The organism is Candidatus Neomarinimicrobiota bacterium, from assembly GCA_016784545.1.
Lineage (GTDB): Bacteria > Fidelibacterota > UBA8477 > UBA8477 > JABMPR01 > JABMPR01.
In genome coordinates, this window is the sequence record JADHUM010000024.1 from 1 (window position 1) to 51,008 (window position 51,008).

51 protein-coding genes are annotated in these 51,008 nt (G+C 45.3%); 38 read left to right on the forward strand and 13 right to left on the reverse strand.

All coding sequences use genetic code 11. From position 1 onward, the window contains the following. Positions 1 to 60: 60 nt before the first annotated feature. The 13 genes from rpmH (at position 61) to ISR87_06950 (ending at position 15,890) form a co-directional block, all read left to right on the forward strand. Positions 61 to 201: a 50S ribosomal protein L34 gene (gene rpmH, locus ISR87_06890; GenBank protein MBL7025168.1), complete on the forward strand. Its 141-nt coding sequence runs from the start codon at positions 61 to 63 to the stop codon at positions 199 to 201. Next, positions 137 to 499: a ribonuclease P protein component gene (locus tag ISR87_06895; protein ID MBL7025169.1), complete on the forward strand. Its 363-nt coding sequence runs from the start codon at positions 137 to 139 to the stop codon at positions 497 to 499. Before rpmH ends, ISR87_06895 begins: the two co-directional genes overlap by 65 nt. 4 nt (positions 500 to 503) lie before the next feature. Then, entirely contained in the window at positions 504 to 719 is a 216-nt protein-coding gene (yidD, locus tag ISR87_06900) for a membrane protein insertion efficiency factor YidD (GenBank protein ID MBL7025170.1), read from the forward strand. A gap of 16 nt (positions 720 to 735) precedes the next feature. After that, complete coding sequence (yidC, locus tag ISR87_06905; protein MBL7025171.1) at positions 736 to 2,502, forward strand: membrane protein insertase YidC; 1,767 nt, start codon at positions 736 to 738, stop codon at positions 2,500 to 2,502. A 15-nt stretch (positions 2,503 to 2,517) separates the two neighbouring features. Continuing rightward, a complete protein-coding gene (gene mnmE, locus ISR87_06910; protein ID MBL7025172.1) occupies positions 2,518 to 3,858 on the forward strand; it encodes a tRNA uridine-5-carboxymethylaminomethyl(34) synthesis GTPase MnmE in 1,341 nt (446 codons plus the stop codon). A gap of 66 nt (positions 3,859 to 3,924) precedes the next feature. Next, positions 3,925 to 5,817, forward strand: a complete 1,893-nt coding sequence (gene mnmG, locus ISR87_06915) for a tRNA uridine-5-carboxymethylaminomethyl(34) synthesis enzyme MnmG (GenBank protein MBL7025173.1) — start codon at positions 3,925 to 3,927, stop codon at positions 5,815 to 5,817. An 80-nt stretch (positions 5,818 to 5,897) separates the two neighbouring features. After that, positions 5,898 to 8,960, forward strand: a complete 3,063-nt coding sequence (mfd, locus tag ISR87_06920) for a transcription-repair coupling factor (GenBank protein ID MBL7025174.1) — start codon at positions 5,898 to 5,900, stop codon at positions 8,958 to 8,960. 30 nt (positions 8,961 to 8,990) lie between these two features. Continuing rightward, positions 8,991 to 10,706, forward strand: a complete 1,716-nt coding sequence (locus tag ISR87_06925; GenBank protein MBL7025175.1) for a peptidylprolyl isomerase — start codon at positions 8,991 to 8,993, stop codon at positions 10,704 to 10,706. A 9-nt stretch (positions 10,707 to 10,715) separates the two neighbouring features. Next, positions 10,716 to 11,528 carry a peptidyl-prolyl cis-trans isomerase gene (locus ISR87_06930; GenBank protein MBL7025176.1) on the forward strand — a complete coding sequence of 271 codons (813 nt, stop codon included), beginning with the start codon at positions 10,716 to 10,718 and terminating at the stop codon, positions 11,526 to 11,528. A gap of 10 nt (positions 11,529 to 11,538) precedes the next feature. Beyond that, entirely contained in the window at positions 11,539 to 12,810 is a 1,272-nt protein-coding gene (locus ISR87_06935; protein ID MBL7025177.1) for a peptidylprolyl isomerase, read from the forward strand. Positions 12,811 to 13,629: 819 nt separating this feature from the next. Next, on the forward strand, positions 13,630 to 14,727 hold the full coding sequence (locus ISR87_06940; GenBank protein ID MBL7025178.1) for a Na/Pi symporter: 1,098 nt from the start codon (positions 13,630 to 13,632) through the stop codon (positions 14,725 to 14,727). Positions 14,728 to 14,745: 18 nt separating this feature from the next. Further along, on the forward strand, positions 14,746 to 15,420 hold the full coding sequence (locus tag ISR87_06945) for a hypothetical protein (GenBank protein MBL7025179.1): 675 nt from the start codon (positions 14,746 to 14,748) through the stop codon (positions 15,418 to 15,420). Beyond that, positions 15,420 to 15,890, forward strand: coding sequence for a GNAT family N-acetyltransferase (locus ISR87_06950; GenBank protein ID MBL7025180.1), 471 nt, complete (start codon positions 15,420 to 15,422; stop codon positions 15,888 to 15,890). The genes ISR87_06945 and ISR87_06950 overlap by 1 nt, the downstream gene beginning before the upstream one ends. A 444-nt stretch (positions 15,891 to 16,334) precedes the next feature. On the opposite strand, the gene ISR87_06955 is transcribed toward ISR87_06950, so the two are convergent. The 6 genes from ISR87_06955 to ISR87_06980 all read right to left on the reverse strand — a co-directional run bounded on the left by ISR87_06955 (position 16,335) and on the right by ISR87_06980 (position 21,570). Beyond that, a complete protein-coding gene (locus ISR87_06955; GenBank protein MBL7025181.1) occupies positions 16,335 to 16,574 on the reverse strand; it encodes a thioredoxin family protein in 240 nt (79 codons plus the stop codon). A 12-nt stretch (positions 16,575 to 16,586) separates the two neighbouring features. Further along, positions 16,587 to 17,603 (reverse strand): permease, encoded by a 1,017-nt coding sequence (locus ISR87_06960; protein ID MBL7025182.1) that lies wholly within the window; start codon positions 17,601 to 17,603, stop codon positions 16,587 to 16,589. Positions 17,604 to 17,616: 13 nt separating this feature from the next. Next, positions 17,617 to 18,315, reverse strand: a complete 699-nt coding sequence (locus tag ISR87_06965; GenBank protein ID MBL7025183.1) for a cytochrome C biogenesis protein — start codon at positions 18,313 to 18,315, stop codon at positions 17,617 to 17,619. Next, on the reverse strand, positions 18,312 to 18,719 hold the full coding sequence (locus ISR87_06970) for a thioredoxin family protein (GenBank protein ID MBL7025184.1): 408 nt from the start codon (positions 18,717 to 18,719) through the stop codon (positions 18,312 to 18,314). Before ISR87_06970 ends, ISR87_06965 begins: the two co-directional genes overlap by 4 nt. A gap of 43 nt (positions 18,720 to 18,762) precedes the next feature. Continuing rightward, a complete protein-coding gene (locus ISR87_06975; GenBank protein ID MBL7025185.1) occupies positions 18,763 to 19,128 on the reverse strand; it encodes a winged helix-turn-helix transcriptional regulator in 366 nt (121 codons plus the stop codon). A gap of 213 nt (positions 19,129 to 19,341) precedes the next feature. Continuing rightward, a complete protein-coding gene (locus ISR87_06980; GenBank protein MBL7025186.1) occupies positions 19,342 to 21,570 on the reverse strand; it encodes an NADP-dependent isocitrate dehydrogenase in 2,229 nt (742 codons plus the stop codon). A gap of 227 nt (positions 21,571 to 21,797) precedes the next feature. On the opposite strand from ISR87_06980, the gene ISR87_06985 reads away from it, so the two are divergent. The 11 genes from ISR87_06985 (at position 21,798) to cyoE (ending at position 30,103) form a co-directional block, all read left to right on the forward strand. Further along, entirely contained in the window at positions 21,798 to 21,968 is a 171-nt protein-coding gene (locus tag ISR87_06985; GenBank protein MBL7025187.1) for a hypothetical protein, read from the forward strand. Between the two features lie 96 nt (positions 21,969 to 22,064). Continuing rightward, on the forward strand, positions 22,065 to 22,877 hold the full coding sequence (locus tag ISR87_06990; GenBank protein ID MBL7025188.1) for a nucleotidyltransferase domain-containing protein: 813 nt from the start codon (positions 22,065 to 22,067) through the stop codon (positions 22,875 to 22,877). Positions 22,878 to 22,911: 34 nt separating this feature from the next. After that, on the forward strand, positions 22,912 to 23,376 hold the full coding sequence (locus ISR87_06995; protein ID MBL7025189.1) for a superoxide dismutase, Ni: 465 nt from the start codon (positions 22,912 to 22,914) through the stop codon (positions 23,374 to 23,376). Positions 23,377 to 23,427: 51 nt separating this feature from the next. Then, entirely contained in the window at positions 23,428 to 23,898 is a 471-nt protein-coding gene (locus ISR87_07000; protein ID MBL7025190.1) for a DUF1456 family protein, read from the forward strand. A gap of 62 nt (positions 23,899 to 23,960) precedes the next feature. After that, the gene (locus ISR87_07005; GenBank protein MBL7025191.1) at positions 23,961 to 24,140 is read left to right on the forward strand and encodes a hypothetical protein; all 180 of its coding nucleotides are present in this window, start codon (positions 23,961 to 23,963) and stop codon (positions 24,138 to 24,140) included. Positions 24,141 to 24,472: 332 nt separating this feature from the next. Next, entirely contained in the window at positions 24,473 to 25,288 is an 816-nt protein-coding gene (locus tag ISR87_07010) for an SCO family protein (GenBank protein MBL7025192.1), read from the forward strand. A 2-nt stretch (positions 25,289 to 25,290) separates the two neighbouring features. After that, positions 25,291 to 26,988: a cbb3-type cytochrome c oxidase subunit I gene (locus ISR87_07015; protein ID MBL7025193.1), complete on the forward strand. Its 1,698-nt coding sequence runs from the start codon at positions 25,291 to 25,293 to the stop codon at positions 26,986 to 26,988. Then, a complete protein-coding gene (locus tag ISR87_07020; GenBank protein MBL7025194.1) occupies positions 26,981 to 27,640 on the forward strand; it encodes a cytochrome c oxidase subunit 3 in 660 nt (219 codons plus the stop codon). The genes ISR87_07015 and ISR87_07020 overlap by 8 nt, the downstream gene beginning before the upstream one ends. An 11-nt stretch (positions 27,641 to 27,651) precedes the next feature. Next, complete coding sequence (locus tag ISR87_07025; protein ID MBL7025195.1) at positions 27,652 to 27,942, forward strand: cytochrome C oxidase subunit IV family protein; 291 nt, start codon at positions 27,652 to 27,654, stop codon at positions 27,940 to 27,942. Continuing rightward, positions 27,942 to 28,889: a cytochrome c oxidase subunit II gene (coxB, locus tag ISR87_07030; protein MBL7025196.1), complete on the forward strand. Its 948-nt coding sequence runs from the start codon at positions 27,942 to 27,944 to the stop codon at positions 28,887 to 28,889. The genes ISR87_07025 and coxB overlap by 1 nt, the downstream gene beginning before the upstream one ends. A 353-nt stretch (positions 28,890 to 29,242) precedes the next feature. After that, a complete protein-coding gene (gene cyoE / locus ISR87_07035; protein MBL7025197.1) occupies positions 29,243 to 30,103 on the forward strand; it encodes a protoheme IX farnesyltransferase in 861 nt (286 codons plus the stop codon). 22 nt (positions 30,104 to 30,125) lie between these two features. Here the strand turns inward: cyoE and ISR87_07040 are convergent, their stop codons facing one another. From ISR87_07040 to ISR87_07060, 5 genes are all read right to left on the reverse strand, one after another. Then, on the reverse strand, positions 30,126 to 30,596 hold the full coding sequence (locus ISR87_07040) for a GNAT family N-acetyltransferase (GenBank protein MBL7025198.1): 471 nt from the start codon (positions 30,594 to 30,596) through the stop codon (positions 30,126 to 30,128). An 11-nt stretch (positions 30,597 to 30,607) separates the two neighbouring features. After that, the gene (locus ISR87_07045; GenBank protein MBL7025199.1) at positions 30,608 to 31,108 is read right to left on the reverse strand and encodes a hypothetical protein; all 501 of its coding nucleotides are present in this window, start codon (positions 31,106 to 31,108) and stop codon (positions 30,608 to 30,610) included. A gap of 133 nt (positions 31,109 to 31,241) precedes the next feature. Continuing rightward, complete coding sequence (locus ISR87_07050; GenBank protein ID MBL7025200.1) at positions 31,242 to 31,613, reverse strand: response regulator; 372 nt, start codon at positions 31,611 to 31,613, stop codon at positions 31,242 to 31,244. Continuing rightward, the gene (locus ISR87_07055; GenBank protein ID MBL7025201.1) at positions 31,603 to 33,081 is read right to left on the reverse strand and encodes a HAMP domain-containing protein; all 1,479 of its coding nucleotides are present in this window, start codon (positions 33,079 to 33,081) and stop codon (positions 31,603 to 31,605) included. Before ISR87_07055 ends, ISR87_07050 begins: the two co-directional genes overlap by 11 nt. After that, on the reverse strand, positions 33,074 to 33,550 hold the full coding sequence (locus ISR87_07060) for a YfiR family protein (protein MBL7025202.1): 477 nt from the start codon (positions 33,548 to 33,550) through the stop codon (positions 33,074 to 33,076). Before ISR87_07060 ends, ISR87_07055 begins: the two co-directional genes overlap by 8 nt. Positions 33,551 to 33,917: 367 nt before the next feature. Here ISR87_07060 and ISR87_07065 point away from each other — a divergent pair, with 367 nt between their 5' ends. The 3 genes from ISR87_07065 to recO all read left to right on the forward strand — a co-directional run bounded on the left by ISR87_07065 (position 33,918) and on the right by recO (position 36,727). Further along, a complete protein-coding gene (locus tag ISR87_07065; GenBank protein MBL7025203.1) occupies positions 33,918 to 34,370 on the forward strand; it encodes an NUDIX domain-containing protein in 453 nt (150 codons plus the stop codon). Between the two features lie 96 nt (positions 34,371 to 34,466). Continuing rightward, on the forward strand, positions 34,467 to 35,702 hold the full coding sequence (locus ISR87_07070; protein MBL7025204.1) for an MFS transporter: 1,236 nt from the start codon (positions 34,467 to 34,469) through the stop codon (positions 35,700 to 35,702). Positions 35,703 to 35,971: 269 nt separating this feature from the next. Next, positions 35,972 to 36,727 (forward strand): DNA repair protein RecO, encoded by a 756-nt coding sequence (recO, locus tag ISR87_07075; protein MBL7025205.1) that lies wholly within the window; start codon positions 35,972 to 35,974, stop codon positions 36,725 to 36,727. A 57-nt stretch (positions 36,728 to 36,784) separates the two neighbouring features. Here recO and ISR87_07080 read toward each other — a convergent pair whose 3' ends face one another. Then, positions 36,785 to 37,753 carry an AI-2E family transporter gene (locus ISR87_07080; GenBank protein MBL7025206.1) on the reverse strand — a complete coding sequence of 323 codons (969 nt, stop codon included), beginning with the start codon at positions 37,751 to 37,753 and terminating at the stop codon, positions 36,785 to 36,787. 161 nt (positions 37,754 to 37,914) lie between these two features. Beyond that, positions 37,915 to 38,721 carry a hypothetical protein gene (locus ISR87_07085; GenBank protein ID MBL7025207.1) on the reverse strand — a complete coding sequence of 269 codons (807 nt, stop codon included), beginning with the start codon at positions 38,719 to 38,721 and terminating at the stop codon, positions 37,915 to 37,917. 199 nt (positions 38,722 to 38,920) lie between these two features. On the opposite strand from ISR87_07085, the gene ISR87_07090 reads away from it, so the two are divergent. The 11 genes from ISR87_07090 to ISR87_07140 all read left to right on the forward strand — a co-directional run bounded on the left by ISR87_07090 (position 38,921) and on the right by ISR87_07140 (position 50,745). After that, a complete protein-coding gene (locus tag ISR87_07090) occupies positions 38,921 to 39,847 on the forward strand; it encodes an ABC transporter permease (protein ID MBL7025208.1) in 927 nt (308 codons plus the stop codon). A 66-nt stretch (positions 39,848 to 39,913) separates the two neighbouring features. After that, on the forward strand, positions 39,914 to 40,774 hold the full coding sequence (locus ISR87_07095; protein MBL7025209.1) for an ABC transporter permease: 861 nt from the start codon (positions 39,914 to 39,916) through the stop codon (positions 40,772 to 40,774). Positions 40,775 to 40,794: 20 nt separating this feature from the next. Further along, positions 40,795 to 41,565, forward strand: coding sequence for a phosphodiester glycosidase family protein (locus ISR87_07100; GenBank protein ID MBL7025210.1), 771 nt, complete (start codon positions 40,795 to 40,797; stop codon positions 41,563 to 41,565). A 143-nt stretch (positions 41,566 to 41,708) separates the two neighbouring features. Next, on the forward strand, positions 41,709 to 42,110 hold the full coding sequence (locus ISR87_07105; GenBank protein ID MBL7025211.1) for a biopolymer transporter ExbD: 402 nt from the start codon (positions 41,709 to 41,711) through the stop codon (positions 42,108 to 42,110). A gap of 151 nt (positions 42,111 to 42,261) precedes the next feature. Continuing rightward, positions 42,262 to 43,026: a MerR family transcriptional regulator gene (locus ISR87_07110; GenBank protein MBL7025212.1), complete on the forward strand. Its 765-nt coding sequence runs from the start codon at positions 42,262 to 42,264 to the stop codon at positions 43,024 to 43,026. 305 nt (positions 43,027 to 43,331) lie between these two features. Then, positions 43,332 to 43,982: a cytochrome c3 family protein gene (locus ISR87_07115; GenBank protein ID MBL7025213.1), complete on the forward strand. Its 651-nt coding sequence runs from the start codon at positions 43,332 to 43,334 to the stop codon at positions 43,980 to 43,982. Next, entirely contained in the window at positions 43,979 to 46,996 is a 3,018-nt protein-coding gene (locus ISR87_07120) for a TAT-variant-translocated molybdopterin oxidoreductase (GenBank protein ID MBL7025214.1), read from the forward strand. Before ISR87_07115 ends, ISR87_07120 begins: the two co-directional genes overlap by 4 nt. Before the next feature lie 85 nt (positions 46,997 to 47,081). Further along, complete coding sequence (gene nrfD / locus ISR87_07125; GenBank protein MBL7025215.1) at positions 47,082 to 48,446, forward strand: polysulfide reductase NrfD; 1,365 nt, start codon at positions 47,082 to 47,084, stop codon at positions 48,444 to 48,446. After that, positions 48,443 to 48,976, forward strand: a complete 534-nt coding sequence (locus ISR87_07130) for a DUF3341 domain-containing protein (GenBank protein MBL7025216.1) — start codon at positions 48,443 to 48,445, stop codon at positions 48,974 to 48,976. Before nrfD ends, ISR87_07130 begins: the two co-directional genes overlap by 4 nt. Positions 48,977 to 48,983: 7 nt before the next feature. After that, entirely contained in the window at positions 48,984 to 49,550 is a 567-nt protein-coding gene (locus ISR87_07135) for a c-type cytochrome (protein MBL7025217.1), read from the forward strand. 16 nt (positions 49,551 to 49,566) lie between these two features. Then, on the forward strand, positions 49,567 to 50,745 hold the full coding sequence (locus tag ISR87_07140) for a hypothetical protein (protein MBL7025218.1): 1,179 nt from the start codon (positions 49,567 to 49,569) through the stop codon (positions 50,743 to 50,745). Positions 50,746 to 51,008 lie beyond the last annotated feature (263 nt).

A 51,008-nucleotide genomic window follows, 5' to 3' on the forward strand; every position in this document is an offset into this window, starting at 1 on the left:
CTCTTTGTTATATTGGTCGGCTTTTAAAAAACATGTTATTTATTGGAGTAATGATTTACAATGAAAAGAACTTATCAACCCAGCCGGCGCAAACGTCGCAACAAGCACGGTTTCCGCGCTCGCATGAAAACGAAGAATGGTCGTAAAGTACTGGCCCGCCGCCGCGCCAAGGGAAGAAAACGCCTCACCGTTTCTGGTTAAACAAATTAGCCGGACCAGCGTCGATGACTATCTCAAACGTGGTCAGCGATACACTATACGGGGAATAACTTTGTACACGAAACCCACAGACATTTTGGAAGTGGGTTTTTTAATTCGTCGCAAGGCGGGGAATGCTGTTGAAAGAAACAAAACCAGGCGCCTCTTCCGGGGGCTCCTTTTGAATTCGCTCCTGAACCTATCATCGGGTCGGGGATACTTGTTTCTTTTTCACAGGACCTTCCGCTCTACTCCGTCTTCACTCGGCATCATTAATCAACTTTTGGCTCGATATGAATAAGTGGATAAACACACCGTTTATCCTTTTGGTAAAATTTTATCAGGTGGCTATTAGTCCCCTGTTTCCGGATAGTTGTCGTTTTTATCCGACTTGTTCACACTATACTGTTGAAGCATTTGAAAAACTACCCCTGTGGAAAGCCCTACCAAAATCCACATGGAGGATCCTCCGCTGCAACCCTTACACCAAGGGCGGTTTCGATCCAGTTATTAAAGAATAAGGATTTTTAAATTCCCATGTCTGAACAAAACAGAACACTCGTAGCTATTGCCCTGATGGGGCTCATCCTCATGGTCTTTTTCTCTGATTGGTATCAAGAAAGGGTGGCTCCTGGTAGTACCGCACCACAAAAACCACATATTGAATCATCCTTTGCAGGTGAATCGGATACGACTAAGCAGGCTGAACCCATCGACACCCCCATCGTTTTGGCAAGCCCAAGTCTTCTTGACACAATGGTCACCGCCAATCTTAAAGAAACCATGATTGTTGTAACAACTCCTCTTTACGAAATGCATTTTTCAAATCGGGGTGGCGGAACCCTGGAAAAGGCCTATTTAAATGACTATCTAAAGAAAGATGGCTCACGGGTCCAGTTGATTTCTGATCTGGCCGAGGGGGTTCTGGCAAATCAATTTATTGGTTATGATGTGGAGGATTTTGACACACAAGACCTCTTATCCATTTGTTCGCTGGGAGAAGGCTATGAGTTTGACTTCAGTGTCTATGACGTTCCGGCTTCCTTTTCGTTTGAGCTTCCCCTGGGGTTGGGCGCTAAAGTTGTCAGGACCTTTACTTTTTATCCCGACAGTTTTCACTTCGACCTTTCTCAGGAGCTCATCAATTTTGACCAGGTAAATGCTGGTCGTTACTTTGCCACAAGTTGGTCTGGTGGCGTTGCTCCAACAGAGAAGAACCGCAAAGATGATTTGTATTATTCAGAAATGTTCGCCCTGATTGGTGATGATAGTAGTCCTTCGGATTACTCTGCAGATGAAGATCGGGAGTCTGAAGTACAGACAGCCCTCACCACCTGGGTGGGTACTCGTTCGAAATATTTTACTGCCATCCTTATTCCAGAGCGACCTGTTTCCGAGTTTAAGATGACCCGCTATCAAACCGCTGGTGGAAATGAGAGTTCTGAGAAAATATATGATTTTGATGTACGCGACTCTTTTGACCGTCGTACTGCGGTCAGCCATTCCAACTATCGTGTCTATGTTGGTCCCCTGGACTTTGATATCCTCAGGGGTTACCATTTAAGTTTGGGCGGGATGATGAATTGGGGTTGGTTCGGCCTTATTGGCAAGGGTGCCTTGTGGGTCTTTAAATCCCTCTATAAAGTCATTCCTAATTATGGGATTGTTTTAATAATATTTTCTATTCTTGTTAAGCTTCTTCTGGCGCCACTTACGAAGAAGCAGTTTTCTTCAACCCAAAGCATGCAGCAGGCTCAACCCCAAATCACTGCGCTCAAAGAAAAATACAAAGATGATCCCAAGCGTTTGAATGAGGAAACCATGAAGCTTTACAAAGAGCTTGGGGTTAATCCGCTTGGTGGCTGTTTACCGCTTGTCATTCAGATGCCTATTCTGATTGCCATGTTCAATCTGTTTAGAACCACTATTGAGTTGAGGGGCGCTGCCTTCTATGGCCTGGAGTTTTGGATTTCTGATCTCTCCCTGCCAGATACCGTCGGGCATATTGCCGGGCTTGATATCAACCTCCTGCCAATCATAATGTCCGCCACAATGATGCTACAGCAAAAATTGATGACGCCTGCGGCCAACGCAAATCCCCAGATGAAGAACATGCCCTATATCATGACGGCAGTATTCTTCTTTATGTTCTACACCTTCCCATCGGGATTGAACCTGTATTACACGCTGTTCAACATCATGTCCATCATTCAGCAGAAATTTTTTACCCCAATGCAGGCACTTCCTGCTTCAGTTACTGCGCCAACTCAAACAGCACGACCAAAAAAGAAACGCAAGAAGTAAGGTGAAGGATCTTTTGTGCCCACCTTTGTTGAGGATACCATTGTCGCAATTTCCACGCCGCCTGGCATTGGCGGCCTGGCGGTTGTCCGTATTTCCGGACCCCTCGCCCTGGAAACAATCAATCAGTATTTTACCAGCCCACACAAACTAAAGCCCCGTTACGCCACCTTCGGCAAATTGAAACACCCCTCTCTCAGCGAGGGCGATTTTGACGATTGCGTCGTCACTTATTTTAAGGGACCGCGCTCTGTAACCGGAGAAGATCTAGTTGAGATTTCCATTCATGGTGGTGCATATTTGCAACAAAAACTGCTGGAAGTGCTGCTTCGTGCACCGGGCTTAAGGGCTGCAAGTGCCGGAGAGTTCACCTTTCGGTCCTTTTTAAGCGGTCGAATTGATCTTTCTCGTGCAGAAGCTGTGGCTGACCTCATCCATGCAAAGGATGAAGCGGCTCACAAAAACGCCAGAAACCAACTGGTGGGAAAGCTTCGGATTCTCGTTGACACCATGTCAGAAAAATTGATACACAGCCTTACCATTCTTGAGGCTGAGCTGGATTTTTCTGATCAGGAGATTGAGTTTACTCCACCCCTGGCCCTGATCGGCCCGCTGACTGAAATTCTCGAGACCACAGAAGCCTTGCTCGAAACCTATTTCTACGGGCGTAGATTAGAAGATGGAATTCGAATTCCCCTGGTGGGCGCTCCCAACAGTGGCAAGTCATCCCTTTTTAACCTCCTGCTTGGTGAGGACCGGGCCATTGTCACACCCCAGGCTGGTACCACACGTGATACCATAGAGAAGACCATTGTTATTGCTGGACATTCTATTGTTCTGGTTGACACGGCAGGATTGCACGAAACTGAAAGCGAGGCAGAGCTTTCAGGGGTTGATCGCAGCCTGGATGAAATTGACAGCGCCGACCTGGTTATCCTGGTTTTCGCCCCGGATACATCAACAGCTATACCAGATGACCGCATACACACACCTCAAATTACTGTATTTAACAAGCTTGATCTCGTATCTGAGCCGCCCAAGAACATGGATGTTTGCCTGTCCTGTACAACAGGCACAGGCCTGGACACACTAAAAAAGGCTATTTATCAACATGTTATCAATATGGTTAACCTGGGCGTGGGTGGTGTTGTGTTAAACAGCGAGCGCCACAGGGATGTTTTTATTCGATTTAAGGATCAGGTCGCCACAAGTATCGCTTCAATAGAAAACGAGCTTGGTCCGGAGTATATTGCTTCTGATTTACGCCTGGCCCTGGATATACTGGGTGAAATCACCGGCAAAACAACCCCTGACGACATTCTCAATCAGATATTCAGCGGTTTTTGCGTGGGCAAATAGTTTTGACTGTTTCACGTGAATCATTCGCCTGTTTATGTCCCCCGGCTAGTTCAGGGAAAAAAGTCAATGGGTAAAGACCAGACAATCAATCCAACTCAACAGGCGCATTATGATGTCATCGTAGTTGGTGGTGGTCACGCCGGTATTGAGGCGGCTCTTTCGGCCAGCCGTCTAGGTAAAGCCACCCTTCTAATCACCATGGAAGCCGCCGCACTGGGACGCGCTTCCTGTAACCCCGCCATTGGAGGGCTTGCCAAGGGTCATCTGGTGCGTGAGATAGATGCACTTGGTGGTGAAATGGCCAAGGCAACCGACCACACAGGCATTCAATTCAAAATGTTAAATCGATCCAAAGGGCGCGCCGTTTGGTCACCTCGGGCCCAAATTGACAAAAAAGCTTATAGCGCATATATGGTGGAGGTCTGCCAGAATCAGGCTGGCCTAGATCTCTTTGAAGACGAGGCCATATCGGTTATTGCAAATGACGATGGTTCAAAAATAACGGGGGTCCTCACCCGCGGTGAGTTTACCTTCAGTTGTCAGGCGCTTATCTTAACCAACGGTACTTTTCTTAACGGATTAATTCATATTGGAAACAAGAGCTTCTCGGCGGGACGAATTGGTGAGTCCGCCAGCGTGGGGATCACCGAGTCTTTGATGGGTCTCGGATTTGAAACGGGTCGCTTAAAGACTGGCACCCCGCCTCGTATCAAGCGGGACAGTATTGATTTTTCAAAAACTACCATTCAAGCTGGAGATATAAACCCCGAACCTTTTTCTTTTTCCACTCAAAACTTTGATCCACCCAATGAGTCTTGCTACATCACCAACACCAACGAAGAGACCCACCGCATCATCAATGGCGGCCTTGAGTTCTCGCCCCTGTTTACTGGTGTTATTCAGGGTGTGGGGCCTCGCTATTGTCCCTCTATTGAGGACAAGGTGGTTCGCTTTGCAGAAAAAACCTCCCACCAACTCTTTTTAGAACCCGAGTGGAGCAATGCTGACCAGATATATGTTAACGGTTTCTCTTCTTCATTGCCAGAGGACGTTCAACTGAACAGCCTGCGTACTGTGCCAGGACTTGAGAGTGTTGAGTTTATCCGTCCTGGTTATGCCATTGAATATGATTTTTTTCCACCCTCTCAACTCAAAGCCACCATGGAAACCAAACGGGTCAAAGGCCTGTTCTTTGCCGGCCAGATCAATGGAACCTCTGGATACGAAGAGGCTGCAGCCCAGGGACTAATGGCTGGAATCAACGCGTCATTCGGTATTGATGGGTTGGAGCCTTTTGTTCTTGCCCGGTCTGAAGCCTATATCGGCGTGCTCATCGATGATTTAATTACCAAAGACACGGATGAACCCTATCGCATGTTCACCTCAAGAGCTGAGCACAGACTCCTTTTACGCTATGATAACGCCCACTTCCGTCTCGCCGAAAAGGGGTTTCAATTGGGGCTTGTAAATCAAGATTTTTACAGTGACGTGGAAAGCCAAAAAGCTCTGGCCAAAAAAACTGAGGCACTGTTTGGCTCTACCTTTATAAAGTCGGATATCATCAATGGTTTGGTTGACACACAAACCACGGTCAAGGAGAGTCAGTCCCTGGCCAACATTTTAAAGCGTCCGGGGGTTGTCATTGAAGACATTAAGTCCCTGCTGCCCGACTGGGTGAACGACCTGCCCCCCACCCTTTTAACGCTTATTGCAACCAACACAAAATATAGTGGCTATATCGAGAGAGAGTACCTGCAGGTTGAGCGGCTTTCAAAACACCAACAAATGCGCATCCCTGATGCTACGGACTATCTGTCCATGCAGGCCATATCCTTTGAGGCAAGACAAAAGCTTGATAAGATTCGGCCTGAAACCATCGGCCAGGCGTCTAGAATTAGCGGTGTCACCCCTGCTGATATTTCTTTGTTAATTGTTCTTATTAAAAAATGTTTCACGTGAAACACGCTGACCTTTCTACATATATAACCAGAACCTATAACCTTTCGGGGTCCTCTATATCCGGAGTAGAGCCCCCCCTCTTGGCTTTCCTGGTTCAGGCGAACCTTGGCAGCCAGCCCCTGGTGTTGGTTCTCCCTGACAAACCTTCAGCAGAAAGAGCCCTTAATGACATCATGGCTCTGAATCTGGGCCTGGAGGTTCATTTTGTTGGTAGCGATCGTGTGGATGGTATCGATACCGGTCAATCTGGTCGAGCCTTGCGAGCACTTTTGGGGGTAAACCCTGGTATCTATGTAACCCAGGCTGCCGAGTTGGCTGGGAGTATCTCCAAAAACGCGCTTAAAAGTGTGGTTTTGCAAAAAGATCATGACTATTCGGTTTCGGATCTTGAAAGAGAATTGTCTGCCTATGGTTTTACCCGTGACGCTTTCGTCGTGGAGCCTGGCTATTATGCTGCCCGGGGTGGAATATTTGATGTATTTCCAGGCGACCAGGACCAGCCTTTGCGTCTGGACTTTTTTGGCAACACTCTCGAGTCGATACGAGAGTTTGATCCGGCCACCCAGTTGTCTGGTGTTGAGCATGAAGAAATTATCATTTACCCTGAGAATCCCTTTCTTGATACGGTTATTGACCCTTTGATCGATTCTGTTCCTGCAGGGGTGCGGTTTATCCAATATCGGCCCATCATCGAGGATTCTGATTCGCTTTCCATTGCTGACGCTCTTGGAAAGGGTCGTGCTGCCGATGTGTCATGGGTTTTCCAGGCCAAGGCAGAAACTGAGAATGTGTATGATATTGAGGTTCAACCGGAGTTTCAGAGAAATCTCGATGCTTTTCGCGCCCGTCTTGGTCATCTCAATGAAGAAAACTATCGTGTTATTATTTGTGCAGATAGCAATATCCAGCTGGATCGTCTGCAGGTCTTATTTGAGGACCTGCGTTTTGAAAGCACGCGTCTTTCACTGTCTTCTGGCTTTATTGACCATAAAAACAAACTGGCCATTCTCACGGATCACCAGATATTTGGCAGAACGCGAAAGCGCAGCGTTATTCCCAGGTCTTTTCCCGTCAAACCCGCAACACGTATTGAGGCTTTTGAAGAGGGTGATTACGTGGTTCATCTCGACTATGGTGTTGGTAAATATCTGGGTATTGAGCTCATGCCCTTCCAAAAAACGGTGCGAGAGGTTCTGGCTCTTGAATATGAGGCTGGCGATCGGATATACGTGCCTGTTGAAAAAATGCATCGTGTCCATCGCTACGAATCACAGCTGGAAACACCTCCCAAACTAACCCGCTTGCGCACCACTGAATGGGAGCAGGTAAAAATCAAAACCCGGAGGGCTGTTGATAATTATGCCAAGGAGCTCATCGAGCTTTACGCCAATCGGTTTATTGTCGAAGGCTTTCGCTACAGCCCGGATAGCGATTTTCAAAAACGCATGGAAGCTTCTTTCATGTATGACGAAACCAGCGATCAGCTCAAGGCCGTTGAAGATATTAAGAAAGACATGGAGTCTGCCTTTCCAATGGATCGACTGCTCTGTGGTGATGTGGGTTTTGGAAAAACCGAAGTGGCAATGCGGGCTGTTTTTAAGGCAATTAGTGATTCTAAACAGGTGGGGGTCCTGGTGCCCACAACCATCCTGGCGCAACAGCATTACGAAACTTTTCTGGAGCGTTTTGCAGATTACCCGGTTAGTGTGGGCGTGCTTTCCCGGTTTAGAACGCCAAAACAGATAAAGCAGACTCTGATTGATATTGAAAAAGGGTTGCTTGATGTGGTTATAGGAACCCATAGAATCCTGTCCAAAGATGTTGTTTTTAATAGACTTGGCTTGTTGATTGTGGATGAAGAGCATCGCTTTGGTGTTAAGCATAAGGAGCGCGTTAAAGAAATTAAAATGTCCGTAGACTCTCTGGCAATGACAGCCACGCCCATCCCCCGCACCCTGCAGATGTCGCTCATGGGCGCCCGGGATCTGTCTATGTTAAAAACACCCCCCAAAGAACGACAGCCTGTGGAAACCATAATAATGGATTTTGATGAAAGTCGTATTCGTGAGGCCATTCTTAAGGAGGTTGATCGCGGGGGTCAGGTCTTTTTTGTCCATAATCGCGTTGAGTCGATAGGTATAATGCTAAGTCGACTTCAAAAACTGCTTCCTGAGGTAAGGTTTGGCCTGGGGCATGGTCAGATGAACCCCCGTGAGCTTGAGCGCATCATGTTGGGCTTCTTTCATCGGGAGTTCGATGTGTTGCTTTCCACCACAATTGTTGAATCTGGGCTGGATATACCAAACGCAAACACCATTATTGTTAATCGAGCTGATGCCATGGGTTTATCCCAGCTTTATCAGCTTAGAGGACGCGTGGGTCGGTCTCACAGAAAGGCCTGGGCCTTCTTTCTTGCACCAGGTTTTAGAAAGCTCAGCGTGAATGCCATCAGACGCCTCAATGCTCTGGAAAGACATGCCCATTATGGGGGTGGCTATGAGATTGCCATGCGTGATTTGGAAATTCGCGGCTCTGGAAATGTGTTTGGAACCGAGCAAAGCGGACACATCAGCAACATTGGATATCATCTATATACACGAATTTTAAAGGACACGCTTGAAACCATGAAAGAGATCAAGGGTGACCAGGGGGTCGTCTTTCCGCCGCCTGAAATGACCCTTGATGTTGAGATGCAGATCCCTGCGGGTTATGTGGAAAATACGGCTGAGCGCATTGCCAGTTATCGTAGAATTGCCGAAGCTGAAACTGTTGGAAATATTCACGCGATTCGTGAAGAACTAAGAGATAGATTTGGTCTGCTGCCAATAGAAACCATAAATCTCATCGAGGCCGCCTTAATAAAGAATATTGGTCAATCGGTCGGGCTTAGAAGCATCGTTGTGAAGGGGTCCCGCGCACAAAATGACTTTTTACCTGAACACGTGGAACATGAAGGAGGCGAGATCATTAAAGCTCTGTCCAAAGCGCTGGGGGAAACTGGCAAAGAGGTGGAGATAATGAATAACAGATCACTGACTTTTATACTGTCCCATACGGGGGAGGAATCCCTTTTGGTTTCCCTTAGAATATTCTTGGAAAGCCTTAAGCGCTCGTCTAAATTTTCCGACCATAATGATAAATGATAACTCTAATATAATTAAAAGGTTAATGAAATGAACACTCGCTTTACTACGGCCCTCTTTTCGCTGGGGCTCCTTGTGCTTGTCTTTGCATGCTCAAACATGGATAACGATACGCTTGCAACTATAGATGGAAAAGCTATCTCCCTGGAAGAATTCACATCTAAAAACCCTGCTTCACGATTTGAGAACAAGGATAAGGATTTCCTGGATTCCAAGGTGGATGAGTATGTTAGAAAAGCGCTCTTTACCCGTGTCGCGGTTGAGCGTGGATTTGGCGAGACCGAAGATGTTCAGATGAAAATGAAGAAGACCGAAAGTAGACAGATGCTTCAACAGGTCTACACCAAGGTCATTCTGGACGCTGTAATCAGTGACGACTATATCAGGGGAGTCTATGATCGCTCCGGAACGGAATTGAATGCACGGCATATTTTGCTACAGTTCCAGGGTACCTCCCGCTCTCGCTCTGAGCGAACCAGGGCTGAAGCTTTGGCGATTACAGATCAGATAAAAGAGCGTCTTTCAAAGGGTGAGTCTTTTGAGGATCTGGCAAATGAATTTACTGATGATCCCTCTGGTAAAGAAAACGGTGGAGATCTCGGTTGGTTTGGTTGGGGTAAAATGGTTGGTCCCTTTCAAGAAGCCGCTTTTAACCTGAAGCCTGGAGAGGTTTCTGGTGCGGTTGAAACAGATTTTGGTTTTCACGTCATCAAACTCGAGGCAAAACGTGTGGTTGAGCGCGGTGATTTCGAATCTGAAAAGAGTGCCCTTAAACAACAGGCAAGTCGCGAAAAAAGTGCTGAGCTTGGCCAGAAGGCAAATCAGTTTCTAGCGGATCAAAAAGAAGCTGCAGGGTTTGAAGTGCTTACTGAAAATGTTCATGACTTTTTCATGATTTATGATGGTTCCGGACTAAAAAAAGACTCTATGGATGAAATGCTTAAAAAGCTCAATTACCAGGCTCCGCTGTTTATGCTGAATGGTGAAGAGCTGGGTACCGAATGGTTGGTTGAAGAGATTAGCATGATCGACGAAGGCCAAAAACCACGCTTTAAGAGTGAAAATGATTTGTTGCGCATTATTGATCAATTGGTCACTCAAAATCTCATCATCAGCTACGGGTATGACAATAAATTCGACCAGGAAAAAGAGTTTGCCAAGAGAATGAGCGATCTCGTTGAGCGATTCGCTTATGATGCTTTTATAGCAGAAGAAATCAATGCGAACCTAACGCCCAGCGATGAAGAGCTGCTTGCTTTTTACGAAGCAAACAAGGCTGAAAAATATATGGATAAACAGAAGGTTCTGGTGAGAGAGGTGTTTGTCAAAGATAGCCTCTTCGCAGTTTCTTTAAAAAAGCGCCTTGATGCAGGCGAACTCATGGAAAAGCTGGCTGAGCGTTACACCGAAAGAAAAGCCACAATAAAGGATGGTGGATTGTTACCGGCCTTTCAAGAGGGTCGCTATGGCGTCATGGGGAAAACAGCCTTCACTATGGAAGTTGGTGAAATTGCAGGGCCCATAAAACTCGGTAATGGTTATTCAGTCATCCAGCTGGAGGATACCATTCCTGAAGGACCAAAACCTTATAACAAGGTAAAGGGACGCGTTAGAACGGATATCCTGGGTGAGTTGAGAGCCTCGCGCAACGAAACTCTCTTTAATGAACTTCAGGTGGAGTTTCCCGTTAAGGTTAATTACTCCGCTGTCCGTGCCTATTATGATGATATGGCAAACAAAAAATAGCCGGTCCAAATGAATAAACCTTTTCTCATTCTGGTCCTATCCCTCCTGCTTGGGTTGGTTGCTTGTTCTGGCGACCAGGATGATGGACTAATTGCCAAGGTTAATCATGAGTTTCTGTCACTGGATGAGTTGGTCTTGATGTACCCTGGCTTTATGTCCCTGGACAGCCTCCAAAAATCCCTGCTGGTCGAAAACTGGATCAGAGAGACCCTGTTGGCTCAAGAGGCAGAGAAAAGCCTGATTCACCGGGATCCAATGTTCAATTACAGGGTCGAAACCTATCGTCGGAGATTGCTGGCCGATAAACAGCTTGATGCGATTCTAAAAGACCAGGGTGATGTTGCCCGAGATGAGATTGAGGAGTATTACCAGAATAACCTTGAGTCTTTTAGGCGTCAGAGCAATGAGTTTTTTGGTTTTCATGTCCTTTTGCCTACTCGCGAAGAGGCCCGAGAGCTTGAAAAAGCTATTGAAAAGGGTGATTTAGAAAAGAAACAGGCTCTGGTGGCCATGCACCCAAAGGAAACTGGTCTGTTTAAGGTGGAACATCTTTTTCCCGAAGTAAAAGAATACCTTCTCAAAAAGAAGCGCGCTGGAATTTTTGGACCCATTAAGACAGATCTTGGATATCACCTGGTGGAGGTTAAAACCTGGCATGATCGCGGGTCCATTAAAAGTCTTGATGAGGTTTGGGAAGAAATTGCTGCCAGGCTTTCTATTAACCGTCAACGTCATATTGAAACACAGCTTGTGGACAGCCTCAGAAAGTCTGGAAGTATCATTTTTAACAAAAGTGTTCTTTATAATCGTTCTACAAAATAGGTAATAATTAATGCGTCTTTTAGTTCTCATTTTCACCACGCTCATCGCTTTGCATGCCAGCGCCCAACAGTTGATTGATGGTGTGGCGGCCATTGTTGGAGAAAAGGCTATTCTTTATTCAGAAGTTGACCAGGTAACCCAACTCTTTGCCATGCAGGCCAAGCTGCCCTCATATTCTTCTCCTGAAGTGCTTCAGCAACTTCGTGCACGGGCACTGGAAGAGCTCCTTAACCAACAGGTTTTATTGGAATATGCCCGCCAGGAAACCATTTTGGTAGAGGACAGAAGTGTCCAAATGCAACTGGACCAATCCCTGCAGAATATTGAAATGCAGTACGGAAGCCTTAGAAAAGCAGCAGAAGCTTTTGGTGTAGACCACTACAAAATCAAGTCCTATTATGAGGACCAAATACGCACAAACTTGCTTGTTGAGCAGGTTAAAATGGAGCTTTTTAGTGATATCAAGGTCAGTCGCCGTGAGGTAGAAGATTTTTATGAGACATGGCAAGACAGCTTCCCTGATAAAAACGCCCAGATTGATTTTTCCATCCTTTCCATGTCTGTTGAATTGGGGACAGATAAAATGGAAAGGCTCAAATCTCAACTACTTTTAATAAAGAATGATATTGAGTCTGGAAATATTTCCTTTGAAGATGCTGCAAAACAGTATTCAAAAGATCCTGGGTCTGCAGCCAACGGTGGCAATCTTGGTCTTGTTGGTCGTGGAGTCTTTGTAAAACCTTTTGAGGACGCTGCCTTCTCGCTGGAAGTGGGCCAGATGAGCGGTATTGTGGAAACCCAGTTCGGTTTGCATCTGTTACGTCTCGATGATAAGCAGGGAGATCAGGTAAATATCTCACATATTTTACTCATGCCTGTGGCAGATGATTCTGACAGACAGCTCACGTCTGATAAACTTTCCTCTATTAGGGATGACATTCTTTCTGGAAAAACAACGCTTGGGGAGCAGGTAGAAATTTACGTAACTGATGAATACATGAAGTCTCGGAAGGGCAAAATGGGTTTAACAGATATCTCTTTGCTACCTGAAGATATCCATGGTCTACTGCTAAACATACCAATTGATAGCCTTTCCATGCCTGTGCATAGCTCAGAGCAATTTCATCTTATTATTGTGCATCGTAGAGTTTCCGGCGGAAAGGTCAATTTGACTGATCATTGGTCCGATGTTGAAAGTATGTCTCTTGAATTCAAAAAGCGTGACAGATATCAATCCTGGATTGACGATCAGCGTGACCGCATCTATATCCAGATTAAATAGCTAAAAAGATCCCTTTCAAAGTATTTTCCCTAAGGTCTGCTTTATGAGTGGATCTTTTTTTTATACAAAGATGTCCCTCAGATAAAAAGATGTTCATTTTCAATGTTTTGCGGTTCGTAAATGAATACTTAATTGAGGTTATACACATCATAATGTCCTTATTCCGAAATGTGAGATATTGTTTTTTATCCATTTAAGGGTGATAAGTAAAGTTATGACTACTATTAACAATATAGTTATCCACATTGTAGCTTTTATCCCTGTACCCTATGATGCTGTTTACAACCGCGCACTGTCTACCAACGAACAAACATCTCTTAACAGTTAGTGTAAACATATCAACAGTTTTTCTTATGTTATTATATACCCTTTAACCTTTGTTTTTATTGCACTTGATAGTGATTATATACTTACTTATTAACACTTCTTGGTTGCTATACTACCACTACTATATATATTAAATTAATATTACTATAGTATATAACCGACCTTTTGGTCGTTAAAAATATCTGGTTGTGAATATAAATAATGCACTTTTGTGCATATAGGATTTGCATTTAAAGACGCTCAAAGTGAAAATTACCTGTTTAATCTGTGATTCGAAACGCTTTTTATTTCCCAAATTATTGGGAAATAAAAAGATATTGAGATTATCTATAGTGTACATTTGTGCAACACTATAAAATTATATAATTGATTTTCTCATTATCCAAATAATTCGACTGAAGTATCTGGAAATATAAACACTATATTGCTCCCGATATTTTATTAAAAATAATCAAGCTCTCATATTTGTTTTTGTAAAAAAAGAGGGAAATTTTGAACCAGGAAACACGCCAGAAGATAATTAAGATTTTAACTGTAATAGTTACGATTTATCTGTTCCTCCTGACGATAAATCTTCTAGGTCATAGTTTTAAGCTTTTCGGTAAAGAATTTGCTGAGGCAATGTTACAAACGACTTCCAACCCCTTTACGGGACTCATCATTGGAATTGTCGCTACATCACTAATTCAGAGCTCTTCGACCACAACATCCATTGTAGTAGGTTTGGTTGCAGGTGGAGTTGTAAATTTGGAAAATGCTATCCCCATAATCATGGGGGCCAACATTGGAACAACTGTCACAAATACACTTGTATCTATAGGACACATCGGAAGAAAAGCGGAATTTAAAAGAGCTTTTGCTGCTGGAATCGTTCACGATTTTTTTAATATTTGTGCAGTTATAGTTTTATTTCCCCTGGAATTGAAATTTCATTTCATTCAAAAAGTGGCACTGTTTTTAGATGAGAAATTCGAAGGTGTTGGAGGAATGAAATTATTTAATCCTTTAAAGGCTATACTAAACCCAGTTATCAATTTCATAGATTCCATATTTACAAACGTTCCATATAATGATATTATACTCATGATAATTTCGATTATAGGTATGTTTGCTGCTTTAGGTTTACTAATAAAAACAATTAGATCCTTAGTGGTTGATAAAATTGAGGTAATTATAAATAAATATCTATTTAAAAATGACCTTATGGGTATGACCTGGGGAATGGGCATGACCTTCATCGTACAGAGCAGCTCTGTTACCACATCACTTATCGTACCTCTAGCAGGTGCTGGTATAGTCAGTTTGCGAAAAATATTTCCCTACACAATGGGAGCCAACATAGGTACAACGGGTACTGCGTTACTAGCAGCCCTAGCTACGGGGAACCCAGTAGCAGTAACAGCGTCATTTGCACATCTGGTTTTTAATGTTTTTGGAATTTTGATTTTCTACCCATTAAAATTTATTCCCATCACTTTAGCTGAAAAAGCAAGTGAGTATGTATCTTTATCTAAAAAGAATTTGATTATATTTTTGTCTCTCTACTCAATGATATATTTTATACCAATAATATTTATAGTGTTTTTCTAAAAAAATAGAGGTCAGTATATGTGGAATGAAATCAAAAACCTTTGGTCCAGCGATAACTTGCTCAATGAGGCTTGGGACTTAACCTACGAAGCAATAAACATTGATGCAGAAATGTTCAATGATGCTGTTGATGCGCTTTGGGGAGATAACCGTAGCACAGTTCAAAAACTCATATTTAAAAAGGACAAGCTAATAAATAAATATGAAAGAGATATCAGAAGAAAAGTTATAACTCATCTAACTGTACAGGGTAATGAGAGTCTGGCAGCAGGATTAGTTTTATCAACTGTAATTGTAGATGTCGAACGAATAGGCGATTATATAAAAAATATCGTTGATCTTACAGAAATGCACCCAGACGAAATTAAAGGTAAAAAAAGGAAAGAAATACTTCACGAAATCGAAGCAGCTATCAAAAGGATGTTTAAAGAGGCTCCTGAGTGTATTGAAACAGGGGATGAAAACAAAGCACTTCAAATATATTCGGAGACTCGAGAGATTGGCAGGACTTGTGATAAGCATATTGAAGAACTAATAGTAAGCAACGAAGAAGAACTGGACACCGCCAGTGTAGCAATTCTTGTTCTATATTTCAGATACCTCAAACGCATTAATGCGCACCTGCGTAATATCATATCAAGTGTGATAAATCCTTACGACCGTATCGGATTCAGACCAAAAAAGATGAAGTAATGTCAAAACAAACTATCCGCTGGGCGGTCAGCGAGGATATTCCCAGCATCGTTAGCTTTAACCAGGCCATGGCTCTGGAAACTGAGAACATCTCTCTTAATAGCGAAGTATTAAAAGCAGGCGTTGAGGCGATATTCAGCAACCCATCGAAGGGCTTCTACATCGTTTGTGAAATCGATGGGATTGTACGAGCTTGTCTCATGATTACATATGAATGGAGCGACTGGCGAAACGGTCTATTCTGGTGGATCCAAAGTGTCTTTGTTCACAAGGAATATAGACAAAAAGGTTTATATAAACATATGTATAAGTTTGTTAAAACTCAGGTTGATGAATCGGAAGAAATAGTCGGAATAAGACTGTACGTTGACAACAACAATGAAAAAGCACAAAAAGTCTATTCAAGATTGGGCATGGAAAAATCAAACTATCAACTATTTGAGTACAGCAAGCCTACAAAGAACCCCTAACCACCCCCCGGCTTATTCAGCCTAAAACAGTTTTCCCCTGAAACAGGGCTCAAGATTAAACCGGTATTCATAAGTCTCTGAAAAAACCACATCAATCACACAATATATTGCGCAACCATAAGCAGCCAAATATCACCCCTAGGCTTTAGGAAGTGCTGGTCTACAGACCTAATGAAGAGACTTGGTGTGAAACGAATATAAAGTGGCAATACAAAATAAACACAGACAGGACATTGTTTGTTCTGAAGATAAAAGGATGGATGCTAAAAAATATGTAATTAGACAAAAAGGAAAAACGGAGAGAAAAATCAACTTTGTATTTAATAGAATTTTAGCAAGGTAATTGATCTAGTTTGATAGAAAAGATAGACAGTTATAGTTTAATGATCTGAGGAATAAAGCTTCTTTTCTCCCGCATAAACAAAGTGGAAAAAAGATAAAGATTTAGCCCTTTGAAAACCAGGCTTCGACTTGGGAGCGAGATGGAACGCCACCCCTGTGGACCACGGTCTCTTCTATAACAACTCCAGGAGTCGACATAACATCGTAAGCCATGATATCTTGAATGTCTTCAATTTTTTCTAATGCAATATCAACCCCTCTTTCACGTGCAACTTTCTCTATAAGACTATAAGTGACCTTACAGTTTGAACATCCACCGCCTAAAACTTTTACATTTAACATATCACTATGCTCCTATAATACCAGATTGAAAACAAGACCAACGAACAGTATGCCAGTTGCGACAATACTGATAAAAATACCAATCAACCGTATGGTTAAAACCTTACGCAAAATTATCATCTCCGGAAAAGATAAAGCCACCACGCTCATCATAAAGGCCAGAGCTGTTCCCAGAGCTGCACCTTTGGCCAAAAGCGCCTGTACTACAGGAATAATTCCTGCAGCACTACTGTACATGGGGATCCCGATGAGCACCGCCAGGGGAACAGACCACCAGGCATCCTTACCCATAAAGGAAGCCATAAAATTTTCCGGGACATAGCCATGTATAAATGCGCCCACCCCGATTCCCAATAAAATGTATAACCAGACCTTCCCCACCACATCTTTTACAGCAAGAGAACCGGCTATAAGTCTCTGGGAAAAGGATATCTTCTCAGACTCGAAGGAAAGCTGTTTCGTTGGAATATCCTGAACCCATTGTTCCAGATACTTTTCAAGATTGAGACGACCCAGTAGCAAACCACCAAAAATGGCAACCCCAAGCCCAAGACCGAGATACAGCGTGGCGATTTTCCAGCCAAATAAACCGAACAACAGAGTTAAAGCTATTTCGTTCACCATGGGAGCTGCTATAAGGAATGAAAACGTCACCCCCAGAGGCACACCGGCTTGTACAAAACCGATAAAGAGTGGAACGGCTGAGCAGGAACAAAAAGGAGTTACAACCCCCAGAGAGGCTGCCAGAATATTGGCTAGACCCAGAGAGCGCCCGGCCAGCAGGGCACGCGTCCGTTCAGGAGTAAACCAGGTATTGATTATTCCCATCACAAAGACAACAGCAGAGAGCAGCAAGAGGACTTTAGGCGCGTCATAAAAAAAGAAAGTCAGGGCTTCACCCAGATGACTCGCAGGATCGACCGGTAACAATGAAACGACAAAATCTGCGAAAGCCAACAAGTTGGAATAGAGCAGAACCCAAACGGGCAACAGTAAGAAAAACAACCACCATCGATATTTAGTTAACATCTATAGCACCTCATTAGATGGTGGCATATCCAAAATAAACGCCACTTAAAAAAACCAGAAACCCCAGAAATCTTTTTACGTAAACCGGACCACGATTATTCCCGGACCAGTTGATGTAGCGGATAATGAGTGCCGTCAATCCCCCGCCAGCGACATAGACTATACTGTGACCCACACCAAACGCAAGAATGATAATAACAGCCTTAAAAAAAGACGCTTGGGCCATTGGAATTACCACACTTAATACCGGGGCAAGAAAGGCAAAAGTACAGGGGCCAAGCCCAACACCAAAAACAAGCCCCAGCAAGAGGGCACCTGAATAGCCGGCTCGTTCTATCGCAGGCATTCTCAACCAAGACCAGTTGAGGTTAATGATATCCATAAGATATAAACCAAACACAATAAGCAGGGTTGCCCCCAACCACATACCCCACATGCCGACATCACCCATGAGCCGTCCCATGGCGGCCGTTATAACGCCAATCAAAGTAATGGAAACCAGAAGTCCCATGGCGAAGGTCAAGCCCAACAACGAACCATGCCTTCCAGTTGCTTCATTCTGTCTGGAAATATAGCCGACAACCAGGGGAACGCTGGTCAGATGGCAGGGGCTTAAAAGAATACTTAAAACCCCCCAAGCAAAGGAAGCTGCCACGGCCAAGGCGAATTGACCAGAAACCGCCTGCGTGAGCGTATCGAAAGGAGTGATCATTTATCCATAACCGGGTTAGCGATTAAACCATAACGGACCAAGAGTGAATCTATGTCTGCTTCTGGAAAATAACCCTCGTGCCGCATGAACTCTGAACCTGTCGAGTCAAGAAAGATCTGCGTGGGGATAAGTTTAATATCATATTGTGAAGCATAATGTTTTTGATCTGCCTCCCAGACATCATAGAAAACGACTTTGATCTGCCCGCCATATTTCTTTTCAATAGATGCCATCACGGGTTGCATCTTTTTGCATGGTATGCATCTGACAGACCCCAGTTCAATAAATGTGATAATTGGATCAACAGGTAGTTTTGGTAACTTTGATTCCACTGTCTCCGTTGAACAGGTGGTCAAAACCAGCCCGATGATCATACCTGCAGCAATAAAAAACCCCCGACACATGCGATTTCCCCTTAATTTGTTTTTTGAAAATGGTGAAGCGCTTTTATTTAGTGACTGGCTGGTCAGACGGCGCGCAAATGGCGAATCGATCCACTTCGCTGAGCTTTTCCCTATCACGCAGCACCAGGTTTTCATTCTTCAGTTGTTGTCCTAGATGACCAAGTACAAAGTCAATATCTTCTGATTCTTCAGGTCTGGCGATGCGGTAATTTACCCAGCGACCACTTTTCTCATCCATGACCAGGTTGGCATTGCGCAGAATGGACAGATGTTTTGATACCGTAGAATTTGCCAGTTCGAGTATATCCACGATCTCACAGACACACAAAGATTTCTCTTTTAACATCATAAGGATCCGCAGACGATTGGTATCTGACAGCGCCTTGTATAGGTTGGTGGTAGATCTCATTGTTATACTCCATTTCGTTATCTGACGAAATATAGCTGACATTGATTCATTCCCAACGGTTTTCTTCTATAAAAATGGGGTATAGGCAGGGACAGTAGGGATGTATTGTAATGCGTCCCTACCCAATCCTGTTCACCAGATAACGATTGGGCAAACCAAAAAAGGGTGCAGCACGCTACACCCTTTTAATTACAACAATCTTTCAGGCAGAAATTATATGGACTCCAGAATCCGATTCAATGTCTGACTGGGACGCATCGATGCAGCTGTTTTGGCCTCATCTGGTTTGAAATATCCGCCAATATCTACAGCCTCACCCTGGGCATTGATCAACTCTTGGGCGATTTTGGATTCACTCTCAGCCAATTCTTGAGACAGGGTAAGAAAGCGCGCCTTTAGTTCAGTGTCCCTATCCTGAGCAGCTAAAGCCTGCGCCCAATACAGGGCCAGATAAAAAGTACTGCCACGATTGTCCAGTTCATTCACTTTTCGAGAAGGAGATTTTGCGTTTTCAAGATAGGTACTGATGGCCTCATCTAAAGTTTCAGCCAGGACGGTTGCCTTGGTGTTTCCGCTGGTCCGGGCAATCTGTTCAAAAGACGGTACGAGAGCACAGTATTCACCCAGAGAATCCCAGCGTAAATGACCCTCTTGTAAAAACTGTTGAACGTGTTTCGGAGCAGAACCACCCGCGCCTGTTTCAAACAAACCGCCACCCTTCATCAAGGGGACAATGGAAAGCATGCGTGCACTGGTGCCCAATTCAAGAATAGGAAACAAATCAGTGAGATAATCCCGAAGCACATTGCCAGTCACGGATATGGTATCTTCTCCTCGCCGCACTCGCTTGAGAGAACATGTCATGGCATCCACCGGTTTTAAAATCTGAAGATCAAGTCCGTCGAGATCATGGTCCTGGATATATAGATTGACCTTCTTAATAATTTCAGCATCATGACCACGATTTTCATCCAGCCAGAAAATAGCTGGAGAGCCGCTTGCCCTGGCGCGGGTGACTGCCAATTTCACCCAATCCTGGATGGGGGCGTCTTTGGCCTGACACATTCTGAATATATCGCCAGATTCAACAGCCTGTTCCAAAAGAGAGGTTCCAGCAGCATCAACTACCCGAATAACACCTTCACCAGGAGCCTCAAAGGTTTTATCGTGGGAACCATATTCTTCAGCCTTTTGAGCCATGAGTCCAACGTTTGATACACTTCCCATTGTGGATGGATCGAGTTGTCCGTTGATTTTGCAGTCTTCAATAATTTCATAATAAATGGTGGCGTAGCTACGATCTGGAATCATGGCGATGGTGTCCTGCAGAGCATCATCATTGTTCCACATTTTTCCACCATCCCGGACCACATTTGGCATGGAGGCATCAATGATCACATTGTTGGGCACGTGCAGGTTGGTAATACCCTTTCGAGAATCCACCATGGCCAGAGCAGGCTGTTCATTATAAACATCAGCGATATCTGCTTCAATCTGAGCCTTTTTGCCTGGAGATAAACGATCCAGCTTGTCTTCCACATCTGCGAGACCGTTATTGATGTTGGCCCCAATCTCCTTTAGCTCTGCAGTATATTTATCCAGTGCTTTCCCGTAGTAAACAGAAACAGCATGTCCGAACATGATGGGGTCAGAGATCTTCATCATGGTGGCCTTTAAGTGTAGAGAAAGAAGAGCACCTTCATTTTTAGCTTCATTAATGGTTCTGGCATAAAAAGCCCTCAAGGCTTTCACGTTCATGACGGAAGTATCAATAACCTCACCTTTTTGCAGGACCAGTCCACTTTTCAAGATCGTTTTGGCACCAGAGGGATCAGCAAACTCGATTGAAACAACTTCGTCATCATCCATGGTTTTGGATTTTTCAGTACCGTAAAAATCTTTCTCAGTCATGTGAGCAACCCGAGTCATGGATCCGTTTTCTGGCCATGGCTTCATCATGCGATGGGGGTTGCTTTGGGCAAAGCGCTTTACTGAAGCAGCTGCCCGGCGGTCAGAATTGCCTTCACGAAGCACAGGATTTACAGCTGAACCCAAGACTTTGGTAAAGCGCAATTGCAAGGCCCTTTCCGCATCGTTTTTTGGTTCTTCAGGATAATCAGGAATATCGCACCCTTTTTGCTGAAGCTCTTTGATGGCAGCCTGAAGCTGAGGTATAGAGGCGCTGATGTTGGGCAGCTTGACAATATTGGCATCAGGGGATTGGGTGAGCTCGCCAAGGGCAGTCAGGGCATCCACCTGCTTTTGCGATTCAGCGAGATTGTCAGGGAAAAGAGCGATGATCCGACCCGCCAATGAGATATCACTGACTTCAATAACAATACCGGTGTTTTTTGTGTAAGCCTGAACTACGGGCAAAAGTGCGTAGGTGGCCAGGGCAGGTGCTTCATCAATTTTGGTCCAGATAATCTTTGCTGAGGGCATGGTAATCCTTTGTTTATAGCGTTTCCGCTTGGAGCAGTTAAAAAAACAAAATTCTGTGCGTGAAAATAAATGGTGAAGACCCAATGCAAAATTATTTCAACGCAATAAATGATAAAAAGGAACGAATATTTTTGACCTTTGTGTTTTGTCAGAGATCAACACGACCTTAGGTTAAGACGCTCTACAGAAGAAGAGCTTTTTAGTCAATACTTTTAAAAGGAGAATTAATGGCCAAGCCAAATTACGCTTTTGCAAAACACCAGAGAGACCTGGCAAAAAAGAAGAAAAAAGAAGAGAAGAAGAAACTTAAAGAAGAAGCAAAGCTACAGCAAAAGCTCGATGGCGAAACGCCAGAGACCACCGAAGAAGAATCTTCAGAAGCGCCCTCAGAAAATTAGACAGGAGTCAATACTCCCAAGATGACATTTCTCCTACCCACACCCAAGACCGGGAAGCGCTAAACCCAGACCGCCCACCCTCTGGCACCCACCCACATGCAAGCATCACCGGACCATAAATCACGGGAAAATCTTCCAGATTCCCATAGAGACTTTATTGAAAATGCAGTCCCCATACTAAAAACGGACCCACGCATCCAAGGGGTTGCAGTTGGCGGGTCCTTTTTGCTGGGCGCCATAGATGAATTTAGCGATCTGGATCTGGTGGTTTATATCGATCCCCAACACTATCAATCCGTCATGACAGAGCGGACCAACATTGTACAGAAGATGGGAGCGCTTCTGGAAAGCTTTACAGGAGAACACGTAGGGGAACCACGCTTGCTCATTTGTCTCTTTGGACCACCCCTGCTTCATGTCGATTTTAAATTTATATCCATGGACGATATTGCAGATAAGGTCGAGAATCCAATGGTCCTGTGGGAGCGAGAGGATTTGATTAGCAGCCAGATCAATCTAACACCGGCCGAATTTCCCCGGCCAGACAAGGAATGGATCGAAAAACGATTTTGGATCTGGGTTCACTATACCGCTACAAAAATTGGTCGCGGAGAGATATTTGAAGCCGTTGAATCAATTGGTTTTATGCGGGCCAATATATTTGGCCCCCTGATTTTGGAGAAAAGTGAAGCCCGCCCACAAGGACTTCGAAAACTGGAATTTCATGCCAGCCAGGAGGAATTAAAAAAACTGAAAAAGACCCTGGCTGTGTATGATGCCAGGGACTGTCTGCGCGCACTCCAGGAGAGCATAGGTCTTTATCGTGATTTGAGAGAAACCCAGGGAAATCAAACACTGGAAAAACAGGTCGTTGATTACCTAAGTCAAATTGAAGCCCAGTTGAGTTAATTTCAGCGCCAAGTGAAAACAAAAGGAACCCACCATGAGTAAAACATACAGAAGCATACTGCTTGCCCTGACCATAATGCTAAGCGCTGGATTTATTTTGCCCCAACCAGTCCAGGCTCACTGTCAGATTCCCTGTGGAATCTATGATGATTATGCCAGGCTTCTATCCATGCTGGAAGATGCAGCCACCGTGGAAAAATCCGTCAACGAGATGATCGAGCTTGCCGGAAAAACAGATGTTCAATCTCAAAATCAGATGGTGCGTTGGGTCATGAACAAGGAAGACCATGCCCAGAAAATTATTGAGACCATCAGCAATTATTTTCTTACCCAGCGGGTGAAGCCGTCTCAAAAAGATTATGATGAGAGGCTGAAACATCACCATGCTGTGATCCTGGCCGCCATGAAAGCCAAACAAAACGCAGACATGGAATCAGCCAAAGCGCTCAAGAAGAGTATCTCTGTCCTGGAAGCCTATTATCCAGAACATAAACACTAAATAGACCGTATGTGCAGCTGGGGTTTAAACACTGCCTGAGATGGATGCGACATGACTAAAAATGACATTCTAAGAAGAATTCGATACATCTATGACTTTAGCGATTCTAAAATGATATCCATTTTTGCCCAGGCTGAGCACAAAGTCACCCGGGCAGAAATCCGTGATTGGCTAAAACGTGAAGAAGATCCGGCCTATAAAGTCTTTTATGATGATGAGCTGGCCGCTTTCCTGAACGGACTCATTATTGAGATGCGTGGTAAAAAAGATGGACCCATACCAAAACCGGAGCAAAAACTGACCAACAATGTGATATTAAAAAAACTTCAGATAGCCCTGAACCTGAAGGGCGAAGAAGTTCTGGATGTGTTGGCTTTAGCAGATTTAAAGGTAAGTAAATATGAGCTAAGCGCTTTTTTCCGCAAACCTGACCACAAGCATTACCGACCCTTGAGAGATCAGATTCTGCGCAATTTTCTCAACGGGATGCAGATAAAATATCGGGAAACTCCAGACCAGTAGGAATAAATCCAATGAGAGGGCGCACAAAAAAAAACAGTGCCCATTCAGCCAGGAGTATAGTCTTGATAGAACGCGCAAAGCTTAACCAGATTATTGAGAAATGTCGACGAGGCTCAAAAACAGACATTGATGATGTTTTGGGGTTGCTCACATCGACTGTAGAATTGACCGTTCGCAAGAATGTCGATTTCTATCTGGGGGGAGTTACAAACCCAGAGGGTCTGGCAAGGCTTGAGCACTAACTATTCCACGGAAGCCAGATACAGAGAAATTACACCACGCTGTTTTTCGCCAGACGAGATGAATGGCCGCTCATCCATCGCGCCTACAAGCTGGGTCTCATCGACTATCAGCAGGCCTATTCAAGATAAACATCCCAGCCCTCTGTTTTTTTTCTTTAGCCAGGGATTGATTATTGCGTAGAATGAATGCGGTGCCATCCGGAAAACCACAAGCTTAATAAACACAAACAAATAGTACTTCTGGCAAATTTCCTGCTTGCAATGGATGGTGACTAAAACTATCATCAATGGTCTGTAACATGAAGTATGAGTTTATTTTGACTGGGGTGAACATGCTATTCAAACAATTAATGATGATAAGTCTAATCCTGAGCACCTTGGTGTTCTCAGATGAGATAAAAACACAACCTGAAATCGGGATTGATGATACCTTTTTGGGGCAAAAAGTTGATCTGGAGTTAAGTTTTTTTGACGAAACCGGTCAATCCATTACCCTGCCAGAAGCCAGTGAGGGCCGACCCACGATTCTGGCCCTGGTCTACTACAATTGCACATCCATATGCAATCCTTTTCTCAACGCCATCGTTGATGTGATTAATCAATCTCCCTCAGCATTTTTACCGGGCGATAAATACAATGTGGTTGCTGTGAGCTTTGATCCCAAAGAAGATCATGAGATTGCCGCCCTTAAGAAGCAATCCTATTTCAATCTTTTTCAGGGCAAAACCAATATTCCAGAATCGTCATTCAGATTTCTAACAGCCGACTCTGCCACCATCCGAACCTTGACACAACAAGTGGGTTTTAAATATGCTCCAGATGAAGCTGAAGGGTTTATGCATGCCTCATCTCTGATCATTTTATCACCAAGCGGTATTATTTCCCGCTATATCCGCGGATTGTCCTTTCTCCCCGTAGAAATCATGGTTTCTGTGACCAATGCCATGGAGGGAAAATGGGCACCCACCGTCAAAAAAATTGTGAAGTTTTGTTTTGCCGAAGAACCTGAAGGCCGGGGCTACTACTTCAATTTCCTGAAAGTTACAGGCGCAATTATACTGTTCTCCATCCTGTTTACCGTTGTGATTCTTTCAGTGCTGCTTAACAGGAAAAAGAAAACCCCAGAACTTGAAACGAAGGGCGCTTAAACATGGAAACGACTCCCCGTCAGAGCTATTTGAATAGCCACACCAGTCCCAAATGGACCAGCGGTTTCATGAGCTGGTTTATGTCTACTGACCATAAGCGCATCGGCATCATGTATGCTGTGGCCATGTTCTCCTTTTTCTTTATCGCAGTATGTCTGGGATTCGTTATGAAACTCCAGAAAATGTACCCCGCTTCTTCGGGTTGGGAGATTATTCCGGCCGAATTGTATGGCAGTTTTTTTACCCTGCATGCCATTATCATGATTTTTCTGTTCATTGTTCCAGGTGCACCAGCAGTTCTTGGTAATTTCTTTCTGCCTCTACAGATAGGAGCCAAAGATGTTGCATTTCCACGTGTCAACCTGCTCTCATTCTGGCTGTATTTGCTCGGCGCAATAATGGCTGTTGTGGGCATTCTTCTTGGAGGGGCCGACACAGGCTGGACATTCACCCCTCCCTACTCTATCAATACAAAAACAATTTCCATCTTTGGGGTTGTGTTTGATTCTATTTCCTGGATGCTCACCGCCGCCTTCATTTTAGGCTGGGGTACCATCCTAACCGGTATCAATTTTATTGTTACCGTTCACAGAATGCGGGCCAAAGGCATGGGCTATTTCAAAATGCCCCTGTTCACCTGGTCCATATATGCCACATCCTGGCTTCAGGTTCTGGCAACTCCCGTCGTGGGAATTACCCTGCTCATGATCGTCATTGAACGCATCATGCCTGTTGGCTTTTTTGACCCATCCAAGGGTGGTGATCCTATTCTGTTTCAGCATCTTTTCTGGATATACTCACATCCGGCGGTCTATATCATGATTCTGCCGTCCATGGGGTTGGTGAGTGAGATTATCCCAACCAATAGCCAGAAACCGATTTTTGGATACAAGAGTATCGCCATCGCATCCTGTAGTATTGCCGGGGTGGGTTATTTACTCTGGGCCCATCACATGTTTACAACTGGGATGTCAGACTTTGCGGCCATTCTGTTTTCATTTCTCACCTTTTTTGTGGCCATTCCAACGGCGATTAAGGTCTTTAACTGGACCGCAACCCTATACAAGGGGTCAATTACCCTGACCCCCGCCATGTTGTTTGCCCTGGCCTTTATCTTCAACTTCAGTATTGGTGGTCTTACTGGAATGTTCCTGGGGTCTCTGTCCACAGACATTCATCTCCATGATACTGATTTTGTTGTGGCTCACTTCCATTACACCATGTTCGGTGGAGCTGCATTTGGACTTATCGGTGGTATTTTCCACTATTTCCCAAAGATGTTCGGGAAAATGTATTCCATGAAATGGGCCAAAACGGCATTCGCATTCATGTTTATTGGTTTTAATGCCCTGTATTTCCCCATGTTGGTATTGGGCTATTTCGGTATGCCCAGACGCTATCACACCTATCCAGACATGCCAATATTTAACAGCCTTCAACTGGCATCAACCATTGGCTCCTGGATTTTGGTCACCGGTGTGATTCTGGTGTTGGCGGTCTGGATCCATGCGCTTCTGAAGGGCAAAAGAACCACTGAAGTCAACCCCTGGAACTCATCAACCCTGGAATGGCAGACAGCGACCCCCCCAACCCTGTTCAATTTTGAAGAAGATGTAGAGATCACTCGGGACCCCTATGACTATGAAGCCTTCTGCGGCGAAGTCAAAGCAGGCACATCTGCAGGAGCGAATCATGTCTGATATAGCACATCCCATTGAGCACCATAGAGATGATGAAGGGACCCGCCTGGGGTTCTGGCTTTTCCTTTATACAGAACTCTTCCTGTTTGCCGCCTTTTTTCTGGTTTATGCCGTATACAGGTCTTCACACCTGGAAGACTTCAAACGGGCAGCCGAAAGCCTGAATACAGGAATCGGCACGGTGAACACCATCATTCTGCTCACCAGCAGTTTGACCATGGTTCTGTCTTTGGATGCCTTAAAAAAGGGTTCCGTAAAGCTGGCCAAGACCCTCTTGTTGGTCACAATCGCTCTGGGAATGGCCTTCCTGGTTATTAAGGGTTTTGAATGGAGTGCTAAATTTGAGCACCATCTGTTTTTACAGACAGCTAGGGGTATTGCCGCCGGTCACGGCTCTCCCCTCCTGACGCCTGGAGAAGAAATGCTCCCGGTTGGGCAGGTCCTTTTCTTTGGGCTCTATTTTATTATGACAGGAACCCATGCCCTGCACATCATTATTGGTGCGATATGGATGTTGATCGTCTTTTTTTGGATATCAAAAGGTTCAATTAACCAGGACAACCATGGTGTTTTAGAACGCTGCGGGCTTTACTGGCATCTCGTTGATGTGATCTGGATTTTTCTCTTTCCACTTTACTATCTGGTAGCTTAGGGGGTATGACAATGAATACTCATGAACAAACTTTAAGTCCACGCATTCCCATCATGGTTTTTGCAGCCCTTATTTTCCTGACCATTGCAACAGTGTTGCTGTCTGGTTTAGATGTGGGCAATACTGGCGCCCTGTTGATCGCCATGGCAGTGGCCTCAATAAAAGCGGCTCTGGTACTCTATTTCTTTATGCACTTGAATCACGAACCCCTGATCTTTAAACTCTTTTTGGGTGTCGCCTTTTTCACCCTCCTCGCCATTTTTGTCCTGACTTTTTCAGACTACAGCTTCCGGGTGATCTAATGAATGTAAACTATAATCCAGCCTCAGTTTTTAATCAGGATGTAGACTTTACCTTCTATCTCATTTTTATGATATCCATTCTCTGTTTGGTGGGTATTACCGGCTTTATGATATTCAGTGTCATTAAATACAGCCGTAAAAACAATCCCACACCTTCAAATCTTGAAGGGCATACAGGCCTTGAGATTGTCTGGACCATCATCCCAACGATATTGGTGATGTTTATTTTTTATTTCGGCATGCAGGGTTTTCTCAAAATGAGAAATGTACCTGAAGACGCCATGGAAATAAAGGTAGACGCCGGCATGTGGTGGTGGAAGTTTACCTACCCCAACGGTCTGGAGCAAAACACAGCCCAGGGTCTTACGGTTCCTGCTGATACGCCAATTTACTTGCCGCTACACTCTGTTGATGTGATCCACTCCTTTTACATCCCGGCCTTTCGAGTGAAAATGGATGTGGTTCCCAAAGCCGCCGGGGCAAAGGACAATTACACCTGGTTTGAAGCCAGCCAGATTGGTGATTTTGATCTGTTCTGCGCTGAATATTGCGGTTTAAACCACGCCCAGATGATTACCAAGGTCCATGTACTTACCAAACCTGATTATCAGGCCTGGCTTGATGAACAATCCGCAGGTTTTATAAAACAGCAGGCCGAAAACCCGGGCCTGGCTTTGATTACATCTAAAGCTTGCTTTGCCTGTCACAGCAGCGACGGCACAAAATTGATAGGACCTTCGTTTAAAGGGCTATACGGTAAGACGGAAGTGGTCGTCACAAATGGCGAAGAACGGGAAATCACTGTGGATGATGCCTATTTGAAGACCTCAATTATGGATCCATCAAAAGATATTGTGAAGGGCTATCAACCCCTCATGCCGCCCTTACCCTTGACAGCCGATGAAGTTCAGGCGATTATTGACCACATAAAGACGTTGTCTGAATAGTGTTTTCAAAAGCAATTTCCAATTGTGTCTTGCTGAGGCTCTCGAAGTATTACACGTTATTGCTGGTCGCCCTTCACAAGAGCAGAATGACACCTTGATACTTGAGCGTGCTACAAGAGCTGTCATCCCGAGCGGAGTCGAGGGATAAATATTTATCCTGACGACCAAAAGACCAAGACCTCTCGACTCCGCTCGAGGAGACGAAAGAAGATCACCATATAAGGACAAGATCGATTTAAGAAAAGCCAAGAAAACATGTTTAAAGCCTACATCCAACTCTTTCGTCTAAAACCCATTCCCATGATTATGCTCATGGTGGTTTTTGCGCATATCAAGCAAAAAGCTGACTAAGTATGTTTAAAGCCTATATTCAACTCTTTCGCCTCAAACCCATTCCCATGATTATGCTCATGGTGGTTTTTGCGCATTTGTATGCCTTAAATGAAACGGGCCTGCCATTTCAGTGGACGTCCCTCATCATTCTGGTTCTCACTACGGGCATGGCCAATGGAGCCACCTTTGCCCTCAATCAATACTATGAGCGTCATGGTGATGCAAAAATGACACGGACCCAGGGTCGGCCTATTCCCTCTGGTCAAATATCCCCCCGGACCGCTCTTATAGCAGGCCTGGTCTTCTTCGCCCTGGGATTAGCGCTACAATATGTATTGATTAATCCCACGACAGCACTGGCTACATTTCTGTGCGGCGGACTTTATGTCTGGACCTACACACCTCTGAAATCGCGCTCAACCATGAGCACTCTGGTTGGATCTTTGCCAGGCGCCCTGCTTCCCTTTATCGGATGGTATTCTGTGACCCAGGGTGTTGACCTGATGATTCTGTGGATGTCCCTCATGATTTTTCTGTGGCAGATCCCTCATACCTTTGTGATTTGCTTCCGCTATAAGGATCAATATCTGGCAGCTGGTGGTAAACAATTGCCTTTTGTAGCAGGAGAAGATGCCTCTTTCCGTCAAAGCCTTTGGTATACCCTGATCAATATCCCCCTGATTTTTGTACCATTTGTCTTTAAGGTTTCCGGACCGATCTATTTGATGATTGCCACCGCCATTACCATGGGAGCCATAGTAATGGTCACCCGATTTTATAGCAATCGTCAGCTAGCCACCGCCAAGCAGTTTTTCCGATACATGTTGATTTATCTGCCCGTATTGTTTGTGAGCATGGCTGCAAACCGTATGGATTTCTGAAAAACCGGGTTACTTCCAGAAGCTAGGGATTGAGTATCTTTTGCATGATGAAATCATGCTCATTTTCTTTTACAACAAGAAAACCCAACCGTTCATATAGAGATTTTGCTGGATTCTTGCGATCTACACTCAAAGAGATAGACAGAAGCCCCCATTTCTGATAATGATTTGATATCGAGTTGATAAGGTCAGTCCCGACTCCTTGATCTCGAAATGCTGGAAAAACCGCAATTCCAATCTCAGGGATATCAGTACCAACAAAGCCATAACCCTCATGGGGCGGCTGGTGAGCTCTGCCCCAGACAGCACCCGTCAATTGCCCATCATTTTCAGCAACCATAGCCAGATCATGGGGAATTGACCCCCAGTTCAGATAATATTTGGCGAGAGCCGGAAGCTCCAGAACAGAGCGTGGATATGGTTTCTTACCCTCTGGAACAAAAAGAGATTCATAGAGCATTTCTTTCAGAAAGCCCGATTCAGAGTGCTGCATTTCCCGAATAATCACGCGACAGGAACGGTCTGCTTTAATTTTCTTCGCTCATTCAGATAAATCAACAAACCCAACACAACAAAGCCATATTCACCAATATAAGCAACCGTTTCGTAACGCCACAATCCCAGTCCAATCGTTTGGCTGCTATCAAAAAAAATGGGCATACCAGTATCTGCAGCATAAAAAGCGGTTTTAGGTGAGGCGATGATATCCAGAAGCGTGTGACTGACTGCCAGAAAGCCCACAATAAGAGCGGTTCTTTGGTTTTTGCTGATCCAGAACACAAAACAACCGGCAAGCACCGACCAGAACACACCCATGACAAGACTGTGAGAATACGGTGAATATGATCCTATATCATCTGTGGGAATTGTTTCAATCCCCAGAGCCCATAAGACAATAAAAATGACTTCAATTAATTCTGCAGCCAGGATGAGCCAGCCCACATTTATTTTTGGAGCGACTCTTTTGGCTGCGAGCCCTACACCAATATGTGCCATTGCTGGCATACATCCCCCTTGTGTTACTAATTAAAAATTAGAGCAGAAAGTAATCCGAACAAGCATCACAATCAGAGAAATATTGAGGGGGAGCATCGAAAAAGCCGGGTCGACTTCAAATCAAAACCACCCATGGGGTAGACTACTTTTTATCTAAATAGCCTTCGACTTCCTTCAGGAATGTGTCGGGGTTGATGGGTTTTTTTATATACCCGGTACACCCCGCGGCCAGGGCTTTTTCCTGATCACCAGGCATGGCGTATGAGGTGATGGCAACGATTGGAACCTGGCTTAACGATTCATCCTTGCGAATTTCACGGGCAACTTCATAACCGTTCATTTTTGGAAGCTGGATATCCAGTAAGATTAGATCGGGCTTCACGGTTTTCGCCAGCTCAACACCCTTGTGACCATCATAAGCCTGATGAACTTCATGATCATTATTTTGAAGTAAAAATGAAATCAGGTACATGTTGTTTTCATTGTCTTCAATAATAAGCGTTCTAATCTTCATCTGATGATTTCTCCGTTTGGAATGGCAAGACAATTGAAAAAGTACTGCCAACGCCGGGTTCACTTGCAACGCTTATGGTGCCACTTAACAACTCAATCAATTTTTTACTGATAGCCAGCCCCAGACCAGAGCCTTCTTTCACACGGTCCAGCCCTGTGTCGATCTGCCGGAAGGTTTCAAAAATGGTTTCCAGGTCCTTCTCGCCAATACCAATTCCCGTATCAATAACATCGATAATTAACTTGTCTTCCTTGTGGTAACAGTTAACAATTATTTCACCGGTTTCGGTAAATTTGATGGCGTTGTTGATCAGGTTAATCAAGACCTGTTCCAGGCGCCTCTTGTCTGTGTACAATTTTGGAAGACCTGACTCGATATTATGCCTTAAACGTAAACCCTTTTTCTCAGCAAAGGGTCGCAGTGAGCTAACCGCCATAACCAGCAATAAATCAATTTTAAAGGCTTCATCATAAACCTGTACACGACCGGATTCGATTTTTGAAATATCCAGGATATCATTAATCAATTCTAATAGGTGTGAAGCACTTCCCTTCACCATACTGAGCTGTTTGGATTGTTCATCTGACAGGGGACCCGCCATGCCCTGCAAGAGGATACCAGTAAATCCGATTATAGAGTTTAATGGGGTTCTCAGCTCATGGGACATTGAGGCTAAGAATGCCGACTTCAGGTGGTCAGACTCTTCTGCTTTTGTTTTGGCAGCCTCCAATTCAACGGTTCTCTCAGCAACCAGCTGTTCTAGATGTTGCTCATGATTGTGTATTTTTTCGAGCATGTCGTTAAAACTGCCCACGAGCATACCAATTTCATCTCGAGAACTCAATTTAACTTTAATAGTATAATCACCAGATTCTTTTATCTGCTTGGCCGTCTCGGCCAACATGCCAATGGAATCCGAGATGGGTCTTTGCATGCGAATAGAGAGCAGGCCAGCCAGAATGATACCAGCAATAAAAAGAAGAAAGGATTGCCAGACGGCCTCAAGAAGCTCCGCGGTTCGATTGCTAGCATCTAATCTTAAGGCTATCCAGCCTACCTTGAGATCATCAAAAAGGATTCTTTTGGTAAGAATAAAATGGCCATCTCCGGCTGTTTCTATCTCAGAAGTCATGACCCCGAACGTATAGTCCGAATTACCGATTCGATCAAAACGGGCGAAAATATCACCGTTGTGGTCATTCACCACAGCATTAAGAACATCTGTCTGGGTCTCCAGGGATTCCAGCACCTCTGTTGCTGCCTCATTATCAAAGAAGAGCAATGCGGAAATACTGTTTGACCCTAAAATCTCTGCCAGGGTTGACATGCGTGAAAAAGCCCGGGTTTCATATTGGTGATACTGGCTAAACAGATAGATACCCACAAAGAAGACCAGAATAAACAGGGTGGTAAAGAGTTGAATAGAGATCAGCTTCAGTTTGATTGACAGATCTTGAAATTTAATCACGGAAAGGGGCTTCCTCTTCACCGACCAATATTGCCAACTTCAAAAGATGTGAACTGGCTTTGAGGTTTGCTGCATGGAGTGCTTTGCGATTGATTTCCAGCTTTATTTTACCTTCTCGCTTAATAAAATTAATAGCGCCATCGCTGGTGGCAAACCCAAGGGATTCCCCGACCAGGAGAATGTTTTGGGGTGGAATATCTGGACGAAGCTTATGAAACGCCTCGGTCTGATCAACAGGAACAAACAGGATGTCACAAACCTCAATTTCCTCAACGGTTTCTACACGTTTAATCGCAATTTCCTGACCATCTGAAGCCCGCTCTTTTGCCAACTGTTTCAGGGGAAGCAGAATATCGTCCAGGCCGTAGACGCCAATGCGAAAGTTTTTCACTGTATCCAGGGTTGTCCAGCTTATGTACTTGGTAAAGTTTATTAAGAAAACAGCTTTCATCCGTGTATCAGGATTCACTCGAATTCTTTGGGCTTGAATAGAAAGCAGCGGCACCAGGAGCAAAATTACGCCGCGTATAAAAAGGGGACGAAAAAAAGAAAACTGTTTAACCATCTGTCTTTAGCACAAGCTCCTCAAATTAAGCATTTAAGCTAAGTAGGGAGCAGCTTGAATCCAAAATAGAAGCGCAATGAATTACCTCGTTGTGATAAAGTTAACTTTGGCCATCCAGGGGAGATTTCTTTCCAGACCATGCCCTTCCATCGGTGTGTCGCCAGGCCTGACATTAAAAGTAATAATAGCAGATATTCAGATTGAAGGCACTTGGAAACAATGCTTTAACAATCCATTTTAATAACGCGATATATACAAAACAGGAGCCTTCATGGAAATCACGCGTCACTTTACAGCCACCACATTTATTGTTCATCAAGGAAAGACCCTGCTCCACCTGCATAGAAGCCTGAAAATGTGGCTGCCCCCCGGTGGGCATATAGACAGAGATGAGCTCCCCCATGTCGCAGCGGTGAGAGAGGTAAAAGAAGAAACGGGTCTCGATGTGGAGCTCATCCACACTGCACCGACCATTCATTCAGAAAATGCCCGGGAAATTCCAGGACCAAGACATCTGCTCCTGGAAAACATCAACCCCTTTCACCAGCACATAGATATGATTTATTTTGCCAGAGCAAAATCCTTCGATGTGACTCCAGATGCAGGAGAATCCATTGAATTGAGATGGTTTGATGAAGAGCAGCTTGATGGGGGTGAGATTGAAAATGATATTCGCCTACTTGGAAAAGAAGCCATTGGCCTACTCTCAAGTACTGGTGATTGAGGTTTTCTTGCTGGTTGGGCTCAATCTCATGGCTGGGATTGTCTGCGCTGCGCTCGGCTTACTTCGTTTCGAATCCCCGCCTGGTATCTTCTGCCAATGAACCAAGACAACACCCAGCACAATTTCAGAGCCTTTGTCTGGCATGCAGCCTGGTTAGGCTTTACCATTACCTTTACAGAGGTGAATACTGTTCTTCCGGGTCTGGTTGTTGAGGTCGGCGGTAGCCAGATCCATGTTGGTATTCTAACAGCCATCATGGTTGGTGCTCCCATGTTGACCCAACTCCTTTTTGCCGGATTCCTCACACCCAAGCCCCGAAAAAAAGCCTTTTTGCTGCTGGGTATCTATTTGAGGGTTGGGGCTCTTCTTGGCGTTGCCTGGACACTTTCTCGATTAACAGGCTTTAGTCCAGGGCACTTAATTTTTCTGGTTTATGCGTGGATGTTGGTGTTTACAACAAGCGGATCCTTCGCCGGAGTATCGTATACTGACATTCTGGGGAAGAGTATTGCTGGAGATCAGCGCAAAAGGTTTTTTGTTCTACGCCAGTTTCTATCAAGCATCGGCGTCCTGATATCAGCCATCATTGCCAGGGAATTACTCAAAAGATTTGCTTATCCCATGAACTATGAAATCCTTTTTATCGCCGCGGCAGGATGTCTGTTTCTTGCCTCTCTGGGGTTTATTGTTCTGCGGGAAAAGGCTGTTGTCAGTCGCTATGAGAGCAGTTCAATTCGCGAAATATTCAGATTTATCCCAGGTTACCTCCGAGAAGATGCCAACCTGAGAAACTTTATTCTGGTCAACAACCTCACCGGTTTCGCTACCACACTGACCCCCTTTTATGTGGTCCTGGCCAGGGACACATATTCATTGACTGCAGACGATATTGGAAATTTCTTACTTATCGGCATCAGTGGTATGGTGTTATCCAATTTTTTATGGTCTCAGATTGTAAAAAAATATTCTTTTAAAGGGGTTATGCTAGTGTGGATAATTATTGGAGCCAGCCTGCCCGCATTGGCGCTAATGCTTTCACTCTGGGCGCCATATGCGCTCTATCAAGCCATCTTCTTTCTTAGTGGTGTGGGCATTTCAGCCCAGCGCATTTCCCAGGGGGGTGTGCTCATAGAAATCTCGGAAAACGATAATCGAGCCCTGTATTCAGGGATCAATGGGGCTTTTAATCTCACCATTGCGCTCTTCCCCCTCATATCAGGATTTGTTATTGTCTGGCTGGGCTATGCTCCGGTCTTTCTCTTGGGATCTATAGCTATGATATCAGCCCTGTTCTTTGTCCGCCGACTAAATTGTGATACTTCAAAGGCATGATACTTCTACAACGAAAATATGGAACAGAACGAAAAAACACGATATTTGAGAATATTATCGACGGGTTGCAATCGGCCAGGACATAAAACATTTAAAGCATTTTGTAAACGTCGTCTACTTCGTTGTAAAACCCTTCAAGTGTGATAAACTTGGAGCATGATAACAATACAACGAATAAGCAGAAATCTACGAACAACCAAACATGTAAAAGGCTTCAAAAATTCGTTTCCTTCGTTTGATTCGTTGTAAAGTGGAGATTATACTAATTCATGATCGAAAAAGCGGAAGCCGTTGTCCTGAAAACCCTGAATCATGGGGATACCAGCAAAATTATCACGCTGTATTCGCGAGAAGTAGGACGCTTGAAGCTCATCGCCAAAGGAGTTCGGTCCCCCAAGAGCAAAGCCATGGGTCTTTTTCAACCAACACGTCATATCCAGGTGATCTATTATGCGAAATCGACCTCTGGTCTGCAATTGTTCAAGTCTGGAGAGTTGGTAGATGGTTTTTTTGGTCTGGAGGAAGATTTTGACCGCCTTACATTAGCCCAGGTCATGGTCGAACTGTTGGACCGTTCTGTGGAAGACGAAGAAAGCCACCCCAGGTTATTCCAGCTTCTGGTAGACAGCTTGTCTCGATTAAGTAATCGCGAGGTTGCTTCAGCCGCGGCTTATTGGTTTTTTCATACACACCTGTTGAGCGAGTTGGGTTTTCGACCCCATGTGGGGCGTTGCTCTATCTGTCGAGAAGCTCTTGATGAAGGGGGTTCACTGGGTCGGGGGAGCTCACAACTGGAATGTGTTAAATGTCATCAACCCGGTCAAGATTCGGTTTTTGTAAGTGGATCAGTACTACAAACGATTCAAGCACTTTCGGATGTTGGATGGGAAGAGGTACAAAAAACGGCCCTTAACTCAAGGGAGAGGCGCACCCTGTGGGATTTTCTCTGGCAGTTTACCTTCCACCACATCGAATCAGCCAGGGGGATGAAAACCCTTAACGTGTTACGCCAACTTTACGGCTAGCTTCGCTATCCGTGGATATCTCAATGTCTAGACAGGAATGATTTTGAAGTGAGGGGTTTAGCTTTTTTTAGCGCTTGAACCGCTACCCAGGAGGGTCGAGATCCATTGGGTCTCTTCAAAACTGGAAAGGGCGATCTTCATGCTCATGGTCAGGGGGACTGACAGGATCATTCCGACTGGACCCAGGACCCACCCCCAGAATAGCAGAGATAAAAACACGATCAGGGTAGAGAGGCCAAGACCTTTTCCCATAAGACGCGGTTCCAGAAAGCTACCGATGCCCATATTAATGGTGAGGTAGCCAAGGGCAACGGCGATAGCAGTCAACGGTCCACTCAGCAGGAGTGCCAGGAGTACGGGCGGAACGGCCGCTATGATAGATCCAATATTGGGGATATAGTTAAAGAGGAACGTTAACAGCCCCCAGAGAATGGCGTAGTTTACACCCCAGATACTAAGCCAGATTGTGGCGATGATACCGGTCCCCAGGCTGGTCCAGGTTTTAATGACCATATAGCGCTTAATATTGTCTAGAAAGAGGCTGGATCGATCGATCCCAGGTGAGTTCGGGTCCACCAGTGCTTTTTCCATTTTGGCCCCAAATGTTGCAGCCTCCAGCAACATGAACACCACCACCAGCAAGATCAAGAAGGTGTCACCCAGAAGATTGCCCAGGCCCGTAAGGAGTCGCGAAGTCATTCGCATGGCAGCGCTTGGATTAAAGAACTCCAGGAAGGTCTCGTCTTCGATCTTGAAGCCCCGGGCTTCAAAAAATGCCAACAGATCATCTGTTTTGGACTGAAGCCCTTTTTGGTATGCTGGCAGAGAACTTGAAAAATCAGTAAGTGAGGACCCCACCAGGATGGCAATGAGAAAGCCTGCTAAAACAATTAGCAAAACGATGATGAGGATGGCCAACCCCGTTGGTATCCCCTTACTTCTCAGCCAGTTGAGCAGGGGGGTAACAATAATGGCGATAAAGAGGGACAAAAGAAAGGGAATGAGGATATCCTGAGCTGCGCGCATCCCGGCGATCACCACCACAAATGACGCCAGAGTAAGCAGAGTACGCTGCACCCGGTTAAACCCTATTGTTACATTTTCAGGCAAGCTGGCAATCCTTACTTTGTTCAATCTTTAACGTCGATCAAGTTAGTTCAATTTATGAGAATGACAGCCTGTTTTGATTATTGAGTCATTTTCCGAATGATTCTGTAGGTTCCGAAAGCGGATAAGATGGAGGCTGAAATGGCAATAAGGGTTCCTATCACCAGGCTAAAGTGTTGATAGGCAAAGTGGGCTGTAAAGGAGTAAACACCAACATTAATCATACCGCTAATCATGAGGGTTTTAGCTACAGCCCGGGAAAACTCGGCACCCCCGGTTCTATAAGTGATAAAGAGGGTCGACATAAAGATCACAGGAAAACTTGAAAAGATTCCACCAATTACCGGTCCAGTCAACCGGCTGATCAGGACAGCCATGGAGATGATAAAGCCACTGACTATCCCGCGGGTCAATATCTGCTGCATTGTATAGGGAACGCGAACCCCGCCCTTGTGGGCAATATGCATGACATGTTCTGTGATGTAGTAGGCCGCCGCCAACGAGATAGACCAGACAAGAAAAGAGACGAGAGCGCTTTCAACACCGAGCCAGACAATCAAACCAATAATGATAAACCATAGAAACAGGGCTGTCAGCAGGGCTTGAACCAATCCTGCGTGCACACGAGCTAAATAGACCAGGATAAAGAATCCGTTTACACCCATAACCAGAGGAATCATGACCGCTGCTCGTGAGGCGGTTTCTGTAGACTGAGATAAACCGATAAAGAGCAGGGCTACGACGATGGTGGATGGCAAACCCCCAATAAAGCCACCAACTTTACTTCCAAAGCGCTCCGCAATCACCGTCACAGAAGTGATCCATACTGACCCCACCAGAAAACTGAGGGCCAATTTTATCAGAAAGGATTGATCGAGGGTTGCCATGGTACAGATTAATGAAGAAGTGCAAAGGAAGAAGAAAAAACAGAGTGAGAGTGAAGCGGAAAGGGAGCGCGGCTTTTTGATTTAAACAGCTTGTGGGTGGGCTATAGAACAATAGTGTAAAAAAAGAAAGATGGAAGAAACCACGACTTGCTACCAAGTTTCAAGTTTCAAGTTTCCCTCAATAGCTTATAATGGATCAATGCTCCAATACATCCTAAATCGCTTCGCACAACTTGTGCCAGTCATTCTTGGCATCATTCTATTGACATTTATACTAATGTATATAGTCCCTGGCGATCCTGTGCTGTCCATGGTGGGTGAGCGTTATGAAGAGGAAACACTGGAACGCCTGAGAGAGCAATTTCACCTTAACGATCCCCTCTGGAAGCAGTTTGGTCACTATCTCTGGGGTTTGCTACACGGTGATCTCGGTGTTTCCTTTATCTCCCAAAAGCCAGTGACTGAAATGATCATGGAGCGTTTTCCTGCCACCATGCTTCTTGCTTCAGGAGCCATGTTTGTTTCCATTTTTCTTGGAATTTCTGTGGGCGTGCTCTCAGCCATAAAACCACACTCCTGGTTGGATCGAACAACCATGGGGATAGCGCTACTTGGGGTCTCTGCCCCCGTTTTCTGGGTGGGATTACTTATGGTGATTGGTGCCAGGGCTGTGGGGTGGCCCTATCTCACAGGTTATGGGTGTTTGCCCTATCTCATTTTGCCCGCCATTACACTGGGAACCCGTAGTGCAGCATTTCTCGCCCGCGTCACCAGGGCAAATATGCTTGAAGTCCTCTCTCAAGATTATGTTCGAACGGCCAAGGCCAAAGGCCTGTCCAATTTTATCGTCGTCGTTAAGCATGCCCTGAAAAACACACTGATTCCTGTCATCACCATCATTGGTGTGGACTTTGGATCCTATCTGTCTGGAGCTGTTTTAACTGAATCTATTTTTAACTGGCCAGGTATAGGCCGCCTTGCCCTCAATGCCATTTTAAAACGTGATTTCCCTGTCATCCAGGGAGCTGTCCTGGTCACAGCGCTCATTTTTGTCACCGCCAATTTTATTGTGGATATCCTGTATGGCATTATTGATCCGCGCATACGATTGGGGGGTAAGAAATGATCTGGGTGCTCGACCAAGCCGGGATTCGAATCCCGGCCTCGATGAGCCATAAATTTGGGGTTCTTCATGCGCGGTAGTATCACCTCAGAAACCATCAAGCAGGTCCGCAAGAACAAGGTTGCGCTGTTCGGTCTTTTCCTGGTGGTCATGCTGGTTTTTGTCGGTGTCTTCGCCCCCTGGGTGGCACCATATGATCCTTATAACGCCGACTTGGATATCAGCCTGCATCCGCCGTCATCACAACACTGGTTAGGGACTGATGAAGAAGGCCGAGATGTCCTTTCCCGTATAATTTTTGGTGCACGCATTTCCCTGAAAGTCGGTATTATTGCCAGCTCTATTTCGCTATTAATAGGAGCTATCCTGGGCTTGATCGCCGGATTTTTTCGTGGCTGGACCGAAACCATTATCATGCGCTTTACCGATGTCATGTTTGGGTTTCCGGCCCTGCTGTTTATGATCGGAATTACTGCTGCAGTACCACGATCCAGTATTGAAGTAGCCATGCTGGCTATTGGATTGGTGAGTTGGCCGGGGATGGCCAGGATTATGCGCTCCCAAGTACTGACCATCGTCGAGCAGGAATATGTGACTGCAGCTCGATCCCTGGGATATTCACAAATACGGATCATCATGCGCCATGTATTGCCCAACAGTCTGGCCCCGGTGATTGTGGCTTTTACCATGAGTATCGCCGGAGCCGTCATGGCTGAAGCATCTTTATCATTTATTGGTCTGGGAGCTCAACCACCAGAACCCAGCTGGGGCTCCATGATAGCATTTGGAAGAATGCATCTCAGGGGGGAGTGGTGGATCTCCGTTTTTCCTGGTATGGCAATAGCTGTCATGGTCATTGGCTTCAACCTTTTTGGCGAAGGACTCCGAGATGCCCTGGATCCCACCATGCGGGGGCGGGGAAATCAATAAAACAATTAGGGGCGATAAACATGTTTATTGGTAGACTTCTTTTAATGGGATTGGTCGTTTTGGGTATGACGGCTTGTACTACGTTTATGCCAGGAACTGAATCAGCAGAAAAAAGGCTGGGCAAGAGTCTGGTGGACAAAGGGGTGGTTGTCTATAACTCCGACCCATATGACATTACCATTGTGGGGTTTACAGGTAATTTTGAGATTCTTTATGAACCCGAGACACCGCTGACCCTGAAACAGGCTGGCGAGAAACACGAATATCGTTACATGATTAACGGGTCATACTTTCATGCTTCCAGAGAACATGCAGGATGGTTATCCCTTTTCGGAACGCAACACGCTTCTTTGCTGGATGATAAACAGCTTAGCCATATGGCAGTCTTCGACCCCGCTCTGGGGTACATTGACTTCCCCAGTCTTGACCTGTGGGACACCACCATGACCAGCAAGGCCACAGTAGAATTTCAGACCGGACCCCTGGTTGTGGAGGCAAACACAATCGATACGCTTTCCATCAATGGGGCCATCAACGGGAAGAGTGCCCACCTCAGAACCCTCCTGGCATATACAGAGGAAGATGATATGAGGTACTTCATTATTGCCCGCAGGATCGGTTCTCTGGAAAAAATGGGAGAACATCTCTTGTCATTGCCCCTCTTTAAAGGAAAGGCCCTCTGGGTCGTGAACCTTGACGGAGGCTCATCCACAGCTCTCTATTCCCGAGATTATCCAGAATTGAATTTTAATATCAACCGCCCGCTGCCAATTCTGTTGGGTCTTAAGTAAGTGATCAGACAGGCTTGCTACACAATACATATGTAGGGCGAAAACCCTCTGGTAGATCTCTTTTTCTAGGAAAACGGTGGAGAACAAAGATGCGAACCGCATCCTTGTTACATCTTCTAAACATCTCTCTGTTTTGGTGCTTCATGATATTTGCTGTTGATTTTGGACCCAAACTGGGTCTTGTCTTCATTAGTGATGTTGAGTTATTTGGCTGGCAACCAGACCTGCCGAAAGCAAAAAAGATAACCACCCCTCAAGGACGAAAACATCGTGTAGTCATTGCCTTAAGGGAGGATAGTCGCCTCTATGTGGAAAAAATAGACACCCCTTGTGACAATTTGCGGGAGGAACTCCTGACCATCATGTTTTATAATCCAGATTGCTATGCTGCTCTATACATCGACAAGGACATTGCAATGGAGCCTGTTAAAGAGGTGTTAGCTACACTTGTAGACCTGGGTATCAGGAAAGTATTTTTCCACACGTATGCGGATCTCAGCCCCCAGGTAAGTCACCGCGAGCCCACAGGGCGCGGCGATCTCTAACCACATGCTGAGGAGGATATTCGAGATTGCTTCACCTCACCGAGACAGCGTGATTAAAATCTTAAATTATCAATGTTAAATAAAAAACCCCCTGACCCTCACCTGACGTCATAGCCTATACTATGTTGTGATAAAGGAAAGAGATTCTCAAATGAGTAAGCAGTACAGTGTAAAACAGGTGGCAGATCTATCAGGCATTACGGTGCGAACCCTCCACCATTATGACAAAACCGGCTTACTCAAACTGACCAGTCGGTCTGAGAAAAAACACCACTACTATGATGAAAACAGCCTGCTCCGCCTGCAGCAAATTCTCTTTTATAGAGAGCTGGATTTTTCCCTGGAGCAATCCAGGGCTATCTTGGATGACCCCGAATTTGATTTTATCAAAGCACTGCAAAGCCACCGAGAATCACTGGTCCAGAAACATAAACGCATGAACCAGTTGACCCAGACTGTGGATCAAACATTGGAAAAAATTGAAGGAGACCGCACCATGGTTCTCAAAGACGAAGACCTCTACAAAGGTTTTGACCAGGAAAAAATCGATCTTTGGAATAAAGAGGTCGATGAAAAATATGATCCAGAGAAAGTGGCTGAGTCCAGACGCAGTGTGGGCAAAATGTCACAGGACCAGTTCAATGATATTCAGAAAGAGGGAGATCAGGTCACCCTGGCGATTTCCGAATTGATTGACAGGGAGGCTGGCAGACCAGAAGTCCAGGGTCTCATTAAAGAGCACCATGCCTGGATTGAAAACTTCTATCCCTGTCCCCCCGAAATGTATAAGGGGCTGGGACAGCTTTATATTGAGAATCCGGAGTTCACCGCTTTCTATGAAAAGGTTAAGCCTGGCTTGGCAGTCTTTATGTGTGAAGCCATGGGCTATTTTGCGGACCACGCCCTAAAAGACTAATCCATTTATCCAGTTGCAGGTTCGTTACATATAACGAACCTGCAAACCCAAAATTATACCAAACCCCATTTATTTATCACCAACCAATATTTGTTATCAGCAACAGACCACACCATTTTGGTGATATTATTTATCCTGATTTCTAATACCTTGAAAAGGATAAACTACTTGTCATTATTTTGACTCGAATGTATCATGCTGGCCGTTATAAGGAGGGGAAAACGTATAATGATCGGTGAGTTTCCGATGAACATAAAGAACCCCTCAAAAACCCAAACTTTGGAAAAGAAATAAAGGGATAAATCTTGGCTCAGATATTCCCCAAATGGACGAATAAAGCCCCACTGTATGCTGCCGTCGGTGCCGGTCTAACCCTGGTTGTTGTCGTGGGTCTGGTCTGGTACTATGCTTCTCCATGGTATACCGATGTTGGTTATCGTCCATCACAGCCCGTCCCCTACAGCCATAAAGTGCATGTTCGGGACCTTGGGTTAGATTGTCGCTTCTGTCATACTGGCGTGGAGACCTCTCCTGTCGCCGGTTTGCCTCCGACAAAAACCTGTATGAATTGTCATAACATGATCAAGGCTGATAGCGACAAGCTGGCCCTTGTTCGTGAAAGTTTTAAAAATGGTACACCCCTGGAATGGGTCAGAGTCCACAAATCTCCGGATTATGTTTATTTCGACCACTCCGCTCATATTAACGTGGGTGTGGGATGCGCCAGCTGTCATGGCAATATTGCTGAAATGGAAGTGGTCGCCCAGCATAAACCCCTGAGCATGGGGTGGTGTTTGGATTGTCACCGTAATCCAGATGATCATTTACGCCCAGCGAGTGAAATCACCAACATGACCTGGACACCCCCAGCAAACCAGGCCGAATTTGCCGCCAAACAGAAGGAGCTTTTGGATATCAAAGCCCCCATCACTGATTGTACAGGATGTCATAGATGAGTAACGCAATAAATCCCAGCGCACAGGGTAAAACCTACTGGCGCAGTCTGGATCATCTCGCCGATACCCCCGAATTTAAGGCCTTGGTTGAGAAAGAATTTCCAGAAGGCGCAGACGAGTTGAAAAGCCCTGTTTCACGGAGAAAGTTTTTAAGCTTAATGGGTGCTTCTATGGCGCTGGCTGGATTAACCAGTTGTCGCCGACCTGTTGAGAAGATTATCCCTTATGTGATTAAGCCAGAAGAAATCATTCCTGGAAAACCCCAGTATTATGCCACCAACATGCCATTTGGGACCGAATCTTTTGGTCTCCTGGTTGAAAGCCACGAGGGTCGCCCCACAAAGATTGAGGGAAATAAAAACCATCCTGCATCAGGTGGATCTTCCAATGTCTTCATGCAGGCAGAGATGCTTAATCTCTACGATCCAGATCGTTCACAGGTCATTCTGAACCAGGGCAAAAATTCCAGCTGGCAGGCCTATAGAGCCGTCTGGAAAAAACTGGCTGCTGAATATGCTGAAAATGGTGGTGAAGGACTGGCTGTCCTGAGTGAAAGCTTTGCTTCTCCAACCATGATGCGTCTCAGCGAAACCTTTATGAAAAAATTTCCCCAGGCAAAATGGGTCACTTACGATAGCGTCAGTGATGAGAATATTTTTACAGGAATTCAAGCCGCCACAGGTGTCATGGCTAGACCTAAATACAGTTTCAAAGAAGCAAATGTGGTTCTGTCCCTGGACTCAGATTTTCTTCAAATGGACAGCAACGATATTCCCCATGCCCGGGAGTTTGCTTCTCGGCGCAAGGTTCGCTCTGAAAACGACAGCATGAACCGTCTTTACGTGGTAGAAGGTACTTATACCATTACAGGCGGCATGGCAGACCATCGCCTGAGAGTGCAGAGTGGACAGATCGGCATGTTTGCTGCGGCCCTGGCCCACGAACTCAGCGCCCAGGGTCTCGATATCAAAGCCCCAAGGGTGAATGCCAACTTTGACAAGAAATGGATTTCATCTGTAGCGAAAGACTTGCTGGCCAACAAGGGAAACTCTCTTGTGGTGGGCGGTCGTCGTCAACCCTCTGAAGTCCACACCCTGATTGCCCTTATAAATGATGTATTAGAAAACACCAATAAAACGGTAAGCTATTTAAGCAATCCAGATATGCAGGTTTCAAACCTGAAGTCCTTTGCCGAGCTCACCCAGGCCATGAATGCCGGCAAGATAGAATCGCTGGTTATTCTAGGCGGCAATCCTGTTTATCAGGCTCCAGCTGATATTGATTTTGCAGCAGGCCTTAAAAAGGTCAAACATTCTGTTCACCTTGCTTCTCACGTCGATGAAACATCAGAAAATACAACCTGGCACATCAATCAAGCACACTTCCTGGAAAGCTGGGGAGATGTCTCCGGCTATGGTGGTGCAGGCATCACCCAGCCACTGATTGCACCGCTGTTTGATGGCAAAAGTAATATTGATGTCCTGGCTGATCTTATCTCAGATGAAGAGGTCTGGGCCTATGGTGTGGTCCAGGAAACCTGGCGAGGCATTCTCGGCACAGGCAATTTTGATAAAGCCTGGCGCAAGGTCGTCCATGATGGTTTTCTCGCATCTACCAGAGGGACACCCGTATCCATGAATAAATCTCGCGCCCAAGGCTCTGTCTCCATGAGTCGCTATTATTCATCAACTGCATCACCTGATGATATGGAAGTCATTTTTACAGCCTCCTTCACCAACTATGATGGGCGTTATGCCAACAATGGTTGGATGCAAGAGCTGCCAGACCCCGTAACCAAGGTCACCTGGGACAACGTGGTCTTGATCTCTGCCAATACTGCCAAACACTTCGGCGTGAAAAATCAGGATCGATTAAAAATTTCAAACGGAACAGTTGATGTAACGCTGCCTGTTTGGGTGCAACCAGGCATGGCTGACAACACCCTGGCCCTGGAGTTGGGTTATGGTCGTGAAATCGGCCGGGTCTCTACGGGTGTCGGAGCCAATGTAAGTGTTTTACGTAATACCTCAGGAATGAGCATTGCCTCCGGTTTTACTGCCGAGAAGGCTTTTGGAACCCATATCCTGGCCTGTGTTCAGGACCACCATGGTTTTGATGAAGAAAAGCTGGCCGCCGAGGCCATCCAGAAACGCCTGCCCACCATCGTTCGGGAAAGCACCCTGTCTGATTATCAAAATGATCCTGAATTTGCCATGGCCTTCGCCGAAAAGAATGAACTCAAGGGCATGTGGAAAGAGCACGACTATTCAGAGGGAAATCAGTGGGGCATGGCCATTGACCTGACCAGCTGTACGGGCTGTAGCGCCTGTACCATCGCCTGTCAGAGTGAAAACAATATCCCCGTGATTGGTAAGGATGAGGTGAGTAACGGTCGCGATATGAGCTGGATTCGTTTGGATCGCTATTACACCGGTGATGTTGAAGACCCTGAGATGGTTTTTCAGCCCATCGCCTGTCAGCATTGCGAAATGGCACCATGTGAAGGTGTTTGTCCCGTGGCAGCTACCACCCATAGCGAAGAAGGTCTCAATGAAATGGCCTACAATCGCTGTATTGGAACCCGTTACTGCTCCAACAACTGTCCCTACAAAGTTCGACGGTTTAACTTCTTCAATTATACTAAAGATATGCCTGAGATTGTTGAAATGGCCATGAATCCTGACGTCTCCATTCGATTCCGTGGCGTGATGGAGAAATGTACCTTCTGTGTACAGCGTATCAACGTTGCCAAAATCGACGTCAAAAACGAAGGCCGTGATTTAGAGGACGGTGATATCGTGGTGGCATGTCAACAAGCCTGCCCCACAGATGCCATTGCTTTTGGAAATATCAATGATCCCAATAGCGAAGTTTCCAAAATGAAGGCACAGAATCGTGACTACGCCTTGTTGGGTGAGTTAAACCTGCAACCGCGAACCAGCTATGGTGCAAAACTGCGAAATCCAAATCCTGATCTGGAGACTGAGCATGCAGCAGCCGAGCATACGGCTTAGGTATTGAAACAATGAAATTATATGGAACTCTAAAGTGAGTATATTAAACAAACATCCCCAAAGAGATTCCGCTGCTACTGAAGCTATCGGGGGCGATGAACTGCTGGTCACTGGCGGTCACACATTCAGCACCCTGACAGACAAAGTCAGCGGCATTGTAGAAACACAAACGCCACCCAAATGGTATTTGTTGTTTGCCATGGCCGTTTCCGGTCTCATGGTTCTCCTGGGAGCTATTGGCTGGCTGGTCTGGGAAGGTACTGGAGTGTGGGGTCTGAATAATCCTGTAGGCTGGGGCTGGGCCATTGTAAATTTTGTGTTCTGGGTAGGTATTGGACATGCTGGAACCCTGATTTCAGCCATTCTCTTTCTGCTGCGACAGCAGTGGCGGACGGCCATCAACCGTTTTGCAGAAGCCATGACCATTTTTGCTGTAATTTCAGCCCTGGTTTTTCCCGGGATTCACGTCGGTCGAATCTGGCTGGCTTATTACATGTTTCCCGTTCCCAACCAGATGCTGATCTGGCCCAACTTCAGATCTCCACTTCTGTGGGATATTTTTGCCGTTGGAACCTATTTTACCGTTTCAACACTTTTCTGGTATGTCGGTCTTATTCCTGATTTGGCTACCTTGAGGGATCGTGCCACCAAAGTACGTAAAAAGGTCCTGGGTTTCTTTGCTCTTGGCTGGAGAGGTGGCAACCGTCAATGGCAACATTATGAAAAAGCGTATCTCATGCTGGCTGGACTGGCGACACCCCTGGTTTTATCTGTTCACTCTGTTGTGGCCACAGACTTTGCAACCAGTATGGTGCCGGGATGGCATACAACGATTTTCCCGCCCTACTTCGTAGCAGGTGCTGTTTTCTCTGGATTTGGGATGGTGATGACCCTGGCTATTATCGCCAGAAAAATTTATGGTCTTGAAGACATTATCACCGTCAACCACCTGGAAAAGATGAATAAGATCATTTTGGTTACGGGCTCCATGGTTGGTTATGCCTACATGACAGAATTCTTTATTGCCTGGTATTCAGGAAATGAATTCGAAGTCTTTGCCTTTATCAACAGAGCCTTTGGCCCCTATGCCTGGGCCTATTGGATTATGTTTACCTGTAATGTGATTACGCCTCAGATATTCTGGTTTAAAAAAGTGAGACGCAGCATTCCGATTATGTTCGTGGCGTCCATTTTTGTGAATATCGGCATGTGGTTCGAGCGTTTTGTTATTACCGTAACGTCATTATCCCGTGATTATCTCCCTTCAAGCTGGGATTACTACTCACCATCGATCTGGGATATCCTGACCTTTGTGGGAAGTTTTGGGCTTTTCTTCACATTCTTCCTGCTATTTCTGAGATTTCTGCCCATGGTGGCCCTGTCTGAAGTCAAGGGCGTGCTACCTGAAGCAGATCCACATTACTATCATAAAGATGGAGGTGCCAAATGAATCAAACATTAGGCGCCCTGGCTCGCTTCGCAAATCCTGCTGAGCTTATTGAGGCAGCAAAAAAAATCCGCGATGCCGGCTATAAGAAATTTGATTGTCATTCACCCTTCCCCATTCATGGAATGGATGATGCCATGGGAATGAAACGATCTCCCCTTGGCTATATAGTGGGTGCAATGACCCTTACCGGTGCAACCGTAGGGATGACACTGCAATATTGGATCGCTGCAGTTGAATATCCCCTGGTCATATCTGGCAAGCCATTTTTCAGCTGGCAGGCCTTTATTATCGTTACCTTTGCCCTTTTCGTGCTCTTCGGTGCTTTTGGTGCTGTTTTGGGGATGCTGCATCTGAATCGACTCCCCCGCCTGCATCACCCCGTATTCTATTCAGACAAATTTGCAAAGGTGACCGATGATGCTTTCTATGTGAGCGTTGAAGCAGATGACGAGCAATTTGATGACAAGAAGATTCAAGAATTCCTCAGCTCAATCGGTGGTACCGATGTGGAGCTGGTGGCAGGCGAGTAAGGAGATTATGATGAAAAACTTACTTGCCCGTTTGATGTTGATGATGATTTCGGTTCTGATGATAGTTGCTTGTGGTCGCGGAAACTTCTCAGAAAAACCCCCCATTCATTTGAACCCGAACATGGACTCACAGGGAAAATATAAGGCACAATCCGAAAGTAACTTCTTTGTGGATGGTTCCAGCATGCGCACCCCCGTTGAAGGCACCGTTGCTCAGGGTCAACTCCGTGAAGACGATGCCTATTATCATGGTAAAGATGCATCTGGTGAATTTATCTCATCAGCACCCATGGATTTTACAGCTGACATGCTTGAGCGCGGTAAAGAGCGCTATCAGATTTATTGTTCAGCCTGTCATGGGGTAAATGCAGATGGTAAGGGTAAAATTCTGTTCTACAAATACCCCATTCCTCCAGCCAATTTTTATGATGAGCGCATCAAAAAGCTGAGCGATGGCCACATGTTTAATGCCGTCACAGCTGGTTGGCTAAATATGCCATCGCTAAAAGCGCAAGTTTCAGTGGAAGATCGATGGGCTATTATCAGCTACATCAGATCACTACAAAAGAATTAGAAGGTCTGAGCGCACTATGAAATTCGACAACAAGACATACATGTTATTAGAGACAGGCTCTTTCGCTCAGAAAGCCCTTATCGCCGGTGCTGCAGGTCTGCTGTTATCCCTGGTAGGCGCCTTCATGGATCACGCACAATTCTTCCAGGCGTATCTCACGGCTTTTACCTTTTTTACGACCATTGGCCTGGGCGGTCTGTTCTTTGTGCTTATCCATCACATCACAGGTGCATACTGGGGTGTGGTCATGCGGCGTGTCGCTGAAAATCTTGCCTGTACCCTGCCAATTATGGGTCTGGCCATGATTCCCCTCTTTTTTGGGATGCACGATCTATTCCACTGGTCTCATGAAGAAGCCGTAGCCCATGACGCCATTTTGCAATGGAAGGCACCCTGGCTCAATACGACTTTCTTTATTCTTCGCAACATCCTCTTTTTTGTGATCTGGAGCTGGCTGGCTCGTGGGTTGAGAGTCCTCTCTCTGGCACAGGATAAAGGTGATGTAGCCAGCCTGGGCAAAATGCGCCGCAAGGCTGCCGGCGGTACGGTTCTATATGCTATAACAGTGACGCTTTTCTCCTTTGATTGGTTGATGAGTCTGGATCCGCACTGGTACTCAACCATATTTGGGGTCTATGTGTTTTCAGGGGGCTTTTTAGGTGCCATTGCATTATTGTCAATTTTGGCTATCAAGCTAAGAAACAATGGTGCAGGAGAGCTAATAACTGCTGAACACACCCACGATCTGGGAAAATTCCTTTTCGCTTTTACGGCCTGGTGGGCCTATATCGGTGGCGCCCAGTATTTTCTGATCTGGTACGGTAATATTCCTGAGGAGACCATCTGGTTTCTTCATCGTTGGGAACATGGCTGGAAGTACGTCAGTCTCTTTCTGATTCTCTTCCACTTTATCATTCCCTTTATGGTTCTAGCCTTCAGAGCGGTAAAAAGAGTTCCTGTGTTAATTTTGGCTATTTCAGGATTGATGCTGTTTATGCATTATACCGATCATTTCTGGATGATAAACCCCGTCTTCAATGACCATCACTTGCATTTCTCCTGGATGCATATCACCACATTCCTTGGTTTGGGTGGTGTGTTTGTCTGGTGGCTGGCCCTGAAATCAGGGAAAGACCCCATCATTGCCATGGGTGACCCCAATCTACAGAAATCTATCGAGCATACCGTTCATTAGATAATAACACCCGTACAAAAAACGCCCTGGCCTCTGCCTGCCAAGTCGAAGTTCGAAGAACGTAGACAGGAGTTTTTCTAAGGGACCAGGGCGTTTTTGTGCCCGCTAGTTATCGATAGCACCCGACTTAAGAGGCTGTGTGAGAATACAATTGCAAGAGTCTCTTTTTCGTCATTTTGAGACATCTTTCACTCATTTCTCTGATAAATTGACATTTTCATTGTCTAGATCAAAAGAAACAGCCATTTCAAGCCATTTCCCAG

What these genes read in the sequence shown, in the direction of transcription:
- rpmH (MBL7025168.1), top strand. Translation starts at nt 61, where the DNA reads ATGAAAAGAACTTATCAACCCAGCCGGCGCAAACGTCGCAACAAGCAC.
- ISR87_06895 (MBL7025169.1), top strand. Translation starts at nt 137, where the DNA reads ATGGTCGTAAAGTACTGGCCCGCCGCCGCGCCAAGGGAAGAAAACGCC.
- yidC (MBL7025171.1), top strand. Translation starts at nt 736, where the DNA reads ATGTCTGAACAAAACAGAACACTCGTAGCTATTGCCCTGATGGGGCTC.
- mnmG (MBL7025173.1), top strand. Translation starts at nt 3,925, where the DNA reads ATGGGTAAAGACCAGACAATCAATCCAACTCAACAGGCGCATTATGAT.
- ISR87_06925 (MBL7025175.1), top strand. Translation starts at nt 8,991, where the DNA reads ATGAACACTCGCTTTACTACGGCCCTCTTTTCGCTGGGGCTCCTTGTG.
- ISR87_06930 (MBL7025176.1), top strand. Translation starts at nt 10,716, where the DNA reads ATGAATAAACCTTTTCTCATTCTGGTCCTATCCCTCCTGCTTGGGTTG.
- ISR87_06935 (MBL7025177.1), top strand. Translation starts at nt 11,539, where the DNA reads ATGCGTCTTTTAGTTCTCATTTTCACCACGCTCATCGCTTTGCATGCC.
- ISR87_06945 (MBL7025179.1), top strand. Translation starts at nt 14,746, where the DNA reads ATGTGGAATGAAATCAAAAACCTTTGGTCCAGCGATAACTTGCTCAAT.
- ISR87_06950 (MBL7025180.1), top strand. Translation starts at nt 15,420, where the DNA reads ATGTCAAAACAAACTATCCGCTGGGCGGTCAGCGAGGATATTCCCAGC.
- ISR87_06955 (MBL7025181.1), bottom strand. Translation starts at nt 16,574, where the DNA reads ATGTTAAATGTAAAAGTTTTAGGCGGTGGATGTTCAAACTGTAAGGTC.
- ISR87_06960 (MBL7025182.1), bottom strand. Translation starts at nt 17,603, where the DNA reads ATGTTAACTAAATATCGATGGTGGTTGTTTTTCTTACTGTTGCCCGTT.
- ISR87_06965 (MBL7025183.1), bottom strand. Translation starts at nt 18,315, where the DNA reads ATGATCACTCCTTTCGATACGCTCACGCAGGCGGTTTCTGGTCAATTC.
- ISR87_06970 (MBL7025184.1), bottom strand. Translation starts at nt 18,719, where the DNA reads ATGTGTCGGGGGTTTTTTATTGCTGCAGGTATGATCATCGGGCTGGTT.
- ISR87_06975 (MBL7025185.1), bottom strand. Translation starts at nt 19,128, where the DNA reads ATGAGATCTACCACCAACCTATACAAGGCGCTGTCAGATACCAATCGT.
- ISR87_06980 (MBL7025186.1), bottom strand. Translation starts at nt 21,570, where the DNA reads ATGCCCTCAGCAAAGATTATCTGGACCAAAATTGATGAAGCACCTGCC.
- ISR87_06985 (MBL7025187.1), top strand. Translation starts at nt 21,798, where the DNA reads ATGGCCAAGCCAAATTACGCTTTTGCAAAACACCAGAGAGACCTGGCA.
- ISR87_06990 (MBL7025188.1), top strand. Translation starts at nt 22,065, where the DNA reads ATGCAAGCATCACCGGACCATAAATCACGGGAAAATCTTCCAGATTCC.
- ISR87_06995 (MBL7025189.1), top strand. Translation starts at nt 22,912, where the DNA reads ATGAGTAAAACATACAGAAGCATACTGCTTGCCCTGACCATAATGCTA.
- ISR87_07000 (MBL7025190.1), top strand. Translation starts at nt 23,428, where the DNA reads ATGACTAAAAATGACATTCTAAGAAGAATTCGATACATCTATGACTTT.
- ISR87_07010 (MBL7025192.1), top strand. Translation starts at nt 24,473, where the DNA reads ATGCTATTCAAACAATTAATGATGATAAGTCTAATCCTGAGCACCTTG.
- ISR87_07015 (MBL7025193.1), top strand. Translation starts at nt 25,291, where the DNA reads ATGGAAACGACTCCCCGTCAGAGCTATTTGAATAGCCACACCAGTCCC.
- ISR87_07020 (MBL7025194.1), top strand. Translation starts at nt 26,981, where the DNA reads ATGTCTGATATAGCACATCCCATTGAGCACCATAGAGATGATGAAGGG.
- ISR87_07025 (MBL7025195.1), top strand. Translation starts at nt 27,652, where the DNA reads ATGAATACTCATGAACAAACTTTAAGTCCACGCATTCCCATCATGGTT.
- coxB (MBL7025196.1), top strand. Translation starts at nt 27,942, where the DNA reads ATGAATGTAAACTATAATCCAGCCTCAGTTTTTAATCAGGATGTAGAC.
- cyoE (MBL7025197.1), top strand. Translation starts at nt 29,243, where the DNA reads ATGTTTAAAGCCTATATTCAACTCTTTCGCCTCAAACCCATTCCCATG.
- ISR87_07040 (MBL7025198.1), bottom strand. Translation starts at nt 30,596, where the DNA reads ATGCAGCACTCTGAATCGGGCTTTCTGAAAGAAATGCTCTATGAATCT.
- ISR87_07045 (MBL7025199.1), bottom strand. Translation starts at nt 31,108, where the DNA reads ATGCCAGCAATGGCACATATTGGTGTAGGGCTCGCAGCCAAAAGAGTC.
- ISR87_07050 (MBL7025200.1), bottom strand. Translation starts at nt 31,613, where the DNA reads ATGAAGATTAGAACGCTTATTATTGAAGACAATGAAAACAACATGTAC.
- ISR87_07065 (MBL7025203.1), top strand. Translation starts at nt 33,918, where the DNA reads ATGGAAATCACGCGTCACTTTACAGCCACCACATTTATTGTTCATCAA.
- ISR87_07070 (MBL7025204.1), top strand. Translation starts at nt 34,467, where the DNA reads ATGAACCAAGACAACACCCAGCACAATTTCAGAGCCTTTGTCTGGCAT.
- recO (MBL7025205.1), top strand. Translation starts at nt 35,972, where the DNA reads ATGATCGAAAAAGCGGAAGCCGTTGTCCTGAAAACCCTGAATCATGGG.
- ISR87_07080 (MBL7025206.1), bottom strand. Translation starts at nt 37,753, where the DNA reads ATGCGCGCAGCTCAGGATATCCTCATTCCCTTTCTTTTGTCCCTCTTT.
- ISR87_07085 (MBL7025207.1), bottom strand. Translation starts at nt 38,721, where the DNA reads ATGGCAACCCTCGATCAATCCTTTCTGATAAAATTGGCCCTCAGTTTT.
- ISR87_07090 (MBL7025208.1), top strand. Translation starts at nt 38,921, where the DNA reads ATGCTCCAATACATCCTAAATCGCTTCGCACAACTTGTGCCAGTCATT.
- ISR87_07095 (MBL7025209.1), top strand. Translation starts at nt 39,914, where the DNA reads ATGCGCGGTAGTATCACCTCAGAAACCATCAAGCAGGTCCGCAAGAAC.
- ISR87_07100 (MBL7025210.1), top strand. Translation starts at nt 40,795, where the DNA reads ATGTTTATTGGTAGACTTCTTTTAATGGGATTGGTCGTTTTGGGTATG.
- ISR87_07105 (MBL7025211.1), top strand. Translation starts at nt 41,709, where the DNA reads ATGATATTTGCTGTTGATTTTGGACCCAAACTGGGTCTTGTCTTCATT.
- ISR87_07110 (MBL7025212.1), top strand. Translation starts at nt 42,262, where the DNA reads ATGAGTAAGCAGTACAGTGTAAAACAGGTGGCAGATCTATCAGGCATT.
- ISR87_07120 (MBL7025214.1), top strand. Translation starts at nt 43,979, where the DNA reads ATGAGTAACGCAATAAATCCCAGCGCACAGGGTAAAACCTACTGGCGC.
- ISR87_07130 (MBL7025216.1), top strand. Translation starts at nt 48,443, where the DNA reads ATGAATCAAACATTAGGCGCCCTGGCTCGCTTCGCAAATCCTGCTGAG.
- ISR87_07135 (MBL7025217.1), top strand. Translation starts at nt 48,984, where the DNA reads ATGATGAAAAACTTACTTGCCCGTTTGATGTTGATGATGATTTCGGTT.
- ISR87_07140 (MBL7025218.1), top strand. Translation starts at nt 49,567, where the DNA reads ATGAAATTCGACAACAAGACATACATGTTATTAGAGACAGGCTCTTTC.